A 55,774-nucleotide genomic window follows, 5' to 3' on the forward strand; every position below is an offset into this window, starting at 1 on the left:
TCGGCCCGGGGCGTGCTCGACGGACACATCGTGCTGTCCCGGCGCCTGGCGGAGGAGGGGCACTACCCGGCAATCGATATCGAGGCCTCCATCAGCCGGGTCATGCCGGCGGTGATCAGTGCCGAGAACATGGCGCGCGCCCAGTACTTCAAGCAGCTGTGGTCGCGTTACCAGCAGGCTCGCGATCTGATCAGCGTCGGGGCCTACGTCGCCGGTGGCGATCGCGACACCGATACCGCGATCTCCCTGCACCCGGCGATGGTGGCCTATCTGCGCCAGGGACTGAACGACAACGTCAGCCTGGGCCATAGCCAGACCCATCTGGAAATGTTGTTCTCCCAGATCGCGAGCGGGTAACCGGTCATGGCCGATAGCCGTGCGGCGCGCCTGGCGCCGGTGGTGGACATGGCGGAGAAAGCCGAGCGCACCGCGGTCCAGCGCCTGGAATACTTCAATGGCCAGATGCGGGTCGCCGAAAGCAAGCTGGGCGACCTGGAGCGTTTTCGCAACGACTACCAGGAGCAATGGGTCGAGCGCGGCAAGCTGGGGGTTTCCGGCCACTGGCTGCTCAACTACCAGTACTTCCTCAGTCAGCTGGACACCGCTGTAGCCCAGCAGCGCCAGAGCCTGGCCTGGCACCAGAACAACCTCGACCGCGCCCGTGAGGCCTGGCAGCAGGCCTACGCGCGGGTGGAAGGGTTGCGCAAGCTGGTGCAGCGCTATATCGACGAGGCGCGGGCGCTGGAAGACAAGCGCGAGCAGAAACTGCTGGATGAGCTTTCCCAGCGCCTGCCGCGCCAATCGCCTTATTGAGCGGCGGTTTTTTTCCTGGCAGGTTGTTCGGCTGCCCAGTGGGTGCTAAACCTTCTAGACGTCGCCAATGACAAGGAACCAGTCTCATGTCGGTCGTTACAGAAATATCCCCGGATGGACAGAAACTCACTATTTCGATCAAGGGGCGTTTCGACTTCGGGCGTCACCAGGAATTTCGCGAGTCCTACGAGCGACTCAACAAGACGCCGGAATCCATCGTGGTGGATCTCAAGGAGGCCACCTATCTCGACAGCTCGGCCCTGGGCATGTTGCTATTGCTGCGTGATCACGCCGGTGGCGACAATGCCGACGTCCGGGTGATCAATAGCAACTCGGATGTCCGCAAGATCCTCGCCATCTCCAATTTCGACAAGCTTTTCGATATCAGTTGACTGGCGTGCGGTCGATGACCGAGTCCCTGTGCGTATTGATTGCCGAGGATGGCGCGGCGGACCGTCTGTTGCTGTCGAGCATCGTTCGTCGCCAGGGCCATCGGGTACTGGCCGCGAGCAATGGCCTGGAGGCCCTGGAGTTGTTCCAGGGCCAGCGCCCGCAGATCGTATTGATGGACGCGATGATGCCGGTCATGGACGGATTCGAGGCGGCGCGTCGGATCAAGGCGCTGGCGGGCGAGACCCTGGTACCCATTATCTTCCTGACCTCCCTGAGCGAGGGCGAGGCGCTGGCTCGTTGCCTGGAGGCCGGAGGCGACGATTTTCTGGCAAAGCCCTATAACCCGGTAATCCTGGCGGCCAAGATCAATGCCATGGACCGTTTGCGCCGCTTGCAGGAAACCGTATTGCAGCAGCGTGACCAGATCACTCGCCACCATGACTACCTGCTCAACGAGCAGCGGGTGGCCAAGGCGGTGTTCGACAAGGTGGCGCATTCCGGCTGCCTGAATGCACCGAACATCCGTTACCTGCAATCGCCCTACGCACTGTTCAACGGCGATCTGCTGCTGGCGGCGTATACCCCGGCGGGGGACATGCATGTGCTGCTGGGGGATTTCACCGGCCATGGCCTGCCGGCTGCCGTCGGGGCGATGCCCCTGGCCGAGGTGTTCTATGGAATGACTGCCAAGGGCTACGGGTTGCCGGAAACCCTGCGGGAGATGAATGCCAAGCTCAAGCGCATCCTGCCGGTGGACATGTTCTGCTGTGCCACGCTGCTGTGCCTGAGTTCCCAGCGGCGGGCGCTGGAAGTGTGGAACGGCGGCATGCCCGAAGGGTATCTGTACAGCCATGCCAGTGGCGCGCGAACGCCCCTGGTGTCCCGGCACCTGCCGCTTGGGGTGCAGGGAGTTGAGGTGTTCGAGGACCGCACCGAGGTCTTTCCCATGGCCCCGGGGGACCGGGTGTTCCTGCTCTCCGATGGTGTGATCGATACCTGCAATGCCGAGGATGAGTTGTTCGGTGCACAGCGCCTGCAGCAAGTGTTTGCCGCCAACCGCCAGGAGGAGTGCCTGCTGGGGGAGATCCAGCAGGCACTGGAAGACTTTGGCGGCCAGGCCCGGGACGATGTGAGCATGGTCGAGGTCAGCCTGCCGGAGTTCTCCCGCTTGGTGCCCCCGGCCCTGGTCTACTCCGACAGCGGCTTGTCTTGCCCGCTGGATTGGTCGGTGAGCTTCGAGTTTCGTGCCGCCACTCTCAAGCGCTTCAATCCGCTGCCTTATCTGTTGCAGCTGCTATTGGAGGTGCATGGCCTGCGTTCCCAGAGTGGGGCGTTGTACAGCGTGTTGGCCGAGTTGTACTCCAATGCGCTGGAGCATGGAGTGCTCAAGCTGGACTCGCAACTCAAGCGCGATGCCCAGGGATTCACTCGCTACTATCGTGAGCGGGCCAGCCGCCTGGAGGAGTTGCGCGAGGGTTTTGTCCGCGTGCATCTGCAGGTCGAGCCCTTGGAGACGGGAGGGCGCCTGGTGATACGGGTCGAGGACAGTGGCGAAGGATTCGACGTGGCGGCGATCATGGCTCGGCCCAACGATACCGGGCGCTTGTCGGGGCGCGGTGTCAGCCTGATTCGTCAGATGAGCCGCGAGGCGCAATGGGCTGACGATGGTCGCAGTGTCCGCGTGGAGTTTTCCTGGGAGGCTCTGGCATAATTTCCTGGTTCTTGATCAAGGAGCGAACAAGTGGCTGAGATTCATCTGGATCACACGGTACTCAACGCGTTGCAGGAGGTCATGGAGGACGAATATCCCGTCCTGCTGGATACTTTTGTCTGCGATTCGGCCGAGCGTGTACGCGTGCTGCATAAGTCCCGGGACAGCATCCAGCTGGTCGCCGCTGCCCATAGCCTCAAGGGCAGCAGTAGCAACATGGGCGCTACACGCCTGGCCGAGCTCTGCCATCAATTGGAGCTGCGAGCCGCGCAGGCGGCTGATGAGGGGGTGCGCCAGTTGGTGGGGGAGATTGATGGCGAGTTCGCTATTGTCCGGCGCTTGTGTGAGCAGGAGCTGCAGCGTTTTCATTGCTGAATGGCGATCCTCGGCCAGTGCTTTGCAGGAGTTGGCCCGTCCTTTGCAAAGAAGTCTCGTACTGTACCTATGATTTCAGTGCAGCGGAGACTGTTCCATGGCTGTTACCCCCAATTCGCTTCTTCAGGCCACCGCCCAGGCCAGCCCTCAATCCAAGGTGCAAGCGGCTGCTGTCGGCCCTCTGGCAAGCGTTGCCGAGCCTGGGGACAAGGCTTCCAGCTTCGCGCAGCTCTACGCCAGCCAATCTCAAGCCAAAGTGCAGAGCAAGCCTCAGGCTGTCGCTGACAACAGCCCGTCACCGGTGCGTGACAAGAGCCCCGACAACACCCCGAAAAGGGACGCTGGCAATGATCAGGCTGCCGCATCGCAGCCAGCGGTTGCCGATAGCGGCAAGGCCTTGCCTGCCGAAAAACCGGCCAGCACCGGCAAAGATGGTGCTGCCAGCGATGACCGCAAGCCAGTCGATACAGCACAGGCCGAGGCGCCGTCCAGCGAGCCCACGGTGGATCCAAGCCTGCTGCAAGGCCAGCCTGTAGCGCCGGTGGCAGTGGCAGAGCCTGCCCCGGCTCCCGTGCCGCAGCCTCAGGTCGAAGCGGCTCCTGTCCTGGTGCCAGCGCAGGTTGCGGCAGCGGTAGTGCCGGCGCCGGCCGCCGAACCTGCCAAGGAGGCGTTCGATCCCGAGGCCGACCCTCTGGATGCCTTGCCTGCCGTGCGTTTGGCCATGGAGCAAAGCGGCCATGTCTCGGCGTCCAGTCAATCGCAACCCAAGAATGCCTCTAGCACCGCTAACGCCGATGCTCAGTTGGCATCGGCGCCGAATATCGCCAATGGCATGGCCGGCCTGCTCGAGCAGGCTGGCAAGGGCGGTACCGAGCAGGGGGGCGAGAAGGCCTTCAGCGGTCTGATTACCGAAGGCTTGAAGGATCTCAAGGGCGCGTCCAGCGATACTCGCGTGGATGACTTCGCCAACCGCCTGGCGGCCCTGACCCAGGCGGCAACGCCCAAGACAGCCAATGCGGTGCCGGTCAACCAGCCATTGGCCATGCACCAGAGCGGGTGGACCGATGAAGTGGTCAACCGGGTGATGTACCTGTCCAGCGCCAACCTCAAGTCGGCGGATATCCAGTTGCAACCGGCCGAGCTTGGGCGCCTGGATATTCGCGTGCACATGATTCCCGACCAGCAGACCCAGGTGACGTTCATGAGTGCCCATGCGGGTGTGCGTGAAGCCCTGGAAGGGCAGATGCATCGCATGCGCGATATGTTCAGCCAGCAGGGCCTGGGGCAGGTGGACGTCAATGTTTCCGATCAGTCCCGTGGCTGGCAGGGCCAGGAGCAGGCGCAGCAAGGGCAGAACCGCGCCAGCGGCTCCAGCGCCAGTGGCTCGCGCCTGGATGGCGAGCCTGGCGATGACGGGCAGCCTGCATTGGCTGAGGTCTCTGCCCCGGTGCAGAGCGTGATCGGCACGAGTGTCGTGGACTATTACGCTTGATCGGATGACCAGCGGGAGCTTCCTGTGGCAAGGAGGCTCCCGGCGGACATTGCCCCGGCGTCCCGGCTCGCCATTTCTTTCAGCGTCCTGCTGACGGTCTCAGATCTGCATTTCTGACAAATCTGGCATAACACTTGCTCTTGCCTTGCCGTGCGACTGTGAACCCCCGAATAGTGACGGATTATTGGCATGGCGAAGAGCGAAGCAGCAGAAAAACCCACCGCAGGGAAAAGCAAACTCAAGCTTATCCTCTTGATTGTCCTGGCGTTGTTGTTGGCCATCGGCCTGTCGGTCGGCGCCACCTGGTATTTCATGCACAGTGCTCAGAGCAAGCCGGCACCGGCTGCGGAGACCGCCACCAACGTCAAGCCCGCAGCGATCTATGAGCCCATGGCCCCGGCTTTCGTTGCCAACTACACGCAGAACGGCCGGCAGCGCTACATGCAGGTGAGCATCACCATGCTGGCGCGCAATCAAGCGGACCTGGATGCCCTGAAAGTGCATATGCCAGTGATCCGCAACAACCTGGTGATGCTGTTTTCCGCGCAGAATTTCGACACCCTGGCGACTCCGGTCGGTCAGGAAATGCTCCGCCAGAAAGCCACCGCCAGCGTCCAGGAAGTGGCCCAGAAAGAGGTGGGCAAGGTAGTGGTCGAGCAGTTGCTCTTTACTAACTTCGTATTGCAGTAGGAACACGACATGGCCGTGCAGGACCTGCTGTCCCAGGATGAGATCGACGCGCTGTTGCATGGCGTCGACGACGGTCTGGTACAGACCGAACACGCTGCCGAACCCGGTAGTGTCAAAAGCTACGACCTGACCAGCCAGGATCGCATCGTCCGCGGACGCATGCCGACTCTGGAGATGATCAACGAGCGCTTCGCCCGCTACACCCGGATCAGCATGTTCAACATGTTGCGTCGTTCCGCTGATGTGGCGGTCGGTGGTGTGCAGGTGATGAAGTTCGGCGAGTACGTGCACTCGCTGTACGTTCCCACCAGCCTGAACCTGGTGAAGATCAAGCCGCTGCGCGGCACCGCGCTGTTCATCCTCGACGCCAAGCTGGTGTTCAAGCTGGTGGACAACTTCTTCGGCGGTGACGGTCGTCACGCGAAGATCGAGGGGCGTGAGTTCACTCCCACCGAGCTGCGCGTGGTGCGCATGGTGCTGGAGCAGGCCTTCGTCGACCTCAAGGAAGCCTGGCAGGCGATCATGCCGGTCAATTTCGAGTACATAAACTCCGAAGTGAACCCGGCGATGGCCAATATTGTCGGCCCGAGCGAGGCGGTGGTGGTGTCGACCTTCCATATCGAGCTCGATGGTGGTGGCGGCGACCTGCACGTGACCATGCCGTACTCGATGATCGAGCCGATCCGGGAAATGCTCGACGCCGGTTTCCAGTCCGACCTGGACGACCAGGACGAGCGCTGGAGCAAAGCCCTGCGTGAAGACGTACTGGATGTGGCGGTGCCGCTGAGCGCCACGGTCGCCCGCCGGCAACTGCGCCTGCGCGACATCCTGCACATGCAGCCTGGCGATGTGATCCCGGTGGAGCTACCAGAAGACATGATCATGCGGGCCAACGGCGTGCCGTCGTTCAAGGTCAAGCTGGGTTCCCACAAGGGCAACCTGGCGCTGCAAGTGATCGAACCGATCGAGCGCCGCTGAACGGCGCTCCAACCTGTTTGTTGTTCAATGAATTTTTGCGCGTCGAGGACCCAAGATGGCTGACGAAATTAACTCCCAGGACGATCAGGCGCTGGCCGACGAGTGGGCTGCTGCGCTGGAAGAAACCGGTGATGCCGGCCAGGCCGATATCGACGCTTTGCTGGCGGCCGATGCCGGCGCCGCGGCCAGCGGCGGGCGCCTGCAAATGGAGGAGTTCGGCAGTGTGCCCAAGAACCATGAGCCGGTGAGCCTGGAAGGGCCGAACCTGGACGTGATCCTGGACATCCCGGTATCGATCTCCATGGAAGTGGGCAGCACCGACATCAACATCCGTAACCTGTTGCAGCTCAACCAGGGTTCGGTGATCGAGCTCGATCGCCTGGCGGGCGAGCCGCTGGATGTGCTGGTCAACGGCACCCTGATCGCCCACGGCGAAGTGGTGGTGGTCAACGAGAAGTTCGGTATCCGCCTGACTGACGTGATCAGCCCAAGCGAACGCATCAAGAAGCTGCGCTAAGTGAACAGGCTGCTTGGCGTATTGCTCGGCTTGCCCTTGAGTGCCCTGGCCGCAGAGCCTGTGGCCACTGCCCAGGTCACGGCCGCGGTGCCGGCGGTGGGCAGCCTTAGCGGGCAGCTGGCCCAGTTGGTGCTGGGCCTGTTGCTGGTGGTCGGGCTGATCTTTCTCCTGGCCTGGCTGTTGCGCCGAGTGCAGCAGGCAGGTCCTGCTGGCAAGGGGCAGGTGATCGAGCTGATCGGTTCCCGGGCCCTGGGCCCGCGTGACCGGTTGGTGCTGGTGCAGGTCGGCAACGAGCAGATCCTGCTGGGCCTGACCCCGGGCACGATCACCCCGTTACATGTACTCAAAGAGCCGGTGCAGGTGCCCAGCGCCGAACAGGCCACGCCTGAGTTCGCCCAGCGCCTGATGGAGCTGTTGGGCAAGGATCAGAAGGATAGGAAGTAATGCCGTTGCGCATCATCTTGACGTTGGCCCTGATGCTGGCGGCGCCGCTGGCGCTGGCGGCCGATCCGTTGTCGATCCCGGCCATCACCCTGGGCACCAATGCCAGCGGCCAGCAGGAGTACTCGGTCAGCCTGCAGATCCTGCTGATCATGACTGCGCTGAGTTTCATCCCGGCGTTCGTCATGCTGATGACCAGCTTTACCCGGATCATCATTGTCTTCTCGATCCTGCGCCAGGCCCTGGGGTTGCAGCAGACGCCGTCGAACCAGATCCTCACCGGCATGGCGCTGTTCCTCACCCTGTTCATCATGGCTCCGGTGTTCGACCGGGTGAACCAGGACGCGCTGCAGCCGTACCTGGTGGAAAAGATCACCGCCCAGGATGCGGTGGCCAAGGCCGAGGTGCCGATCAAGGACTTCATGCTGGCGCAGACCCGCAGCAGTGATCTGGAGCTGTTCGTGCGCCTGTCCAAGCGTACCGACATTGCCAGTCCTGACCAGGCGCCGTTGACCATCCTGGTGCCGGCCTTCGTCACCTCGGAACTCAAGACGGCGTTCCAGATCGGTTTCATGATCTTCATCCCGTTCCTGATCATCGACCTGGTGGTCGCCAGTGTGCTGATGGCCATGGGCATGATGATGCTGTCGCCGCTGATCATTTCCCTGCCGTTCAAGATCATGCTGTTCGTCCTGGTGGACGGCTGGGCGCTGATCATCGGCACGCTGGCCGGCAGTTTCGGCGGTGTTTAGAACCTTGTTTGCGGGTGATCGACAATGACTCCAGAAGTCGCGGTAGACCTGTTTCGCGAAGCCCTGTGGCTGACCACCATGATGGTTGCCGTGCTGGTGGTGCCCAGTCTGCTGGTGGGCCTGATCGTGGCCATGTTCCAGGCGGCCACGCAGATCAACGAGCAGACCCTGAGCTTCCTGCCGCGCTTGCTGGTGATGCTGGTGACCCTGATTGTCGCCGGCCCCTGGCTGGTGCAGACCTTCATGGAATACATCCGTCAGTTGTACGGCAGTATTCCGCAGTTGATCGGCTGAACCCATGTCCTTGCTGGCGTTGACCGATACCCAGATCAGCAGCTGGGTGGCGAGCTTTGTGCTGCCGCTGTTCCGGGTCACCTCGCTGTTGATGGTGATGCCGGTCTTCGGCACGACCCTGGTGCCGCGGCGGGTGCGCTTGTACTTCGCCCTGGCGATCACCGTGGTGATCACTCCGGCGCTACCGCCCATGCCCGAGGTGCATGCGCTGGACGCCAGTGCCCTGCTGCTGGTGGCTGAGCAGATACTGATCGGTGCCGTGCTCGGGTTTGCCTTGCAGTTGTTCTTCCAGGCCTTTGTCATCGCCGGGCAGATCGTCGCGATCCAGATGGGCATGGGCTTCGCTTCCATGGTCGACCCGACCAACGGTGTCTCGGTGGCGGTGATCGGGCAATTCTTCACCATGCTGGTGACTTTGCTGTTCCTGGCCATGAACGGCCACCTGGTGGTGTTCGAGGTGCTGGTGGAAAGTTTCACCACGCTGCCGGTCGGTGGCGGGCTGATGGTCAATCATTACTGGGAGCTGGTCGGCAAGCTGGGTTGGGTGCTGGGGGCGGCGCTACTGTTGGTGTTGCCGGCGATCACCGCCTTGCTGGTGGTGAACATCGCCTTCGGCGTGATGACCCGGGCGGCGCCACAGTTGAACATCTTCTCCATCGGTTTCCCCCTGACCCTGGTGCTGGGGATGGGTATCGTCTGGATCAGCCTCGCCGACATTCTCAACCAGTATCAACCGCTGGCCGCCGAGGCCTTGCAGTTCTTGCGCGAATTGGCGAGGTCACGTTGAGCCATGGCTGAGAGCGAGAGCGGTCAGGACAAGACAGAAGACCCCACGGAGAAACGCAAGAAGGACTCCCGGGAAAAGGGCGAGATCGCTCGCTCCAAGGAGCTCAACACCCTGGCCATCATGTTGGCCGGGGCCGGAGGCCTGCTGGTCTTCGGTGCGAACCTGGCGCAGAACCTCCTGGAGATCATGCGCCTGAATTTTTCCCTGCCGCGCGATGTGCTGCTCAGTCCCGGGGCCATGGGCTTGTATCTGCTGCACTCGGGCAAGATCGCCATCCTGGCGGTGCAGCCGGTGCTGTTGACGCTGCTGCTGGCGGCCATCATCGGGCCGATTTCCCTGGGGGGCTGGCTGTTCGCCGGCAAGAGCCTGGCGCCCAAGTTCAGCCGGATGAATCCGGCCAATGGGCTGAAGCGGATGTTCTCCTTTACGGCGTTGATCGAGCTGCTCAAGGCCCTGGCCAAGTTCAGCCTGGTGCTATTCGTGGCGCTGTCGGTGTTGTCCTCCGATATCGACGACCTGCTGCGGATCGCCCATGAGCCCCTTGAGCTGGCGATCATCCATAGTGTCCAGGTGGTGGGCTGGAGCACCTTGTGGATGGCTTGCGGGCTGATCCTGATTGCCGCGGTGGATGTGCCGGTGCAGCTGTACCAGGCCCACAAGAAGCTGATGATGACCAAGCAGGAAGTGCGCGACGAGCACAAGGACCAGGAGGGGCGACCGGAGGTCAAGCAGCGGATTCGCCAGGTGCAGCGCGAGATGTCCCAGCGGCGGATGATGGCGGCCATCCCTGAGGCTGATGTGGTGATCACCAACCCGACCCACTATGCCGTGGCCCTCAAGTACGATGCCGAGAAGGGCGGGGCGCCGATGCTGCTGGCCAAGGGCACGGACTTCCTGGCGCAACAGATCCGCGAGATCGCCACGGCTCACGAGATCATGTTGCTGCAGTCCCCGGCTCTGGCTCGCTCGATCTACTACTCCACCGAGCTTGAGGAGGAGATCCCGGCGGGCCTGTACCTGGCGGTGGCCCAGGTCCTGGCCTACGTCTATCAGATTCGCCAACATCGCGCCGGCAAGGGCAAGCGCCCGGACCCGCTCAAGGAACCGCAGATCCCCGACGACTTGCAGCGCGACAGCGCCGGCAATCGACCGGCTTCGGGGCCGGCGAAACCTGCCTAGCACGAGCCTCGCCCGTTCGGGCTTGCTCGTCAGAAAAATGGCTAATTGCTATTAACCTTCCCCAAGTCCTTCCAGGTGCAGCTCCTTGCGTGACGAAATGGGCGCAAATGCTTGATCGAGCTGTCCAGGTGAAAGTTGGAAGGCTTCTTGCAGTAGCCGCCCTGTATCGCTTCAGGCGTCAAAAGTTTGCTTTACGGAACGGGGTAAATCGGTGGATCGCACTCAGTTAATCAACACGGCTCGCAGTAACCTGGCCGACCTTGGTCGGGGCAACCTGGGTGTGCCGGTGCTGCTGTTGGTCATGCTGGCCATGATGATGCTGCCGGTGCCGGCGTTCCTGCTGGACGTGTTCTTTACCTTCAACATCGCCCTGTCGATCGTGGTCCTGCTGGTCTGCGTCTACGCCTTGCGGCCACTGGATTTTGCCGTCTTCCCCACCATCCTGCTGGTGGCGACCTTGTTGCGCCTGGCGCTCAACGTGGCCTCGACCCGGGTGGTGATGCTCCACGGCCAAGAGGGGCATGCCGCTGCGGGCAAGGTGATCCAGGCTTTCGGCGAAGTGGTGATCGGCGGCAACTATGTCGTGGGTATCGTGGTTTTCGCGATCCTCATGATCATCAACTTCGTGGTGGTGACCAAGGGTGCGGGGCGGATCTCCGAGGTGAGCGCGCGCTTCACCCTGGACGCGATGCCCGGCAAGCAGATGGCCATCGACGCCGACCTCAACGCCGGCCTGATCGACCAGAACCAGGCCAAGGCGCGCCGCGCCGAAGTCGCCCAGGAAGCCGAGTTCTACGGTTCCATGGACGGTGCCAGCAAGTTCGTTCGCGGTGACGCCATCGCCGGCCTGCTGATCCTGTTCATCAACCTGATCGGCGGTATGGCGGTCGGCATGTTCCAGCACAACATGACCTTTGCCGACGCGGGTCGGGTCTATGCCTTGCTGACCATCGGTGACGGTTTGGTGGCGCAGCTGCCTTCGCTGCTGCTGTCCACCGCGGCGGCGATCATGGTGACCAGGGCCTCGGGTTCCGAGGAAATGGGCAAGCAGATCAATCGCCAGATGTTCGCCTCGCCCAAGGCGCTGGCCGTCGCCGCCGCGCTGATGGCGGTGATGGGGTTGGTGCCGGGCATGCCACATGTGTCCTTCCTCAGCCTGGCGCTGGTGGCAGGTGGTGCGGCCTACCTGGTCTGGAGAAAGCAGCAGCAGGCCAAGATCCGGGCCGAGGAAGAGGTGCAGCGCCAGCAGGAACTGCTGCCATCCCCGGCGCGCGCCATGGAAACCAAGGAGCTGGGCTGGGATGACGTGACCCCCATCGACATGATCGGCCTGGAAGTCGGCTACCGCCTGATTCCCTTGGTGGACCGCAACCAGGGTGGGCAGTTGCTCGCGCGGATCAAGGGCGTGCGCAAGAAGCTGTCCCAGGATCTGGGATTCCTCATGCCCACCGTGCATATCCGCGATAACCTGGACCTGGCGCCCAGCGCCTATCGCCTGACCCTGATGGGCGTGATCCTGGCCGAGGCCGAGATCTACCCGGATCGCGAGCTGGCGATCAACCCGGGGCAGGTCTACGGCACGCTCAATGGCATCGCCGCCCGGGACCCGGCCTTCGGCCTGGAAGCGGTATGGATCGAGATCAGCCAGCGGCCCCAGGCCCAATCCCTGGGCTACACCGTGGTGGACGCCAGTACCGTGGTCGCGACCCACTTGAACCAGATTCTGTACAAGCATTCCAGTGAGCTGATCGGCCACGAGGAAGTCCAGCAACTGATGCAGCTGCTGGCCAAGAGTTCGCCGAAGCTGGCCGAGGAGCTGGTGCCGGGCGTGCTGTCGTTGTCGCAGTTGCTCAAGGTGCTGCAGGCGCTGTTGGCCGAGCAGGTGCCCGTGCGGGACATTCGCAGCATTGCCGAGGCGATCGCCAACAATGCCGCTAAGAGTCAAGATACTGCCGCTTTGGTGGCTGCGGTCCGCGTCGGACTCTCGCGCGCCATTGTCCAAAGCATTGTAGGCACTGAGTCCGAGCTGCCTGTGATCACCTTGGAGCCAAGGTTGGAACAAATTTTGCTCAGCAGTTTGCAGAAGGCAGGACAAGGCCAGGAAGAAGGCGTTCTGCTCGAGCCAAGCATGGCAGAAAAGCTGCAGCGTTCGCTGATCGAAGCGGCGCAGCGTCAAGAGATGCAAGGTCAACCGGTGATCCTGTTGGTTGCAGGTCCGGTCCGCGCCATGCTCTCGCGGTTCGGTCGCTTGGCCGTTCCGGGTTTGCATGTGCTGGCGTACCAGGAAATTCCTGACAACAAGCAAGTGACCATCGTTGCGACAGTAGGGCCCAACGGCTGAGGTAGTGGGTTATGCAAGTTAAGCGTTTTTTCGCCGCCGATATGCGTCAGGCCATGAAGCTGGTTCGTGATGAGCTGGGCGCTGAGGCTGCCATCATCGGCAACCGCCGGATCGCCGGTGGTGTCGAGCTGACGGCGGCGCTGGATTACAAGTTGTCGGCACTGTCGCCGCGGGTTCCGAACATGGAGCTCGAGGACGAGCTGCGCAAGACTCAGTCGCGGATCGTCACGGCCCAGGCCGAACTCAGCCTGCGCAGCGAGGGCGACAGCACCTCGATGACCAACCGTCAGTTGTTCGCCGGCCTGCCGTTGACCGCCGCCGAGCCCCTGATCGAGCCGACCCTGACCGAGCGCCCGCGCCCGGCGCCAGCCCCTGCTGCACCGGCGGTGGACAATCGCGCCCTGGATTCGATGCGTTTCGAGCTCAACGGCCTGCGCGAGCTGCTGGAAGTCCAGCTGGGCTCCCTGGCCTGGAGCCAGTTGCAGGGCAGTCGTCCGGAGCAGGCCAATCTCTGGCGCCGGCTGCAGCGCATTGGCCTTTCCGGCCCGCTGGCGCGCGACCTGCTGGCATTGATCACCGATATCGACGAGCCTCGCCAGGCCTGGCGCATGCTCCTGGCCCACCTGGCGCGGATGATCCAGACACCGGAGCTCGAGCCTCTGGAGGAGGGCGGGGTGATTGCCATGGTCGGCCCGGCCGGCATGGGCAAGACCACGACCCTGGCCAAGCTGGCGGCGCGCTATGTGCTCAAGTACGGTGCGCAGAACATCGCGCTGGTGAGCATGGACAGTTATCGCATCGGCGCCCAGGAGCAACTCAAGACCCTGGGGCGGATCCTCAATGTCTCGGTGACCCATGTCGACCCTGGCCAGTCCCTGGCCCAGGCCCTGGACCCACTGTTGCGCAAGCGCGTGGTGCTGATCGATACCGCCGGCCTGCAGGCCAGCGATCCGGCGCTGCGCATGCAACTGGAAAGCCTGGCCGGTCGCGGTATCCGGGCGAAGAACTACCTGGTGCTGGCCACCACTAGCCAGAAGCAGGTGCTGACCGCCGCCTACCACAGCTACAAGCGCTGCGGCCTGGCCGGTTGCATCCTGACTAAACTGGATGAAACGGCCAGTCTTGGCGAGGTGTTGAGCCTGGCCATCAGTCACGAACTGCCGGTTGCCTATCTGACCGATGGGCCGCGGATTCCTGACGACTTGCATCTGCCCCGCCGGCATCAGTTGGTGAGCCGCGCAGTGAGCGTGCAGATGCAGGAAGAACCCAGCGAAGAGGCCATGGCCGACATGTTCGCTGACCTGTACCACAATCCGGCCAAGCGGGTCGGTTGAGGTACTCATGGATAGATTGCAGCGTATCTACATCGATGGTCTGCCAGGCACTGTTCCAATGGTGAACACGCAGCCAGTTATGTGGCCCCGTCTAAGTAAGACAAGGTAAAGAAAGAACATGGGCAGCATGCATCCCGTACAGGTGATTGCGGTGACCGGCGGCAAAGGTGGCGTCGGCAAGACTAATGTGTCAGTGAACTTGTCCCTGGCTCTGGCTGAGCTCGGCCGGCGGGTGTTGCTGCTGGATGCCGACCTGGGATTGGCCAATGTCGATGTCCTGCTGGGACTGACCCCCAAACGTACCCTGGCCGATGTCATCGAAGGGCGCTGCGAGCTGCGCGATGTGCTGCTCCAGGGCCCGGGTGGCATCCGTATCGTGCCGGCAGCCTCGGGCACCCAGAGCATGGTGCACCTGAGCCCGGCCCAGCATGCCGGCCTGATCCAGGCCTTCAGCGACATCGGCGACAACCTCGATGTGCTGGTGATCGACACTGCTGCGGGTATTGGTGACTCGGTAGTCAGTTTTGTCCGCGCGGCCCAGGAAGTGCTGCTGGTGGTCTGCGACGAGCCGACCTCGATCACCGATGCCTACGCCCTGATCAAGCTGCTCAACCGCGACTACGGCATGAACCGTTTCCGAGTCCTGGCCAACATGGCCCAGAGCCCCCAGGAAGGGCGCAACCTGTTTGCAAAGTTGACCAAGGTCACTGATCGGTTCCTGGACGTGGCCTTACAATATGTCGGCGCAGTTCCCTACGACGAAAGCGTGCGCAAGGCCGTGCAAAAGCAGCGTGCGGTCTATGAAGCCTTTCCTCGTTCGAAATGTGCATTGGCGTTCAAGGCCATCGCGCAAAAAGTCGATACCTGGCCATTGCCGGCGAACCCTCGCGGGCACCTGGAGTTTTTTGTCGAGCGGCTAGTGCATCAAACAGCGGGACCGGTGCTATGACTGCCAGTGGCTACAACCTCTACAAGAAGTCGGCGCGTGACAGCCAATACGAACTGATCGAGCGCTATGCGCCCCTGGTCAAGCGTATTGCCTATCACCTGTTGGCGCGGTTGCCGGCCAGCGTCCAGGTGGAAGACCTGATCCAGGCCGGGATGATCGGTTTGCTCGAAGTGTCGACCAAGTACGACGCGAGCAAGGGTGCGAGTTTCGAGACCTACGCGGGTATCCGTATCCGCGGTGCGATGCTCGACGAGGTTCGTAAAGGCGACTGGGCCCCGCGTTCGGTGCACCGTAATACGCGCATGGTCAGTGATGCCATTCGCGCAATTGAAGCTAAAACCGGTCGTGACGCTAAAGATCACGAGGTTGCGGCCGAACTTCAATTGAGCCTCGATGATTATTACGGGATTCTGAACGACACCCTGGGCAGCCGACTGTTCAGTTTCGACGACCTGTTGCAGGACGGCGAACACGAAGGGCTGCACGAGGATGGCGCCAGTGCTCATCTCGAGCCGTCACGGGACCTGGAGGATGAACGCTTCCAGGCCGCGTTGGCGGATGCGATTGCCAATTTGCCGGAGCGCGAGCGACTGGTGTTGGCGCTGTACTACGACGAAGAGCTGAACCTCAAGGAAATCGGTGAGGTCCTGGGGGTCAGCGAATCGCGGGTCAGCCAGTTACACAGCCAGTGCGCGGCCCGCTTGCGGGGGCGTTTGGGGGAGTGGCGAGCGCGCTGACAGGCAGTGTGGGGACACTGCGCCCAAGACCGGTCGGGCCTTGTGCCTGGCCGGTTTTGCAGTATGTGCTCCATGCAGTCGTTGCGTGTTATGCCGGATTGATTGAATGGCGTATCCAGGTACTGGATGCGTTTAAGACTGCTTGGAGGTCGAATTGGACAAGAACATGAAAATCCTCATCGTTGATGACTTCTCAACGATGCGGCGGATCATAAAAAACCTGTTGCGTGATCTGGGTTTCACCAACACGGTCGAGGCCGACGATGGCACCACTGCCATCCCGGTTCTCAACAGCGGGAGCATCGACTTTCTGGTAACGGACTGGAACATGCCGGGCATGACCGGTATCGACCTGCTGCGTCATGTGCGCGCCGATGAAAAACTCAAGCACCTGCCGGTACTGATGGTCACTGCCGAAGCCAAGCGCGAGCAGATCATCGAAGCCGCCCAGGCCGGCGTAAACGGCTATGTCGTCAAACCATTCACGGCCCAGGCGCTGAAAGAGAAGATCGAGAAGATCTTCGAACGCATCGGTTGAGATGCGTAGCCATTGCGCCACGGGGGAGCTATGGAGCATAACGAATCTTCACTGGGCGACTTTGAGTCGACCCTGAAAAAACATGCGCTGGAGCTGGTCGAAAGCCTGGAAAAGGGCAAGTTCGGCGAAGCTGTGCAACTGATCCATGAGCTCAATCAGACCCGTGACCGCGGCCTGTACCAGGAAGTGGGCAAGCTCACCCGCGAGTTGCATAGTGCGATCGTCAATTTCCAGATCGATCCGCACATGCCGCAAGCCGAGGAAGTTTCACAGATCACGGATGCCACCGAGCGCCTGTCCTACGTGGTCCGGCTGACGGAAGCCGCGGCCAACCGCACCATGGACCTGGTGGAGAGCAGCACCCCGCTGGTCAACGGCCTGAGCAGCGAAGCCCAGGCGTTGAGCGTGGACTGGGGGCGCTTCATGCGGCGCGAGGTCGGGGCCGAGGAGTTTCGCGAGCTGGCGCGTCGGGTCGACAGTTTCCTGACTCGTAGCGAACAGGAGACCCGTACCGTCTCGGGCCACCTCAACGACATTCTTCTGGCGCAGGATTACCAGGACCTTACCGGCCAGGTGATCAAGCGCGTGACCCAGTTGGTCACGGAAGTCGAAAGCAATTTGCTCAAACTCGTCTTGATGGCCAGCCAGGTCGATCGTTTCGCCGGCATCGAACATGACCGTGCCTCGATCCTGGCGGAAAAAGATCCGCAAAAACATCTCGCTAAGGGTGAAGGTCCGCAGATTCATGCCGATAAACGGGAAGACGTTATGTCCGGTCAGGACGATGTAGACGATTTGCTTTCCAGCCTTGGATTCTAGGAGCACCCATTAATGAGCTTCGGCGCCGATGAAGAGATCCTTCAGGATTTCCTGGTTGAGGCCGGCGAGATTCTAGAGCAACTGTCCGAACAACTGGTCGAGCTGGAAAGCCGGCCGGATGATGCGGATCTGCTCAACGCAATTTTTCGCGGTTTTCACACTGTTAAAGGGGGCGCCGGCTTCCTCCAGCTCAACGAGCTGGTGGAGTGCTGCCATATCGCCGAGAACGTCTTCGACATCCTGCGCAAGGGTGAGAGGCGTGTCGATTCTGAACTGATGGATGTGGTACTCGAAGCGCTGGACACGGTGAACAGCATGTTCGGCCAGGTCCGCGAGCGTTCCGAGATCACTCCTGCGACACCTGAACTGCTTTCCGCCCTGGCCCGCCTGGCTGAGCCGGCTGGTGCCGAACCCGCCCCCGAACCGGTGGTGGAAGAGGTGGTGGAAGTGGTAGCGGAGCCTGCGGCCGAAAGCCCGTCGGGCGATATCACCGACAATGAATTCGAACTCCTGCTCGACTCGCTGAGCGCTGCCAAGGCCGAAGCCGAGGCTGCACCTGCTGCTGCGCCAGCGGTCGAGGGCGAAGCGGCCAGTGATGAAATCACCGATGCCGAGTTCGAGTCCCTGCTGGACCAGTTGCATGGCAAGGGCCAGTTCGCCCCCGATGCCATCGCACCTGCCGCGGCCAGTGCCGACAGCGGCGCAGCCGCCGGCAGCGATGAAATTACCGATGATGAATTCGAAGCCTTGCTCGATCAGCTGCATGGCAAGGGCAACTTTGCCGTTGACGCGCTGGAATCGGCCGTGGCCGCCGTTCCCGCTACGCCGGCAGCCAGTGCCGCCGCCGCGGGCAGCGACCTGATCAGCGATCACGAATTCGAATCCCTGCTCGACGAGCTGCATGGCAAAGGCAAGTTCTCCGACACCCCGGGGACAGCCAAGCCCGCGGCCCCGGCAGCGGCTTCCGCACCGGCTGCGCCATCCGCCCCGGCCGCCGCTGCGGTGGCCAAGCCAGTCGCGCCGAAAGCCGAAGCCAAGGCCGAAGCGCCGAAGCCAGCCGCTGCCCCGGCCCCAGCCCGCGCAGCGGCTGCGGCCCCGGCGGAAAAGCCTGCCAGTGAAGCAGAAACCACGGTGCGCGTGGATACCGCGCGCCTGGACGAAATCATGAACATGGTGGGCGAGCTGGTGCTGGTGCGTAACCGCCTGGTGCGCCTGGGTCTCAACAGTGGCGACGAGGCCATGTCCAAGGCGGTGTCGAACCTCGACGTGGTTACCGCCGACCTGCAGACCGCGGTGATGAAGACCCGCATGCAGCCGATCAAGAAGGTCTTCGGGCGCTTCCCGCGCCTGGTTCGCGACCTGGCCCGGCAGCTCAAGAAAGAGATCAACCTGGAGCTGGTGGGGGAAGAAACCGACCTCGACAAGAACCTGGTGGAAGCCCTGGCCGACCCGCTGGTGCACTTGGTGCGCAACGCGGTGGACCATGGTATCGAGTCGCCGGAAGAGCGCGAGGAGTCGGGCAAGTCCCGTCTGGGCAAGGTGGTGCTGGCAGCGGAACAGGAGGGCGACCACATCCTGTTGTCGATCTCCGACGACGGCAAGGGCATGGACCCCAATGTCCTGCGCGCCATCGCGGTCAAGCGCGGGGTGATGGACAAGGACGCCGCCGATCGCCTGAGCGATACCGAGTGCTACAACCTGATCTTCGCCCCGGGCTTTTCCACCAAGACCGAGATCTCCGATGTCTCTGGTCGCGGTGTGGGCATGGACGTGGTCAAGACCAAGATTTCCCAGCTCAACGGCTCGATCAATATCTACTCGACCAAGGGCCTGGGTTCGAAGATCGTGATCAAGGTGCCGTTGACCCTGGCGATCATGCCGACCCTGATGGTGATGCTGGGCAACCAGGCGTTCGCCTTCCCGTTGGTCAACGTCAACGAGATCTTCCACCTCGATCTGTCGCGCACCAATGTGGTGGACGGCCAGGAAGTGGTGATCGTGCGGGACAAGGCCTTGCCCTTGTTCTACCTCAAGCGCTGGCTGGTCAGTTCCGCCGCTCATGAAGAGCAGCGCGAAGGCCACGTAGTGATCCTTTCGGTGGGCACCCAGCGGATCGGCTTCGTCGTCGATCAGTTGGTGGGCCAGGAAGAAGTGGTCATCAAGCCCTTGGGCAAAATGCTTCAGGGAACCCCGGGCATGTCCGGCGCCACCATCACGGGTGATGGTCGCATCGCACTGATCCTCGATGTCCCGAGCATGCTCAAGCGTTACGCCGCACGGCGTATTTGATTCGGAGGGGAGGGGCGCTTGGCCTCGCCCCACCTAACGGAGTGTTTATGGCAGTCAAAGTCCTGGTGGTGGACGATTCGGGTTTTTTCCGCCGCCGCGTCTCGGAAATTCTTTCTGCGGATTCGAGCATCCAGGTCGTCGGTACCGCGACCAATGGTAAAGAGGCGATCGATCAGGCCCTGGCCCTCAAGCCGGACGTGATCACCATGGACTACGAGATGCCGATGATGGACGGCATCACCGCAGTGCGGCACATCATGCAGCGCTGCCCGACCCCGGTCCTGATGTTCTCTTCCCTGACCCATGAAGGCGCGCGGGTGACCCTCGATGCGCTGGACGCCGGGGCCGTGGACTTCCTGCCGAAGAATTTCGAGGACATCTCGCGCAACCCCGAGAAGGTCAAGCAACTGCTGTGCGAGAAGGTCCATAGCATCTCGCGCAGTAATCGTCGCTTCAGCAGCTACAGCACGCCAGCTCCGCAGCCGACTGCCGCTGCGGCGCCGGCTGCGTCCAGCTTCGGCAGCAGCCGCCCGGCACCAGCCCCGGCTCCAAGTCGTGCTCCGGCACCGGCTGCCAGTCCGGCGGCGCCAGCGCCCAAGCGCAAGGCCTACAAACTGGTGGCCATCGGTACTTCCACTGGCGGCCCGGTGGCGCTGCAGCGGGTGCTGACCCAGCTGCCGGCCAACTTCCCGGCGCCGATCGTGTTGATCCAGCACATGCCGGCGGCCTTCACCAAGGCCTTCGCCGAGCGCCTGGACAAGCTTTGCAAGATCAGCGTCAAGGAAGCCGAGGATGGCGACATCCTGCGTCCAGGCCTGGCACTGCTGGCCCCCGGCGGCAAGCAGATGATGGTCGACGGCCGCGGTGCGGTGAAGATCCTGCCCGGCGACGAGCGCCTGAACTACAAGCCGTGCGTGGACATTACCTTCGGCTCGGCGGCCAAGTCCTATAGCGACAAAGTTCTGGCGGTGGTGCTCACCGGCATGGGGGCGGACGGTCGCGAAGGCGCACGGTTGCTCAAGCAGGGCGGCAGCGCGGTGTGGGCCCAGGATGAGGCCAGTTGCGTGATCTATGGCATGCCCATGGCCATCGTCAAGGCCAACCTGGCGGATGCGGTGTACAGCCTGGACGATATCGGCCGGCACCTGGTCGAGGCTTGCCTGTAATGGATGTGCTCAGCCTTATCGGCATCATCATGGCGTTCGTCGCCATCGTGGGCGGCAACTACCTTGAAGGTGGTCATCTGTCGGCCCTGGCCAATGGTCCGGCAGCCTTGATCGTGCTTGGCGGGACCATCGGCGCGGCCTTGTTGCAGTCGCCGCTGAGTGCTTTCAAGCGCGCCATGCAGATCCTGGCGTGGATCCTGTTTCCGCCGCGGGTCGACCTGGCTGGCGGTATCGACCGGGTGGTCAACTGGAGCCTGACGGCGCGCAAGGAGGGCCTGCTGGGCCTGGAAGGCGTGGCGGATGCCGAACCGGATACCTATTCGCGCAAGGGCCTGCAGTTGCTGGTGGATGGCGCCGAGCCGGAAGCGATCCGCAGCATCCTGGAAGTCGACTTCTACACCCAGGAGAGCCGTGACATCGAGGCCGCCAAGGTGTTCGAGAGCATGGGCGGCTATGCCCCCACCATCGGTATCATCGGGGCGGTCATGGGCCTGATCCACGTGATGGGCAACCTGGCCGATCCATCGCAGCTGGGCAGTGGTATCGCCGTGGCCTTCGTCGCCACCATCTATGGCGTGGCCAGTGCCAACCTGGTGCTGTTGCCGATCGCGGCGAAGCTGAAGTCCATCGCCCTGCGCCAATCGCGGTATCGGGAAATGCTCCTGGAGGGCATCCTGTCCATCGCCGAAGGCGAGAATCCCCGCTCCATCGAGCTGAAGCTGCAAGGCTTCATGGACTGATTATGGCCCGTCGTCGTCAGCATGAAGAACACGTCAACCACGAGCGCTGGTTGGTTTCCTACGCCGACTTCATCACCCTGTTGTTCGCGTTTTTCGTGGTCATGTACTCGATCTCCTCGATCAACGAGGGCAAGTACAAGGTCATTTCCGAAGCGCTGGTCGGGGTCTTCACCGATTCCGATCGCGCCCTCAAGCCGGTTCCCATTGGTGACGAACGGCCCAAGACCGTGACTCCGGCCAAGCCTCTGGTCAAGGACAGCGAGCAGACCGACGCGGGTATTTCCGGTGGTAGCGACCCGCTCAAGAGCATCGCCGACGATATCAGCGCTGCCTTCGGCGACTTGATCAGCTCCGACCAGATGACGGTGCGTGGCAACGAGCTGTGGCTGGAGATCGAGCTCAATTCCAGCCTGCTGTTCGGCAGCGGCGATGCCATGCCCAGCGACAAGGCGTTCAGCATCATCGACAAGGTGGCGAAGATCCTCAAACCCTTCGACAACCCGATCCATGTCGAGGGTTTTACCGACAACCAGCCGATCCAGACCATGCAGTACCCCACTAACTGGGAGCTGTCTTCGGCACGTTCGGCAAGTATCGTGCGCATGCTGGCGATGCAGGGAGTGAACCCGGCACGCATGGCTTCGGTAGGGTATGGCGAGTTCCAGCCGGTGGCCAACAATGCCACCGCCGAGGGCCGGGCACGCAATCGCCGGGTGGTGCTGGTGGTCTCGCGAAACCTGGATGTGCGCCGTAGCCTGACCGGCACAGGCAGCGCCAATGCGACGCCGGATGCGGCACTCAAGCGGGCTGGCACACAAACTGCACCAACCGCGGTGAAAACGCCGGTACAGAGGAACGCCGTCAATTCTCCGTCACCTGCTTTATAACTTTGCGCTATGTCTCGCCCTGCTGTGGCCGGGCGGGAGGAACAAACCGAATGAGAGTCTGGGCTGTTGCCAATCAAAAGGGTGGTGTTGGTAAAACCACCAGTTCTATCGCTTTAGCCGGCTTGCTGGCGGAGGCGGGCAAGCGCGTGGTCGTGGTCGACCTCGACCCCCACGGCTCCATGACCAGTTATTTCGGTTATGACCCTGACAGCCTGGAGCACAGCAGCTACGACCTGTTCCTGCACAAGGGCAATGTGCCCGAGGATCTGCCTGGGCAGTTGCTGCTGGGCACCAGCCATGAACGCATCTCGCTCCTGCCATCGAGCACCGCCCTGGCGACCCTGGAGCGCCAGTCGCCGGGGCAGAGCGGCCTGGGCCTGGTGATTGCCAAGAGCCTGGCCCAGTTGTGGCAGGACTTCGACTATGCCGTGATCGACAGCCCGCCGCTGTTGGGGGTGCTGATGGTCAACGCCCTGGCGGCCAGCCAGCAATTGGTGATCCCGGTGCAGACCGAGCACCTGGCGGTCAAGGGCCTGGAGCGCATGGTCAATACCCTGGCGATGGTCAATCGCTCGCGCAAGCAGCCGCTGCCGTTCACCATCGTGCCGACCCTGTTCGACCGTCGGACCCAGGCCTCCCTGGGCACATTGCGGATCCTGCGCGACAAGTTTCCCGAGGAGATCTGGCAGGGCTATATCCCCGTGGATACGCGCTTGCGCGATGCCAGCCGGGCTGGAGTCACTCCTTCGCAGTTCGATGGCAAGAGTCGCGGGGTCCTGGCCTACAAGGCCTTGCTCAAGCACCTGCTGGCCCAGCAACTCGTGGCGCAGGTGGCCTGACGTGAAGTGCCATTCAAGTCGCCCGGCAGTGCAGCCGATAACCCCTACAGATCGTTATGCAGGGGTGTCTGCATGGGTGTCCTCATGAATCGTCCCCTGGATATCAAGAACCGGCCGCAGCTGGCATTGCAGTCGTACCTGGACGCGTTGCTGCAGGACGCTACCGAAGAGGAGCAGGTTCCGGAGCCGGCAGCGCAGATCGTGTTGCCCGCCGCCCCACTCGTCGAGGAGGTTTCCAGCGAAGTCCTGGACGAGTTCCAGGCTGCGGTGCTGGAGGAGCAGGCCCGGGATGCACGGAGCCAGCACCAGGCGGCACCTGCCGAGCAAGCCAAGGTCGTACCGGCGGCCCCGGTAATGGATGCACCGGCGCCCTTGCCCAGCCCCGTGGTGCCGATGCTCCAGGCGCTGGTGCCACCGCTGGTGGAAGTTCACCTGCCGCCGAGCAACACGCCGCCGCCAGCCGCCGGCAGCGATCGTCCCAGTTGGGCGGCCGAGCCTTTCGAGTGCCTGCTGTTCGATGTCGCCGGCCTGACCCTGGCAGTGCCCCTGGTCTGCCTGGGCTCGATCTACTCCCTGGCCGGCCAGGAGTTGACGCCGTTGTTCGGACAGCCGGAATGGTTCCTCGGCATCCTGCCGAGCCAGGCGGGCAACCTCAAGGTCCTGGATACCGCGCGCTGGGTCATGCCGGATCGGTATCGCGATGATTTTCGCCAGGGCCTGCAGTACGTGATCTCGGTCCAGGGCTACGAGTGGGGACTGGCCGTGCATCAGGTCAGTCGCTCGTTGCGCCTGGACCCCAATGAAATCAAGTGGCGCAGCCATCGTGGCCAACGCCCGTGGCTGGCGGGCACGGTGATCGAACACATGTGCGCCCTGCTTGACGTGGCCGAACTGGCGGAGCTGATCGCCACCGGTGGCGCCAAGCAGCTGGCAATCAGTCAAGCGGCCCACAAGCCGAAGTGAACCAAACACAGGCCGCGCCAGTGGGGCGCGGCCATACAGAACACACGCCGTTTTCAACGGTATTTTGAGGGGTCAGGGTATGAATAAGTCGTCGTCTGCACAGGGTTCCGAAGATCCGATCCTGCAATGGGTCACCTTCAAGCTGGATAACGAGTCCTATGGCATCAACGTGATGCGGGTCCAGGAAGTCCTGCGCTACACCGAGATCGCTCCGGTGCCGGGCGCGCCCAGCTATGTCCTGGGGATCATCAACCTGCGGGGCAATGTGGTCACCGTGATCGACACTCGCCAGCGCTTCGGCCTGGTGCCCACCGAGGTCAACGACAACACTCGGATCGTCATCATCGAAGCCGACAAGCAAGTGGTCGGGATCATGGTCGACAGCGTGGCCGAAGTGGTCTACCTGCGTCAGTCGGAAGTCGAGACTGCACCGAATGTCGGCAATGAAGAGTCGGCCAAGTTCATCCAGGGCGTCTGCAACAAGAACGGCGAGCTGCTGATCCTCGTCGAACTGGACAAGATGATGAGCGAAGAGGAATGGTCGGAACTGGAGAGTATCTGATTGATCCTCGAGGTAGCGGTTATTGTCCTGGCGATCTTCTGGGTCGCCACACTGGCCATGTTCTTGTCTTATGCCCGCAACCAGCGCCAGATCGCTGCGCAGCAGGCAGAAGGCGACGCCCTGCGCGACCAGCGGATCAAGGAGCTGGCCAAGCGCGTCGACCATTACCAGAACGGTACGGTGCGCATGGGCGAAGACCTGCATGAGCTGCGCGCAGTCGTGGCGCCGTTGCCGGACAAGCTGGCCCAGCTGGAGCAGCGAGACCCCTCAAGTCTGTCCTTCGCCCAGGCTGCCCGCCTGGTCGGCATGGGTGCCAGCGTTGACGAGTTGACCCAGTCCTGCGGCCTGACCCAGGCCGAGGCAGAGCTGGTCAGCAAGCTGCACAGAGGCTGACCGTCAGCCGCAAGCCGCAAGCTTCAAGCTTGCGGCTCATGGCTTGCAGCGGCTCTTCTAGTAATCGTCGCCGCGTTCGGTGACGTCCTTCTCCGACTCTATCTGTTGCGGATCGTGGCCTGCCGGGAACTTGCCCTTGAGGTTCCAGGCGAACGCGATGATCTCGGCGATGGTCCGGTACAGCTCCGGCGGAATGCTGTCGCCCAACTCCAGCCGGGCCAGCAATCTCACCAGTTCGGCGTTCTCATAGATCGGTACTTCATAGTCCCGGGCAATCTTCAGGATGGCTTCGGCCAGTTCGTCATCGCCCTTGGCGGTGAGCATCGGGGCCTGTTGGCCGTCATATTTCAGGGCGATGGCCTGGCGGGGTGGGGCAGAGTGCTTCATGCGGTTTCGTCGACCCAGCGTTGTTCCAATCGGGTTTGTGGACCTTGGGGAGGGATGCCGAGGTGGCAATCCAGGTCGCCGACATTCAGGCCCGAGGCCAACAAGCGCTCGCGCAGGTTGCCCAGGTGGCTTTCGATCAGGCTTGCGGTGTAGGGGCGCTCAGCCCACAGCTGGCTGCAGAGGCGGCCCTGGATCAATTGTGCCTGGACTTGCAAGGGGCCCAGCGGCTCCAGGTCGAAGGCCAGGTCCACTCGCCATAGCGCCTGCCTGGGCTCGCGTTCCTCACGTTTGTTCTGGGGCTGTTGTTCCGGCTCGGGCGGCTCCTCGCGTTGCAGCTTGACCTGCAACGGCACGATGTCCTGCAGGTTGCGCATGGGGATTTCCAGCTGCCAGGTCGTCAGCAGTCGACCGTCGTCGGTGCGCCCGCTTTGTTCCAGGCTGGCCAGTTGATGGCTCTGCAGGCGTGATATCGCTGCAGCAGCCAGGCGCAGCAGTTGTTCCAGGCTGTCTGAACCTTCCAGGCTCTGCAACAAGCGTTCGGGGAGCGGGAAGCCACCGGGCGTGGGCTTGCTGGCGAGTTGGCCGAGGGTTCCCAGTGCACCGCGCACGAAGTTCGGTAGCGACTGGGCCAGTGTGCTGGCGGCCAGGATGGCATTGAGGCTGGTGGAGGAGGGCAGGGCTGGCGTCAGCTGTGCGACCAGGCGTAGCAGGTCGGCCTTGAGGTCCGATGCCTGGCCTGGATTGCCGGTGGCCAGTTGGGCTTCCAGAAACGCACCGCTGCCCAGCAGCGCTTGAGCCACCCCACGGCTGGTACTCAGTTGTTGCGCATCGGGCAGGTTGCCCAGCAGGCGCTCGATTGCTGAGCGCAGTTGCGTGTCTGCCTGGTCGCTGTCGGCCGGCAGATTTTGCAAGGCATTGAGCAGAGCCCCCAAGGAGCCCTGGCGGCCTTGTTGGGTCGCCAGTTGGGCGGCAATGGCCAGTTGATCCTGGCGGTTGCTCAAGGGGACGAAATTCAGGGTCTGAGCGTCGCTGACCAGGGCGCTCAACAAACTGCCGATACGCAGTGGCTGCGGGCTTTCCAGGCTCAGGGTGCTGCCGCTCTGGGCGGTGTTGAGCAGGCTCACCAGGGAGCGGTACACCACGGGTTGGTTGCTCCCCTGGGGCAGCGCCTGGGAAGTCAGTACCTTGCCCTGCAGCAGGGTGCCGGGTGGCAGTTGCGTGGTGTCCAGTCGGGTCAAGGCGGCAACGCTGGAGGCGATGGCCTGCTGCACCGTGATGGCCAGGTTGCCCGCCGACGGTTGGGTCACCGCCAGGCTGGTGCCCTGGGGCAGGGGTTGGCTGCTGGTGGCCTGCAAGGTGGTTTGCCGGCCATTGTCCAAGGTCAGCTTGAGCAGCAGCTCGAAGGTCTGGTCGGTCTGCTTGAGCGACAGCACTTCAGCCTTGGCGCTCTGGCCGGCGGCGATCAGCCCTTCCAGCGGCAGCGTCAGCTTGAGCAGTTCACCACTGGGCACCTGGGGACGCGAGGCGCCGGGAGCGGGCGTCGGTGGCAGCGGGAGGATGTTCATTTCGCCTGTCATTCGGACACAACCTGTGGAAATTAACCCCCTATAAGGTAGGGACTCACATGTATAATGCCGCCCGTCTTTGAAGGAGTGGTAAAAACAATACAATTGTTTGACGCAGCTCTCTAGAACAGGCCGCCAATGCATTTATCCTGCATCCCTTTAACGGCCGCTCCACTGCCGACTTGAACCCGTAAAGGCCCGTTATCCCTTGACCAGCCCTCTTCTCGAAGCCGTTGCACTCGCTTGTGAGCGCGATTGGCGGATGCTGTTTGAACACCTCGAGTTGCGCCTGACGGCTGGAGACATGGTGCAGATCAGCGGCCCCAATGGCAGTGGCAAGACCAGCCTGCTGCGCCTGCTTGCCGGACTGATGCAACCCACCAGTGGCCAGGTACTGCTCAATGGCCAGCCACTGCATGCCCAGCGTGCCGAACTGGCGCGCAATCTGTTGTGGATCGGGCATGCCGCTGGCATCAAGGATCTGCTCACTGCCGAGGAAAACCTGCGTTGGCTCTGCGCCCTGCATCAACCGGTTCGGCGCGAAGCGATCTGGCAGGCCCTGGCTGCCGTTGGCCTCAAAGGTTTCGAAGACGTGCCCTGCCATACCTTGTCCGCCGGCCAGCAGCGTCGCGTGGCCCTGGCGCGCTTGTACCTGGACAGCCCACCGCTGTGGATTCTCGATGAGCCCTTCACCGCCCTCGACAAGCAAGGGGTGGCCCAGCTCGAGGAGCACCTGGCTGCCCACTGCGAACGAGGCGGCATCGTGCTGCTGACGACCCACCACAGCCTGACCCGGACGCCATCGGGTTATCGCGATATCGATCTTGGACGGTGGGCCGCATGAGTGTCTTTGCCTTGTTGGTCGCCCGGGAAGCACGGCTGCTGTGCCGTCGCCCGGCGGAGTTGGCCAACCCCCTGGTATTTTTCGCAATCGTTGTCGCATTGTTTCCGCTGGCGGTGGGACCTGAGACACAATTGTTGCAAACCTTGTCTCCTGGGCTGGTCTGGGTAGCGGCCCTATTGTCCGTCCTGCTCTCGCTGGACGGGCTGTTTCGCAGTGATTTCGAAGATGGTTCCCTGGAGCAGTGGGTCCTTTCGTCGCACCCCCTGGCACTTCTGGTCCTGGCCAAGGTACTGGCACACTGGGTTTTTTCTGGTCTGGCACTAGTATTGCTGTCGCCTTTGCTGGCCGTGATGCTGGGGCTGCCGGTAGCTTGCCTGCCGGTGCTATTGCTCTCGTTGCTGCTGGGCACGCCGGTACTCAGCCTGCTTGGAGCGGTAGGCGCGGCATTGACGGTGGGACTCAAGCGCGGCGGCCTGTTGCTGGCGCTGCTGATCCTGCCTTTGTATATCCCGGTGTTGATTCTGGGCAGTGGTGCCTTGCAGGCAGCATTGCAAGGGCTGCCGGCGACGGGTTTCCTGCTATGGCTTGGTAGCCTGACTGCCCTGGCAGTAACCCTGACACCCTTTGCAATAGCTGCTGGCCTGAAGATCAGCGTCGGCGAATAATGAGGTCTGGTTGTTTTTTAACCAGTAAAGACCCTGGCTGTTCGTGAAAGCGAAGAGCAACCGTGATGGAAACAACGAATGAACTGGACCTGGTTTCATAAGCTCGGCTCGCCGAAATGGTTTTACGGCATCAGCGGCAAGCTGCTGCCCTGGCTGAGCGTTGCCGCCGTGTTGCTGATCGGTATCGGCGTGGTCTGGGGCCTGGCCTTTGCACCACCGGATTACCAGCAGGGCAACAGCTTCCGCATCATCTACATCCATGTGCCGATGGCGATGCTGGCCCAGTCCTGCTATGTCATGTTGGCCGTATGTGGCGTGGTCGGGCTGGTGTGGAAAATGAAACTGGCCGACGTCGCCTTGCAATGCGCGGCGCCCATCGGCCATTCCATCACGTTCCTGGCGCTGGTGACCGGGGCCATCTGGGGCAAGCCGACCTGGGGCTCCTGGTGGGTCTGGGATGCCCGGCTGACCTCGATGCTCATCCTGCTGTTCCTGTACGCCGGCCTCATGGCCCTGAACGCCGCCATCAGCAACCGCGACAGCGCCGCCAAGGCCTGTGCGGTACTGGCGATTGTCGGTGTGGTCAACATCCCGATCATCAAGTACTCGGTGGAGTGGTGGAACACCCTGCACCAGGGCGCCACCTTCACCCTGACCGAAAGACCTGCCATGCCAGTGGAAATGTGGCTGCCGCTGTTGCTGACGGTACTGGGTTTCTATTGCTTCTTCGCCGTGGTGCTGTTGCTGCGCATGCGTCTTGAGGTACTCAAGCGCGAAGCCCGGACCAGCTGGGTCAAGGCCGAAGTCCAACGCAGCCTGGAGGCCGCACAATGAGCTTTGCATCCTTCAGCGACTTTCTCGCCATGGGCCATCACGGCCTGTACGTCTGGTCGGCCTATGGCATCTGCCTGGTGGTCCTGGTGCGTGAGCTGGTGGCGCCGATCCTGGACCGCAGGAGCTATCTGCAACAAGAGGCGCGTCGTCTGCGCCGGGAGAACGGTAAGTGAATCCGCTGCGTAAAAAGCGTCTTTTGATCATCCTGGCGATCCTGGTAGGCGTGGGCATCGCCGTCGGCCTGGCCCTCAGTGCGCTGAAGGAAAACATCAACCTGTTCTACACCCCGACCCAGATCGCCAATGGCGAAGCCCCCCATGACACCCGCATCCGTGCCGGCGGCATGGTCGAGGCCGGTTCCCTGCAGCGCTCCGCCGACTCGCTGGACGTCAAGTTCGTGGTCACCGACTTCAACAAATCCGTGACCATCACCTACCGCGGCATTCTTCCGGACCTGTTCCGCGAAGGGCAGGGCATCGTCGCCCTGGGCAAGATCAATGCCGATGGCGTGGTGGTGGCCGATGAAGTACTGGCCAAGCACGACGAGAAGTACATGCCGCCGGAAGTCACCAAGGCCCTGAAAGACAGCGGCCAGTCTGCTCCGACCCCGGCCAAGGAGGGTTAAGCCATGAGTTCCGCATTGTTCGTTCCCGAGCTCGGCCACCTGGCGATGATCCTGGCGCTGTGCCTGGCCCTGGTCCAGGCGGTGGTGCCGTTGCTGGGCGCCTGGCGTGGCGACCGCCTCTGGATGAGCCTGGCGCAGCCGGCGGCCTGGGGGCAGTTCGCCTTCCTGGTGTTCGCCTTCGGCTGCCTGACCTACGCCTTCATGAATGACGATTTCTCGGTGGCCTACGTCGCCCACAACTCCAACAGCGCCTTGCCCTGGTACTACAAGTTCAGCGCCGTGTGGGGCGCCCACGAAGGCTCGCTGTTGCTCTGGGCGCTGATCCTGGGCGGCTGGACCTTCGCCGTATCGGTGTTCTCGCGGCAGTTGCCGCAAGTGATGCTGGCCCGGGTACTGGCGGTGATGGGCATGATCAGCACCGGTTTCCTGTCGTTCCTGATCGTGACCTCCAACCCCTTCGCGCGGATCCTGCCCCAGGTTCCGGCCGATGGGCGCGACCTCAATCCGCTGTTGCAGGACATCGGCCTGATCGTCCACCCACCGATGCTCTACATGGGCTATGTCGGTTTCTCGGTGGCCTTCGCCTTCGCTATCGCTGCGCTGCTCGGCGGCCGCCTGGATGCCGCCTGGGCCCGCTGGTCGCGGCCCTGGACCATCGTCGCCTGGGCGTTCCTGGGCATCGGCATCACCCTGGGCTCCTGGTGGGCCTACTACGAGTTGGGCTGGGGTGGCTGGTGGTTCTGGGACCCGGTAGAAAACGCTTCCTTCATGCCCTGGCTGGTGGGCACCGCACTGATTCACTCCCTGGCCGTCACCGAGAAGCGCGGGGTGTTCAAGAGCTGGACCGTGCTGCTGGCGATCGCGGCGTTTTCCCTGAGCCTGCTGGGTACCTTCCTGGTCCGTTCCGGGGTCCTGACCTCGGTCCATGCCTTTGCCGCCGATCCTGAGCGCGGCGTGTTCATCCTGTTCTTCCTGTTGTTCGTGGTGGGCGGTTCCCTGACCCTGTTCGCCCTGCGCGCACCGGTGGTCAAGAGCCAGGTGGGCTTCAGCCTGTGGTCACGGGAAACCCTGCTGCTGGGCAATAACCTGGTGCTGGTGGTGGCGGCGTCGATGATTCTGCTGGGCACCCTGTATCCACTGGTGCTGGATGCCCTGAGCGGCGCCAAGCTGTCGGTGGGCCCGCCGTACTTCAACGCCCTGTTCATTCCGTTGATGGCCTTGCTGATGGTGGTGATGGCGGTTGGCGTGCTGGTGCGCTGGAAAGACACCCCGGTGAAGTGGCTGCTGGGCATGCTCGGTCCGGTGCTGCTGGGCAGCGTGGCCCTGGCCGTGGTGGCCGGCATCGCCTATGGCGACTTCAACTGGGCGGTGCTGGCGACCTTCATGCTGGCAGCCTGGGTGTTGCTGGCCAGCGTGCGGGACATTTTCGACAAGACCCGCCACAAGGGCCTGATCAAGGGCCTGCCGAGCCTGACCCGCAGCTACTGGGGCATGCACCTGGCGCACGTGGGTATCGCGGTCTGCGCCCTGGGCGTGGTGCTGTCGAGCCAGAACAGCGCCGAGCGCGACCTGCGCCTGGAGCCGGGCGAGTCCATGGAACTGGCCGGCTACCACTTCATCTTCGAGGGCGCCAAGCACTTCGAAGGACCTAACTTCACGTCCGACAAGGGCACTGTCCGTGTCGTGCGCAACGGCAAGGAAGTGGCGGTGCTGCACCCGGAAAAACGCCTGTACACCGTGCAGAGCTCGATGATGACCGAGGCCGGGATCGATGCCGGTTTCACCCGTGACCTCTATGTCGCCCTGGGCGAATCCCTGGGTGATGGCGCCTGGGCCGTGCGGGTACACGTCAAGCCATTCGTGCGCTGGATCTGGCTGGGCGGTCTGCTGACCGGCCTGGGCGGGATGCTGGCGGCACTGGACCGGCGCTATCGAATCAAGGTGAAAAGCCGAGTGCGCGAGGCACTGGGCATGACGGGAGCCACCGCATGAAGCGCTGGATGATGATGTTGCCCCTGGCGGCGTTCCTGGTGGTGGCGGTGTTTCTCTACCGCGGCCTGTACCTGGACCCGGCCGAGCTGCCATCGGCGATGATCGGCAAGCCGTTCCCCGAGTTCTCCCTGCCTTCGGTGCAGGGCGACAAGACCCTGACCCGTGCCGACCTGCTGGGCAAGCCGGCGCTGGTCAATGTCTGGGCCACCTGGTGCATTTCCTGCCGGGTCGAGCATCCGGTGCTGAACAAGCTGGCCGAGCGCGGCGTGGTGATCTACGGGATCAACTACAAGGACGTCAACGCCGATGCCCTGAAGTGGCTGGCCGAGTTCCACAATCCCTACCTGCTGGACGTGCGTGACGAAGATGGCTCCCTGGGCCTGAACCTTGGTGTGTATGGCGCTCCGGAAACCTTCTTCATCGATGCCAAGGGCATCATCCGCGACAAGTATGTCGGGGTGATCGACGAGGTGATATGGCGCGAACAGCTGGCTGCCAAGTACCAGGCCCTGGTGGACGAGGCCAAGCCATGAAGCGCTGGTTATTCGCCGCCCTGTTGGGTTTGAGCATTGCGGGGGTGGCCCATGCCGCCATCGACACCTACCAGTTCGCCAATGACAGCGAGCGCGAACGCTTCCATGAGTTGACCAAGGAACTGCGCTGCCCCAAGTGCCAGAACCAGGATATCGCCGACTCCAACGCGCCCATCGCCGCGGACTTGCGCAAAGAGATTTTCCGCATGCTCGGCGAGGGCAAGGACAATCAGCAAATCGTCGATTTCATGGTCGACCGCTACGGCGACTTCGTACGCTACAACCCGGCCCTGACCGGCAAGACCGCCTTGCTCTGGTTCGGCCCCGCCGCCCTGCTGCTGGGCGGCCTGGTGATCATCGCCGTGATTGTCCGGCGCCGCCGCGCCCAGCGCGGCGACAGCCCGAACACGCTTTCCGCCGAGGAGCGGCAGCGCCTTGACCAACTGCTGGATAAAAACCACCCATGATTGATTTCTGGCTTGCGGCAGGCCTGTTGCTCCTGATCGCCTTGAGTTTCCTGTTGATCCCGGTATTGCGCGAACGTCGCGCCCAGCGTGAAGAGGATCGGACCGCCCTGAACGTGGCGTTGTATGAAGAGCGCCTGGCCGAGCTGCAGGGCCAGCAGCAAGAAGGCGTGCTCACTACCGAGCAACTGGACAGCGGTCGCGCCGAGGCCGCCCGCGAGTTGCTGGCGGACACCGAAGGCAGTGGCCAGGCCAGCGGTTCGCGCCTGGGCAAGCCGCTACCCTTGCTGGCTGCGTTGCTGGTGCCGGTACTGGGCGTGGCCTTGTACCTGCACTTCGGCGCCAGCGACAAAGTCGAACTGACTCGCGAGTTCGCCCAGGCGCCGCAGACCATGGAGGAAATGACCCAGCGCCTGGAGCGTGCGGTGGCGGCCCAGCCGGACTCCGCCGAAGGGCTGTACTTCCTCGGGCGTACCTACATGGCCCAGGACCGGCCGGCGGACGCGGCGAAGATCTTCGAGCGCACCGTGGCCCTGGCCGGACGTCAGCCCGAGCTGCTGGGGCAGTGGGCCCAGGCCCAGTATTTCGCCGACGACAAGAAGTGGTCGGACAAGGTCCAGGCCCTCACCGACGAAGCGCTCAAGGCCGACCCCAATGAAGTCACCAGCCTGGGCCTGCTGGGCATCGCTGCGTTCGAGGCCGAGCGGTTCCAGGACGCCATCGACTACTGGAAGCGCCTGCAGGCGCAATTGCCGCCGGACGACAAGTCCCGTGCTGCCCTGCAAGGCGGGATCGACCGGGCCAGCGAGAAACTGGTGGCTGCCGGGGGCAAGGTTGCCACCGAGCCGACGGCCAAGGCCAAGGGTGCACTGATCAAGGTCCGGGTCGACCTGGCCGCCGAGCTCAAGGCCAAGGTCCAGCCAGGCGACAGCGTATTCATCTTCGCCCGTGCCACCCAGGGGCCGCCTGCGCCACTGGCCGCCAAGCGCCTGACGGTCGCCGACCTGCCGACTACCGTCGAGCTGGGCGATGCCGATGCGATGATGCCGCAGTTGAAACTGTCGAACTTTCCTGAAGTCCAACTGGTTGCGCGCGTATCCCGTGCCGGCCAGCCAATGACCGGCGAATGGGTCGGGCGTAGCCAGCCCCTGGCCAGCAGCACCCGTGCCGCCCAGCAGCTGACCATCGACACTCCGGATCAATAAGCAGAGAAGCCGTCATGACCGCCATCGCTCGCATCACCCTGTTGTCACTGGTCCTGGGGTTGAGCGCTTGTACGGTCCATCGGCCGCTTCCCCCCCGTTCCGAGCCCATCCCGCCAGCGGGGCCGAGTACGCACCCGGCCCCCAGCCCGGCCCCGTCGACCAGGCCGGTCACGCCCCATGCCCCCGCGCCTGCGACCAAGCCCTTGCCTCGCACTTCCACCCACTTCGCACCGCCGCCTGGTGGCAACAGTCACTGGGATGCGCGACTGGGGGTCTATGTGCTGGATAACCAGAGCAACACCTTCTACCGCCAGCGCACCTATTACCGCTGGAACAATGGTTGGAGCCGCGCCATCAGCCCCGACGGCCCGTGGGAGGACACCGATATCCATGGTGTGCCAGCAGGGCTCGGGCGCCAGTTCCAGTAAGCCGGGCTACCGGCTCTGCCACCGGGCCACAGGCTCGGGTCTCCCATTTAAGCCACCGGCTCGCTGGCCGATACAGCGGGGTGTTCCCGAGTAGTGGCTATCGAGTGTCCGATGAAGAAAGACCTGAACAAACCCTATTTTGCGCCGATGTTTTTCTGGCTGGTGGTGATCGGCGTTCTGCTGCTGGTATATGGCATGGGGCCGGCCGAAGTGCCGGAGCTGATCTATCTGTCGGTACAACCGTTGTCCTTGCTGGTGGTCTTCGCCTTTTTCTATTACCTGTGTTGCTGGACCTTGATCTCGGTGTTCCCACTGGGCGAGGTGGGCTGGAAGAAGGTGGATTATCTTTGGTTGGCCCTGGCGTCCATGGCGTTGGTCAGTGCGACCCAGGTGGTGCGGGTGGACTGGTTCCAGACCGACTTCCATCTGGCCCAGGGCGCCGAGTCCGGCTTGCAGCGACGGGTGATGGCGGACATCGACGACCTGCTGGCCCCCGAACAGTGCAAGTCGGCGCCCCAGCGCCTTGAACCCCAGGACGCCACCAAGGTAGCCAGCCTGTGCGAGCGCTTCGCCACACTGCCGCGCATGGCCGATGGGCGCTTGTCGACACTCGGCGTGGTCCAGGTGGAACAGGCCCTGGAGTCGCTACAGGGCGAGTATTCCTCACCCCTGGTCAGCCAGTGGCTGGAACGTATCGGGACCGACTTCTCCGAGCAAAAGCGCCAGCGCGAGGAAGTCCGCCGCCTGCATCAGCTGACGCAGGCCAGCCAGGCTGAAAAAACCTACAGCTACTGTTCTCCCTTGCTATTGGTGATTGCCCTGGCCCTGCGAGCTGCCAAGGTCACCGGCGAGGTGCTGCTCAAGGCGCCGCGGCGGCGCAAGCTGTGGCTGATCGTCAATCGGCGCGTGGTCCTCGATGGCCAGGGGTTTGCCCGTGGAGCCCGTGCCCGCCTGGACGAAGCCTTGAGGAACTGGCGAGTTGCGCAGTGGGGGGTGGTGCACCTGGCGTGCGATTTCATCGCCCCGGCCAGCCCACAGGACACCCAGGTGCCGGTGGGGGCAGGGTTCTACGAAAATGAATTCCATCTGGCTAACCTCGCTGAATTCGATAGCAGCGAATTCGTCGAATGGACTGCCAGCCAGAGCATCGATCTTCTGTACCTGGTGGGGGAGACCGACGCCGGGCTGATCGAGCGCGTGCGCCGCTGGGGCCAGGAGTGTAACGTCGAGGTCCTGATTCGCGAGCGGATCTGAGTGCCTGTTCGTCCTTGCCTCCTGGGCTTACGGCTGCCAGCCAAATCCCGGGCTTTCACCGAACCATTGCACGGCCTGCTCTCGAAAGGCATCGACCAGTTGGGAGTCGCTCTGGGCCCGTGACTGGGCCAGGACGATGCGTTGCAGGGGCAGGGCTTCACTGATTGGGCGTACCGCCAGGGGCTGGCCGTCGTAGCTGTGGTCGCCAAAAGGCCGGGTATACGCCACTGCCACGCCCAGGCCGTTGGCCACCAGGCCGCGTTGCAGCTCGAACGAGTGGGTCTTGCTCAGGTTTTGTGGTTGCAGCCCATGGAAACGAAACAGATCCAGGAAGTGCTGCCAGCTATAGGCCTGTCCAGTCAGTACCAGGGGATACTCGCAAAGTTGCTGCAGGCTAACCTTGTGCTGCGCGGCCAGAGGATGGTTGGCTGGCAGCAGCGCATGGGCCGCCAACTCGCACAGTACGGTGGTGTGGACGCCGTCCGGCAGGCCCAGGTCGTAGCTCAGAGCGACGTCCAGGCTGCCATTGCTCAATTGCTTGCCAATCTGGTCGAAGCCACATTCGCGAATCGTCACCCTGATGGCTGGATGACGCTGCTGCAAACCCCGTAGTAGCTGCGGCAGGCAGTAGGGCGCCAGGTCCTCGAAGCAAGCCAGCATCAGCTCTCCGGACAGGGCGTCGTTGGTGGCCAGGCTCTCCAGTTCATGTACCCCAGCCAGGATCTGCCGGGCCTTGTCCATCGCCACACGGCCGAAAGGGGTGAGCGTCATGCCTAGCCCACGCTGGCGAATGAACAGCAACTGGCCCAGGTGCCCCTCCAGCTCGCTGATCGCCGCAGATATTGCAGGCTGCGACACGTTCAGGTGTTCGGCGGCTTGGGTGATGTTGCTGTGGCGAGTGACCGCCAGGGCATATCGCAGGTGGCGCAGGCTGATCTTCATAAGAAATTCCGAGGAGCCAGATCGGAACATATTATTTTATTTTTGCCAGGGCCTGGGGCGATAGTCGGCGTGCCGTCGCGATGGGGTGGGTCCGCCCTGGCGTGCCGGCGACATCCTACAAGAGCCTGACAGCGTCTCAGCCGACGATCAGGCCGTACCACATCGCTGAGGAGTAACCCATGCCGAACCACGCGATCCTGCCTGAAGTACAAGCATCGATTCCCTCCATGATTGCCCTGCGCCAGCATCTGCACGCCCATCCCGAGTTGAGTTATGAGGAATTCGCCACCAGCGAACTGGTCGCCGAGAAGCTGCGTGAGTGGGGGTACGAAGTCCACCAGGGGCTGGCCGGCACCGGGGTGGTCGGCTCGCTGCGCAAGGGCCGCAGCGGCCGGGTCATTGGCTTGCGGGCGGACATGGACGCGCTGCCGATCCTGGAGAGCAGCGGCTTGCCTTATGCCAGTCGCCATGAAGGCAAGATGCACGCCTGTGGCCACGACGGGCATACGGCGATGTTGCTCGCCGCCGGCCAGTGCCTGGCTCGGGATATCGACTTCGATGGCACTGTGCGCCTGATTTTCCAGCCTGCCGAAGAGGGGCATGTAGGGGCGCGCAAGATGATCGAGGATGGCCTGTTCCAGTTGTTTCCCTGCGATGCGGTGTTCGCCATGCACAATTGGCCGGGCCTGCCGGTGGGGCGCTTTGGCTTCCTGGCCGGGCCGTTCATGGCCTCGGCCGATACCGTGACCATTCGCATCCACGGTCGTGGTGGCCACGGGGCCATGCCCCACGACACCGTGGACCCGGTGGTGGCCGCTGCCTCGCTGGTGATGGCTTTGCAGACCGTGGTGGCGCGTAATGTGCCGCCCCTGGACATGGGTGTGGTGGGGGTCGGGGCGATTCACGGTGGCAGCAGTTCGTCGGTGGTGCCCACCAGTGTCGAGCTCGCCGTGACGGTCAGGGCCTTGAAAACATCCATCCGTGACCTGCTGCTCAAGCGCATCGATGAACTGGCCCAGGCACAAGCCCAGGCATACGGCGCGACGGCCGAGGTGCTGGTCAGCCCCAATGCCTTTCCCGTGCTGTTCAACCATCCGCGGGAAACCGAACTGGCGCGCCGTGTGGTCCAGGACTGGCTGGGCAACGACGGCCTGGTGCCCGATATGCAGCCGATGACCTGCAGCGAGGATTTCTCCTTCATGCTGCAAGCCTGCCCTGGCAGCTACCTGATCATGGGCAATGGCGAGGGAGAAGAGGGCGGCTGCCTGCTGCACAACCCAGGTTACGACTTCAACGATGCCGGGCTGCCTTATGGCGCTACCTACTGGGTCAAGTTGGTGAGCGCCTTCCTCGATCCCGACGACTGATCCACACCTCCTGACAATGATACCGACCAGGCCCGTCCGGCTTGGTCGGTTGTGGATAGGTATGCCTTGGAGAATCCCATGACTGTTCTTCGCCAGTCCCATCTGCCGCTTGTCGCATCTGACCTACCTGTATCGCGCCGTCGAGTGATCGTTGGCACCACCATCGGCAATGCCCTGGAGTTCTTCGACTTCACGGTTTTCAGTTTCCTGATGCTGTTTATCGGTCCCTTGTTTTTCCCGGCAGCTTCCGCTTACGGCCAGCTGTTGTTGACCACTGCCACCTTCGGCGTGGGTTTCCTGATGCGTCCGGTAGGGGCGATGCTGATCGGCTCCTACTCCGATCGTTTCGGGCGGCGTTCGGCATTGACCCTGACGCTGTTCCTCATGGGCCTGGGCTGCGGCCTGATGGCCTTGACTCCGACCTATGCCCAGATCGGCATGGCCGCCCCCCTGGTCATGGCCCTGGCGCGGTTGATCCAGGGTTTCGCGGCCGGGGGCGAGGTGGGGGCAGCGACCACTTTGCTGGTCGAGCATGCACCGGCATCGCAGCGGGGCTTCTATGCCAGCTGGCAGTTCGGCAGCCAGTCCCTGGGGATCTTTCTCGGCGCGATCATGGTGGCAGCCCTGGTGGCGGGGCTGGGCCAGGGGGCGATGGCTGAATGGGGGTGGCGCATCCCGTTCTTCATCGGGATGCTCACCGCCCCGGTGGGGTGGTACATCCGCCGGCATCTGGAGGACACGCTGGTGGCCGGCGTGCCCAGTGCGCAGAGTCGGCAGGCCATGGAGCGTGCTGCTCGCAGCAGCCCTTTGCGCGAGTTGTTTGGCAAGCACAAGGCAACGCTGTGCAAAAGCGTGCTGCTGATGCTGGGGGCCATGGTCTCGACCCAGATCATTGCCTTCTACATGCCGGCCTATGCTGCCCGGGTGCTGGGCTTGCCCACTACTTCCAGCCTGCTGGCCAGCGTGGTGGTGGGCGCGGTGTGTTTCCTGCTGTCGCCATGGGTGGGTTGGCTGGCCGATCGCTGGGGGCGCAAGCGGGTGATCTTCCATTCAAGACTCTTGACCCTGGTCGCGATCGTGCCGTGTTTCCAGTGGCTGATTGCGGCTCCAAGCCTGTCCAGCTTGCTCCTGATCATCGGTTTGCTGTCGGTGCTGCTGACCTTGCAGACGGTGCCGGGCATCACCATGTTGCCGGAGATGTTCCCCAAATCCGTGCGCACCACGGGCATGGCGGCAGCGTATGGGATCGGCGTCTCGGTGTTCGGCGGCTTTGCCCAGTTCTTCGTGACCTGGTTGCTGCAGGTGACCGAGCAGGCCCTGGCCCCGGCCTGGTACATGATGGCGACAGTGGCCCTGTCCACCCTGGTGCTGCTGTGGGTCCGTGATCGTACCGGCGAAGACATCGATGGCGGCTGAGTCCGGGCCGCCACCGCTACGCCCTGTCCCGCTCCAAGAGCAACGATGCATGTGCTTACATTTTTTCCGATAGCAGGCTAATGTTTTTCTTCGGCCCTGGTGCTGGCAGCCTGGCGCCGTGCAATCCGTTCAACAGAGGAAGGCGCTCCTATGAATCGGTCTTTGCTTGGCCTGTTTCGCAGTATCCAGTGCATTGCCCTGGCAGCCATGCTGGGCAGTGCACTGGCCCAGGATGCTCCCGGCATGCGGGTCGGTGTACGTGGGGAGATCGCCGGGATCAGTGGCGATGTACTGCGGGTGCATGTCACAACCGGCGAGAATGTCAGTGTCGAGCTGACGCCGCAGACCCAGGTGCGTGCCGTGACCCTGGCCAATATCGAGGACATCAAGCCCGGCAGCTACATCGGCTCGGCGGCGGTGCCCATGGCCGACGGCACTCTCAAGGCCCTGGAGGTGCATGTGTTTCCGCCGCAGATGGCCGGGACCGGCGACGGCCACCGGCCTTTCGACCTGGCCAAGGGCAGCAGCATGACCAACGGCAGCGTTGGTGATCTGGTGGTGAGCAATGGCCGGACCCTGACCGTCAACTACAAGGGTGGCCAGCAGAAGATCCTGGTGCCTGACGATGTGCCCATCATCAATCTGCTGCCGGGGGATCGCAGCTTGCTCAAGTCCGGGGTCAAGGTGGTGATGTTCGTCACCCAGGGTGCCGACGGCAAACTGACTGCGCAATCGATTTCCGCTGGCAAGGACGGGGTGAAACCGCCGATGTAGGTTCGTCGTCCGGTGTTGCGTTGCCGGATGTTTCCATACTGGGGTTGTGCTGGCGGTCCGCCGGGCCCTGGTTTAGGGTTTGCGGTCGTTCAATAACGGCGGAGTCCCTTATGGAAAAGTCAACGTTCAATCCGGCCACGGTGTTCAACTCGTTGCAATACGGTTTCAGCCAGGCCGTGGAGGTGAGGGGCGGGCGGCGCTTGCTGCTGTCCGGGCAGGTGGGGGTGGACGAGTACGAGCGGACCGTGGGCCCGGGCCTGCGGGAGCAGACCGAGCAGGCGTTCGACAATATCCAGCGGGTGCTGGCCGAGGCCGGTGGGGCGTTGGCGGATGTGGTAATGCTGCGGATCTATATCGCCGAAGCGGCCCGGGACCAGCAGGAGCACATCAGCGCGGTCTTGCTCGAGCGCTTTGCCAGCCAGCCACCGGCGTCTTCGTGGATCATTGTCAGCGGCCTGTCGCTACCCGAGTGGCTGATCGAAGTCGAGGCAGAGGCAGTGCTGGAGGAGCGTCAGCAGGTCGTCGAAACGGCGCTGTTCAATCCGGCGCGGGCCATCTGACCGCCAGTCAAGAAAATGCTAGGAGCGAGGCTTGCCCGCGATGGACTCGGAGCGCTGCGTTTATCCAGTGAACACGCGCTACCATCGCGAGCGAACTTCGCTCCTACCGGGATCACCTCGCTTAACTGATCGGCATTAACCGCACAGATCGCTTTTTCTATTCACCCGCGAGGGGTCACTTGGCGTTGGTGTAGATCTGGTCGAAGATCCCGCCGTCGTTGAAGTGGGTCTTCTGCACGCTGCGCCAGTCGCCGAAGGTCTTCTCCACCGAAAGGAAGTCGACTTTCGGGAAGCGGTCGGTGAACTTGGCCAGCACCTTCGGATCCCGCGGGCGCAGGTAGTTGTTGGCGGCGATCTCCTGGCCTTCCGGCGACCACAGGTACTTCAGGTATTCCTCGGCGGCGGCGCGGGTGCCTTTCTTCTCCACCACCTTGTCCACTACCGACACCGGAGGCTCGGCTTCGGCGGAGACGCTCGGGTAGATCACCTCGAACTGGTCGCGGCCGAATTCGCGGGCGATCATTTCCGCCTCGTTCTCGAAGGTCACCAGCACGTCGCCGATCTGGTTGGTCATGAAGGTCGTGGTGGCGGCGCGGCCACCGGTGTCCAGCACCGGCGCCTGTTTGAACAGCTTGCCGACGAAGTCCTTGGCCTTGTTCTCGTCGCCGCCGTTCTTGAGCACGTAGCCCCAGGCCGAGAGGTAGGTGTAGCGACCGTTACCCGAGGTCTTGGGGTTGGGCACGATCACCTGCACGCCGTCCTTGAGCAGGTCCGGCCAGTCCTTCAATGCCTTGGGGTTGCCCTTGCGCACGATGAACACCGTGGCCGAGGTGAAGGGGGCGCTGTTGTCCGGCAGGCGGGTGACCCAATTGTCCGGGACCAGCTTGCCGTTGTCCGCCAGGGCGTTGATGTCGGTGGCCATGTTCATGGTGATGACGTCCGCCGGCAGGCCGTCGATCACCGAGCGCGCTTGCTTGCTGGAGCCGCCGAAGGACATCTGCAGGGTGATGTTTTCGTTGTGCTCGGCCTTCCAGTGCTTCTGGAAGGCGGCGTTGTAGTCCTTGTAGAAGTCGCGCATCACGTCGTAGGAAACGTTGAGCAGGGTCGGTGCGGCCTGGGCGGCGCCAGCCAGGGCCAGGCCGGCGGCCAGGAGCGAAGCGCTGAAGAGTTTTTTCACTGCACATTTCCTTTTATTCGAGAGTGAAGGCAATTTGCCGCCGACTATAGCCGGGGCGCTATATCTCTTTAAAGATTGAAAAGTACTTTGCTTATTCCATTTTCTTAAAAAGGGCATTACCGCAGCGTGAACAGAAGGCGGCGGCCGGCTCGTGGTGGTTCTTGCGGCACACCGGGCAGTCGTGTTTGAGCTGCTCGCCGCGCATGGCGCTGGCCAGCTCGGCGGTGAAGATCCCGGTGGGCACGGCGATGATCGAGTAACCGGTGATCATCACCATGGACGAGATCACCTGGCCGATCACCGTCTTGGGCACGATATCGCCGTAGCCCACGGTGGTCAGGGTGACGATGGCCCAGTAGATGCCCTTGGGAATGCTGGTGAAGCCGTGCTCCGGGCCTTCCACCACGTACATCAGGGTGCCGAACACCGTGACCAGGGTGCAGACGCTGAGCAGGAACACCAGGATCTTCTGCTTGCTGCCGCGCAGGGCGTCGAGCAGGTAGTGAGCCTGCTTGAGGTAGGGCGCCAGCTTGAGCACCCGGAAGATCCGCAGCATGCGGATGATGCGGATGATCAACAGGTACTGGGCGTCGCTGTAGTACAGGGCGAGGATCCCGGGGACGATCGCCAACAGGTCCACCAGCCCGTAGAAGCTGAAGGCATAGCGCAGCGGCTTGGGCGAACAATACAGGCGCAGCCCGTACTCGATGGCGAAGATCAGGGTGAAGCCCCATTCGATGTACGCCAGGACGTTGGCGTAGTCGCGGTGCACCTGGTCGATGCTGTCGAGGATCACGATCACCAGGCTGGCGAGAATGATCAGCAGCAAGGTGGTATCGAAGCGTCTTCCAGCCACGGTGTCGGTCTGGAAGATCATCACGTAGAGGCGTTGCCGCCAGTTGTCGCTGTTACCCATGGAAATCGCCTGAATCGAAGATCAGCGAAGCCTAGGTGGATTCGTCGCGCTAGCGCAAGGCGCCTCGCTGCGTGGCGTGCGGCCCAACACCCGATTGCAGGCCAGCACCAGCCAGCAGGCAAGGACGAAGGGGCCGGTCAGGGGCGGCAAGCCTATCGCGGCGATGCCGGGGGCGATCAACAGCGCCAGGACCATGCCCAGCAGCGGCCACCAGGGGCGCAGGCCAAGTTGGCCCAAGGCCAGGGCCACCAGCGCGCAGTTGTAGCCGGCCAGTCCCGAGAGCGCCTGGCCGGGCTCCTGCAGCATGACCGCCAGGGCCAGGCCGAACCCCGAGCCGCCCAGGGCCCAGATCGCCGCCCGACGGTTGGCCAGCAGCAGGCCAGCGAAGACCAGCAGCCCCGCCAGCCAGTCGCCGAGGAACATCACCTGGCCCAGGCCCTGGAACAGGCCGCCCAGCAGCCCCGTGGGTGACAGCCCTGCGGTTTGCGGGTGGGCGGCCAGCGGCGTGAACAGGCCCGCCAGGAGCCAGCCGAGGCCGACGAAGGGCGCGGTGTAGGCCGGCAGCCGGGCGGGTTGCCGGGCACGCTTGAGCCACTGCTGGGTGATGATCGCGCTCAGGCCGCCGGCGGCGATGATCAAAGGTGGCAGCAAGATCGACCAGGGCAGGTACAGGCTCAGCAGCAGCCCGAGCAATACGCCGTTGTAGCTGAATAGCCCGGCTTGCCGATCGGCCTTGGCGTAGCCCCGTTGCTGGGCCGTCAGCAGTCCGGCCAGGGCGCCGAGCAGGGCGCCACCGAGCAGCGCCGGAGCGCTGGCCAGGATCGCCAGCAGGCACAGCAGGCCGCACAGCGGGTCGCGCTGGAGAAAGATCTGGCTGAAGCCATTGAGCAGGGCAGTGGCCCAATCGGGGCAGAAAGCGTTGAACGACTGTGACGGCATGATGGACATCGGTCAGTGCGGCCGCTGTTGGCTGCGTCCGGCCCATCAGGCTCTCTCTGTGGAGAGCGCTGAATGGACCGGGGTCGCAGCGTCGGCAGTGGGGCAGGTCAGAGAAGGGTTTCGACACGCAGGGAGTTAGTCGTCCCAGGTTGGCCAAACGGCACACCCGTGGTGATCACGACGGTATCCCCGCGCTTGGCCAGGCCTTGGGCCTGGGCGATTTCCAGGGCCGTGGCACACACTTCGTCCACTTGGCGCAGGCGATCGTTGACCACCGAATGCACACCCCAGGCCACGCTCAGGCGGCGGGCCGCCAGCAGGTTGGGGGTCAGGTTGAGAATGGGCACCGACGGTCGTTCCCTGGCGGCGCGCAAGGTGGAGCTGCCGGATTCGCTGTAGTTCACCAGCACCGCCACCGGCAGGATGCTGCAGATACGCCGGATCGCACAGCTGATGGCATCGGACACCGTGGCTTCGGCCTGGGGCCGGCTGACGTCCAACTGGGCCTGGTAGTCCGGTCCGGTTTCCACCTGGCGGATGATCTTGCTCATCATCTGCACGGCTTCCAGCGGGTACTCGCCTGAAGCGGTTTCCGCCGACAGCATCACCGCATCGGCGCCTTCGGCCACGGCATTGGCGACATCGGTCACTTCAGCCCGGGTGGGCGCCGGGCTGAAGCGCATGGACTCCAGCATCTGCGTGGCCACCACCACCGGCCTGCCCAGTTGGCGGCAGGTACCGATGATGTCCTTCTGGATCTGCGGCACGGCTTCGGCCGGTACCTCGACTCCCAGGTCGCCCCTGGCCACCATGATTGCGTCGCTCAGTTCGGCGATTTCCCGCAGTTGAGCCACTGCCGAGGGTTTTTCGATCTTGGCCATCAGGAAGGCCTTGTTGCCGATCAGCTCCCGGGCTTCGCGGATATCTTCCGGGCGCTGCACGAAGGACAGCGCCACCCAGTCCACCCCCAGTTCCAGGCCGAAGCTCAGGTCGCGGCGGTCCTTGGCGGTCAGCGGGCTCAGGTCCAGCACCGCCTGGGGTACGTTGACCCCCTTGCGGTCCGAGAGCTCGCCACCGTTGAGCACCGTGGTGTCGATGGCGTCGGCATGCCTGGCCAGGACTCGCAAGCGCAGCTTGCCGTCGTCCAGCAGCAGGTCCATGCCCGGCTCCAGGGCGGCGATGATCTCCGGGTGCGGCAGGTTGACCCGCTGGGTGTTCCCGGGTGCCGGGTCCAGGTCCAGGCGCAGGGCTTGGCCGCGCACCAACTGGACCTTGCCGTCGGCGAAGGTGCCGACTCGCAGCTTCGGCCCTTGCAGGTCCATGAGGATGCCCAGCGGGTGGTTCAACTCGCTTTCGATCTGGCGGATCCAGGCATAGCGCTGGGCATGATCGGCATGGCTGCCGTGGCTGAAATTGAGCCGGAAGATGTTCACTCCGGCTTGTACCAGCTCACGGATGTCCTCGATGCCGTCGGTGGCCGGGCCCAGGGTGGCGAGGATCTTGACCTTCTTGTCAGGCGTCATGTTTGGTGGTCTCGAGAATCAGGATGGCGCGGAAGTCGTTGACATTGGTACGGGTCGGCTCGGTGACGATCAGGCTGTCCAGGGCCGCGAAATAGCCGTAGCCATTGTTGTTGTCCAGCTCGTCGCTGGCGTTCAGGCCCAGGGCCGTGGCGCGGGCGAAGCTGTCCGGGGTCATGATGGCCCCGGCGTTGTCCTCGGAGCCGTCGATGCCGTCGGTGTCGCCAGCCAGGGCGTAGATGCCGGGATGGCCCTTGAGGCTGTCGGTCAGGCTTAGCAGGAACTCGGCATTGCGCCCGCCACGGCCCGTACCGCGTACCGTGACCGTGGTCTCGCCACCGGACAGGATCACGCAGGGCGCGGCCAGGGGTTGGCCATGCAGGGCCACCTGGCGGGCGATGCCGGCGTGGACCTTGGCCACCTCGCGGGACTCGCCCTCCAGGTCGCCGAGGATCAGCGGGCTGAAACCCGCCTGGCGCGCCTTGACTGCCGCCGCCTCCAGGGATTGCTGAGGCCGGGCGATCAGCTGGAAATGGCTGCGGGCCAGGCACGGGTCGCCGGGCTTGACGGTTTCAGACTCGGGGCTCTGCAGCCAGGTGCGCACCGCCGGCGGTACCTCGATGGCGTAGCGCTGGAGGATCGCCAGGGCCTGGGTCGAAGTGCTGGGGTCGGCCACGGTGGGGCCGGAGGCGATGACCGTCGCCAAATCGCCGGGAACATCGGAAATCGCATAGGTGTAGACCGTGGCTGGCCAGCAGGCCTTGGCCAGGCGCCCGCCCTTGATCGCCGAAAGGTGCTTGCGCACGCAATTCATCTCGCCGATGGTGGCGCCGGACTTGAGCAGGGCCTTGTTGAGCGCTTGCTTGTCGGCCAGGGTGATGCCGGCGGCGGGCAGGGCCAGCAGCGCCGAGCCACCGCCGGACAGCAGGAAAATCACCCGGTCCTGTTCCGTCAGGTCGCTGACCATCTCCAGCACCCGCCGAGCCACGGCCAGGCCGGCGGCATCGGGCACCGGGTGGGCCGCTTCGACCACCTCGATCTTGTGGCAAGGGGCGCCGTGGCCATAGCGAGTGACCACCAGCCCACGGACTTCGCCCTGCCAGTTGCGTTCGACCACCTGGGCCATGGCCGCGGCGGCCTTGCCGGCGCCGATGACGATGACCCGGCCGCTGCGGTCGCTGGGTAGGTGGGCTTCGAGGACATGTTGCGGATGGGCGGCGTCGATGGCTGTGGCAAACAGCTCACGCAGCAATTGTTGCGGATCGACCGACATGGCGGGCTCCCGGATTCTTGTTATGGGGGCGTGAAACAGGTGTAGCCACCGCCAAGGGCGGTGTCAGGGTCGGCAGGGCCTGTCCGTGGCCCGCAGTGATGCGTTTCCTGCGGACCTTCGCACAGCCCGGGGCGGTGGCTACGAATGCTGCTTAGTGTTTGTCGCGGATCGAGAAGTTGGCCATGTGCTCCAGGCCCTTGATCAGGGCCGAGTGGTCCCAGTTGCCACCACCGATGGCGTTGCAGGTGCTGAACACCTGCTGGGCGTTGGCGGTGTTGGGCAGGTTGATGCCCAGCTCGCGGGCGCCGCTGAGGGCCAGGTTGAGGTCCTTCTGGTGCAGGTTGATACGGAAGCCCGGGTCGAAGGTGCCCTTGATCATGCGTTCGCCATGCACTTCCAGGATGCGCGAGGAGGCGAAGCCGCCCATCAGCGCTTCGCGCACCTTGGCGGGGTCGGCGCCGTTCTTCGCGGCGAACAGCAGCGCTTCGGCCACGGCCTGGATGTTCAGGGCAACGATGATCTGGTTGGCCACCTTGGCGGTCTGGCCGTCGCCGTTGCCGCCGACCAGGGTGATGTTCTTGCCCATGCTCTGGAACAGCGGCAGGGCGCGATCGAAGGCCTGGCTGTCGCCGCCGACCATGATGCTCAGGGTCGCGGCCTTGGCCCCGACTTCACCGCCGGACACCGGGGCGTCCAGGTATTGCGCGCCTTTTTCGTTGATCTTGGCGGCGAAGGCCTTGGTCGCGGTGGGCGAGATCGAACTCATGTCGATGACGATCTTGCCCTTGCCGATCCCGGCAGCCACGCCGTCGGCGCGCAGCAGAACGTCTTCGACCTGGGGGGTGTCGGGCACCATGATGATCACGAACTCGGCTTCCTGGGCCACTTCCTTGGGGGAGGCCAGGGCCACGGCGCCGGCGGCGATCAGGTCGGCCGGGGCCTTGCCGTGGTGTTCCGAGAGCAGCAGGTTGTGGCCGGCCTTCTGCAGGTTGGCGGCCATGGGGTGGCCCATGATGCCGGTGCCGATGAATCCGATTTTAGCCATGGGAAAATCCTCTTTTTATTGCTCTATAAGGTTGCGGGTGCCAAGGCATCCGTCTTGCGGGCAGCCTGGCCCCTACCGTAGGGGCGAGCAGCATCCGGCTGGCCCGCGATGAACGATGACGCGGTGGCCGATCAGATGGCGTTGTGGCTCTTGAGCCAGCCCAGGCCCGCTTCGGTGGTGGTCAGCGGCTTGTACTCGCAGCCGACCCAGCCCTGGTAGCCGATGCGCTCCAGGTGCTCGAACAGGAAGCGGTAGTTGATCTCGCCGGTGCCCGGTTCGTTGCGCCCGGGGTTGTCCGCCAGTTGCACGTGGTTGATCTGCTCCAGGTGGTTGGCCAGGGTCCGGGCCAGGTCTCCTTCCATGACCTGCATGTGATAGATGTCGTACTGCAGGAACAGGTTGGCGCTGCCGACCAGCTCGCGGATCGACAGCGCCTGGGCGGTGTTGTTGAGGTAGAAGCCGGGAATGTCTCGGGTATTGATGGCTTCCATTACCAGCTTGATGCCCACGGCCTGGAGCTTGTCGGCGGCGTACCTGAGGTTGTCGACGAAGGTCTTTTGCACCAGAGCCTCATCCACGCCCTGGGGGCGGATGCCGGCCAGGCAGTTGACCTGGGTGTTGCCCAGGACCTGGGCATAGGCGATGGCCAGGTCGACCCCGGCGCGGAATTCCGCGACCCGGTCGGGCAGGCAGGCGATGCCACGCTCGCCCTTGGCCCAGTCGCCGGCCGGCAGGTTGAACAGCACCTGGGTCAGGCCGTGGGCGTCGAGCTGGGCCTTGATCTCGGCCGAGCTGAACTCATAGGGAAACAGGTACTCGACCCCGCTGAAGCCGGCATCGGCGGCAGCCTTGAAACGGGCGAGGAAGTCCTGTTCGGTGAACAGCATGGACAGGTTGGCGGCAAAACGCGGCATGGTGGTCTCCTGTGGATCTATCAAGTCCTGTCGCCGCTGGCACGGGCTGCGCAACGGTTCGAGGAACCTTGCGCGATACCAGAGCCCGTTTGGGGCGATCGCAGCCTTCGGCAGCGGCAACAGACACTGTGCGGGTGGGTCAGTCGAGCAGGGAAATTGCAGTGGGGGCGTCGTTGCCCACCAGTGCCAGGTCCTCGAACTCGTTGACCGCGTTGATCTCGGTACCCATGGAGATGTTGGTCACCCGTTCCAGGATGATCTCCACCACCACCGGTACCTTGAAGGTTTCGACCAGCTCCTGGGCCTGGCGCAGGGCCGGCTGGATATCCTTGGGCTCGAACACTCGCAGGGCCTTGCAGCCCAGGCCTTCGGCCACCGCGACGTGATCCACGCCGTAGCCATTGAGCTCGGGAGCGTTGAGGTTGTCGAAGGACAACTGCACGCAGTAGTCCATCTCGAAGCCGCGCTGGGCCTGGCGGATCAGCCCCAGGTAGGAGTTGTTCACCACCACGTGGATGTACGGCAGGTTGAACTGCGCACCCACCGCCAGCTCTTCGATCATGAACTGGAAGTCGTAGTCGCCGGACAGTGCCACCACCTTGCGGCTTGGGTCAGCCTTGACCACCCCCAGGGCCGCGGGAATGGTCCAGCCCAGCGGGCCGGCCTGGCCGCAGTTGATCCAGTGGCGTGGCTTGTAGACGTGCAGGAACTGCGCGCCGGCGATCTGCGACAGGCCGATGGTGCTGACGTAGCAGGTGTCCTTGCCGAACACCTGGTTCATTTCCTCGTAGACCCGCTGCGGCTTGACCGGCACGTTGTCGAAGTGGGTCTTGCGCTGGAGGCTGGCCTTGCGCTGCTGACAGTCGTGCAACCAGGCGCTGCGGTCCTTGAGCTTGCCGGCCGCTTGCCACTCGCGGGCCACTTCCAGCAGTACGGTAAGGGCGCTACCGGCGTCGGAGACGATGCCCAGGTCGGGAGTGAAGACCCGGCCGATCTGGGTCGGCTCGATGTCCACGTGGATGAACTTGCGGCCTTCGGTGTAGACATCCACCGAGCCGGTGTGGCGGTTGGCCCAGCGGTTGCCGATGCCCAGTACGACATCGGACTTGAGCAGGGTGGCGTTGCCGTAGCGATGGGAGGTCTGCAGGCCGACCATGCCCACCATCTGCGGGTGATCGTCGGGAATGCTGCCCCAGCCCATCAGGGTCGGGATCACTGGGATGCCGGTCAGCTCGGCGAACTCCACCAGCAGCTCGCTGGCATCGGCGTTGATCACCCCGCCGCCGGCCACCAGCAACGGCCGTTCGGCCTGGGCCAGCAGGGCCAGGGCTTTCTCGGCCTGGACCCGGGTGGCCGAGGGCTTAGCCAGGGGCAGGGGCTGGTAGGCGTCGATATCGAATTCGATTTCCGCCATCTGCACGTCGAACGGCAGGTCGATCAGTACCGGGCCAGGGCGGCCGGAGCGCATTTCATAGAAGGCTTTCTGGAAGGCGTAGGGCACCTGACCCGGCTCCAGCACGGTGGTGGCCCACTTGGTCACCGGCTTGACGATGCTGGTGATGTCCACGGCCTGGAAGTCTTCCTTGTGCAGGCGGGCACGGGGAGCCTGGCCGGTGATGCAGAGGATCGGGATGGAGTCGGCCGAGGCACTGTACAGGCCGGTGACCATGTCGGTGCCGGCGGGGCCCGAGGTGCCGATGCACACGCCGATGTTGCCGGCCTTGGTGCGGGTGTAGCCCTCGGCCATGTGCGAGGCGCCTTCGACGTGGCGAGCGAGCACATGATCGATGCCGCCGACTTTCTGCAGTGCGGAGTACAGCGGGTTGATGGCAGCGCCCGGGATGCCAAAGGCGGTGTCGACCCCTTCACGGCGCATCACCAGAACGGCGGCTTCGATTGCTCTCATTTTGCTCATTATTTTGTGCCTCTTACGTTTGTAATTGTATACAAGTGGCTTTGCGCAGAGTGTATTCACGGCGAGCTGCGCAGGTCAATGGCTTTTCTTGGAAGCAGACGGCTGCGTATTTAGCCCCGATAAACCGGTGTCATTTTGTCGCATGGGCTATATTTCAGCAATTATTGTATACAAAAACAAAGTTCATTGTGTTCTATTCGTTGCATCGAGCTTCTCCTGAAATGAGCTCCACCAGGCTTTCCAATAACAAGATGAGGACGGCACCCATGAGCGCTTTAACCTTGAAAGTCGCAATCAACCTGGCCAACCAGGCCATCCAGGCGGGGCGCAAGATCAGTGCCGCGCCACTGGCCATCGCGGTACTCGATGCCGGTGGTCATCTGGTGACCTTGCAAAGGGAGGATGGCGCTAGCCTGCTGCGCCCGCAGATCGCCATCGGCAAGGCCTGGGGGGCGATCGCCCTGGGCAAGGGTTCGCGCCTGCTGGCGCTGGATGCCCAGCAGCGCCCGGCCTTCATCGGCGCACTCAACAGCCTGGGGCAGGGCAGCGTGGTACCGGCGCCGGGCGGGGTATTGATTCGTGATCAGGCGGGCTTGGTGATCGGCGCCATCGGCATCAGTGGCGATACCTCGGACATCGATGAGCAGTGCGCCATCAGCGCCATCGAAGCCCAGGGCCTGGCCGCGGATGCAGGCGTCAGCGCCTAGGTCGCGCAGTACGTGTAGCCGCTGTCGAGCCTGCGAGGCTGCGATCGGGTGCGCGTCGCCCGCCAAACCGGGCGACGCGGTACCTCAGGTTAATTGCCGATAGCCACCAGGGGGCTCGTGCCGAGCCGTACGCAGCCTGCGGGAACCCCATGGCGCCCTTGAACCGGGCGGCGCCAGGAGGGCGGGTTATGCGGATTCGGGCTCGCAGCCCTTGAGTACCAGGCGGATGATGGTCTGGGCGGCGGCTTCGTAATCTTCGTCAGCCAGCTTGGCCTTGCCGGTGACCACCGAGATCTGCCAGTCGAAGTCGGCGTAGGTCTGGGTCGCGGCCCAGATGCTGAACATCAGGTGGTGCGGATCCAGGGGCGCGATCTGGCCACGGTCGATCCAGGTCTGGATGCACTCGATGTTGTGCTTGGCCTGGGCGTTGAGCTGTTCCACCTGGTCCGGGCTCAGGTGCGGCGCGCCATGCATGATCTCGCTGGCGAACACCTTGGAGGCGAAGGGCAGGTCGCGGGAGATGCGGATCTTCGAGCGAATGTAGCCGCTGAGCACCTCGCTGGGCACGCCGTCGGCGTTGAATGGAGTGGAGGCCTGGAGAATGGGCTCGATGATGCTTTCGAGCACCTCGCGATAGAGGTTTTCCTTGGACTTGAAGTAGTAGTAGACGTTGGGCTTGGGCAACCCGGCCTTGGCGGCGATGTCGCTGGTCTTGGTCGCAGCGAAGCCCTTGTCGGCAAACTCTTCGCTGGCGGCTCGCAGAATCAGTTCTTTATTGCGCTCGCGGATGGTGCTCATAAACCAGGGGATTCCTTGCCTGTTCGGGCGGTTGCGCATGGTAGCACCGGGGTTGCGAGAGGCTCAAGAATGCCCACTGGGCAGCTTTTTTCCGAGTTGAAGGGGGCTTTTGGGGCAAGGGCGAGCGCATGCGCTCCTGGAGCGATCGACGCTTATAGGGGGCATGGCGGAGCCGGTCGCTATCTCGCCGGTAGCCTATGCCACAGGCTATGCTGCGGCCTCATTTGACGAAGGGAAGCCTGGCCCATGGCAGGAAGCAGTTTGCTGGTCTTGATCGACGATATCGCCGCGGTGCTGGATGACGTGGCCTTGATGAGCAAGATGGCGGCGAAGAAGACCGCCGGGGTCCTGGGGGATGACCTGGCCCTCAACGCCCAGCAGGTATCGGGTGTTCGTGCCGAGCGCGAGATTCCGGTGGTCTGGGCCGTTGCCAAGGGCTCGTTTCGCAACAAGCTGATCCTGGTACCGGCGGCGCTGGCCATCAGTGCCCTGGCGCCCTGGCTGGTGACGCCCTTGTTGATGCTCGGTGGCGCCTACCTGTGTTTCGAGGGTTTCGAGAAACTGGCGCACAAGTACCTGCACGCCGCCGATGCGGGTGCCGAGCCTGTGCAAAGCCAACAGGCGCAGGTCGATCCGTCGCTGGACCTGGTGGCCTTCGAACAGGACAAGATCAAGGGAGCGATCCGCACTGACTTCATTCTCTCCGCAGAAATCATCGCCATCACCCTGGGCACCGTGGCCGGCGCTTCGCTGGCCCAGCAGGTAGTGGTGCTTTCGGGAATCGCGGTGGTGATGACGGTGGGGGTCTATGGCCTGGTGGCCGGTATCGTCAAGCTCGATGACCTGGGGCTGTGGCTGGCAGGCAAGCCTGGGGCCCTGGCCAGGCGAGTTGGCGCGGCGATCCTGCGGGCGGCGCCATTGATGATGAAGAGCCTGTCGGTGATCGGTACTGCCGCGATGTTCATGGTCGGCGGCGGCATCCTGACCCATGGGGTTCCCGCCTTGCATCACCTGATCGAAGACCTGGCCGGGCGCAGTGCCTCGCTGCTCGGCGCCGTTGCGGTGCTGACGCCCACCCTGCTCAATGCCGTGGTCGGGGTCATTGCCGGGGCTCTGGTGCTGGCGGCGGTGACGCTGGCGGGCAAGCTCTGGCGTGGCCTGCGCGGTTGAGCCTGGCCTCAGGCCGCGGCTTGCTCTGCCTCCGGGCGTGGGGCTTGTGCCTGTTGGCGGCACCAGCGGCGCCAGGTGGCCTGCAACTGCATGAGCGCAGCGTGGGCCATCTCCCGTGAGGTTTCGGGGAGGTTGGGGGCGGTTGCCAGTGCCTGGAGCAAGGATCGCGTCGGGCCATCCAGTTGGTCGTGGCGCAGGGTCGTAGGGCCGCCGCTCCTGAGCAGCATCGCCAGGTGATTCAGATAGCGATCACGCTCGATGGCCAGGGCGCCGCGAGTGGTGTCCAGGCAGCCGCGCAGCTGTAGCAGCTCGTCTCCCAGGTCCAGCCCCTGGAGGCCATTGTCCCAGTGGTCGCGGCGGTTCTCGGGTTGCATCTGCCAATACCGGGATACGCGGATCAGGCGATCGGCCATGCGTCCGCCGAACCAGCTTTCGGCCTGCTCCAGCGGCCTTGACGTGAGCTGTGCCAGGTCGAACAAGGAGGCTTTGAACATCCGGCGGTAGTGATGCTCCCCCGGGCTCAGGCTGACCAGGCGCAGCACCACCACGGCAATAGCGACGCCCACCAGGGTGGCCATGGCCTTGTTCAGGAAGGCGGCCAGGTCATAGGTCATCAGGTTGCCGGGGCCGACGTTGTTGACGAAGAAAATGCAGAAGGCCGACGCGATCGGTGCCAGTTTCGGCCGGCTCATGCAGAGCGACGCGAAAAATAGCGGCACGCCAAGGCCCAGGTACAGCAGGGGAAAGCCATCCCAGCCGGGGAGCAGGCCGAGGCCGACGAAGCCTGCGACAGGAACCGACAGGGCGATACCCTTGAGGAAGTTCAGGCAGGCTGCTGCAGGGTTCTCGCGGCCGGCGAACAGACTTAGCACCACACCGCAGATGGAGACCGCCCCCAGGCCCGAAGGCCAGGCGCAAAGGAGCCAGAAAGCGGCCACGGCGAGAAAGGCCAGGGCACTGCGCAATCCGCCCAGCAAGCCTTGCTCAAGGTCTCGGTGCCAGGACAAGGCTCCTGGGGCGCCGGGAGGAGCCAGGCCCTGTTCCAGGGCACTGACGCTACGAGCGCTTTGCGCCACCAGGTCCAGCACCTGGGACAGTTGCAGCAGGCAGAGACGGGCTTCGGCCGATTGCGAGCGATCGGCCAAGCCTTGTTCCAGGCGCTGGGCCAGGGCGGCCAAGGGCGACTCATGCTCGGCTGCCAGGGCCTGGCTGGTTTCGCGGATCAGCGCTTGCACCGATTGTGCCTCTTGCGGTTCGAGCAACTGTCGCTGTCGGGCCACACTCCTGGCGGCGCGCAGCAGGCCCAGCAGGTCACGACTCAGAACGCGCAATGCCTGGGAACGGCGGCGCCCCTGTGCGCCCTCGAACCAGGCGTGATCGCGCTGGGCATCCACGGTGACGATGCTGCCCAGGGCGAGCAGCAGGCCCTGGCGCTGGTCTTCCCCCAACAGTTCCGACGCTGCGGCGCGGCGCCCGGCCAGCCAGGCTGCCCGGCCCTGGGCGGCGAGGGCCTGCTCGACCCGGCGTGGCCAGAGCACGATGCTGGCCACGCAGGCGCAAATGATCCCCAAGCCGATCTCCGAACAACGTGCCACTGCCTGGTCGAACACCTGCAAGGGCGCCACAGTGGCGGGCAGGGCAATGATTGCCGCGGTATAGCCGGCCAGCACGAATCCGTAGGCGGCATGGTTGCGCAGCAGCGAGGCGCCGGTGGTACACAAGGCCAGCCACAGGGCCATGGCCAGCAGGAACAGCAGCGGTGCCTGGCCCAGCAGACCGATGAGCAGGATCGATGCCAGGGCTCCGATCACCGTGCCCAAGAGACGATAAGCCCCCTTGGCCAGGACCATGCCGCTGCTGGATTGGCTGACGATGAACACGGTGGTCAGGGCCCATTGCGGTTGTTGAAAATCCAGGCGCAGGGCCAGGTAGAGCGCCAGTCCACCGGCAATCAGGTTCCGGGTGGCGAACAGCAGGTCCGAGGGGGCGGGAGCGAAGAGGGCTTGCCAGGTATCGGCGACACGAAAAGTCGGCAGTTTCATGTTGGGGTCACATAGATAGCTAGCTAACGATTAGCATCGTATCTACATTGCCTGAGGCTGCCAATGGTTGTTTCGAGCCTGGTGGGGCCGGTTGAAAGGTATGGCTGAATGGCGGGAAATGGCCGCCCTCCGATGGAAGGGCGGCCGGGCACTTACTCGGCGATCTGCAGCTTGCGGGCTTCGGTATAGACGTAGCGCACTTGTTCGTACTCGAACGGCGAGTTCAGCTCGCCGTAGCGGAAGTTGGTCTGGTAGCGCTTGTCGACACCGCGCAGCAGCCAGAGCTCCGGATGGTTCTTGCTGACTTCGGCGACATTGAGGAAGTTGATCGCCGATTCGGCGGTGTAGTCCACTGCCAGGCCGGCGGTGTCGCGCAGGTTCGAGGGGCCGAGGATTGGCAGCACCAGGTAGGCCCCGCCAGGAACGCCATAGAAACCCAGGGTCTGGCCGAAGTCTTCGCTCTGGCGCGGCAGGCCCATCTTGGTGGCCGGGTCCCACAGGCCGGCGATGCCGATGGTGGTGTT

Annotated in this window: 59 protein-coding genes (2 of these 59 cut by a window edge); 45 read left to right on the forward strand and 14 right to left on the reverse strand. The window is 63.5% G+C overall.

Features of this window, described 5'->3' with window-relative positions; all coding sequences use genetic code 11:
- From fliI to I9018_RS08545, 28 genes are all read left to right on the forward strand, one after another.
- Positions 1 to 357, forward strand: the 3' portion of a protein-coding gene (gene fliI, locus I9018_RS08410; RefSeq protein WP_068578559.1) for a flagellar protein export ATPase FliI. The gene continues 1,002 nt to the left of window position 1, outside the view; the window shows 357 of its 1,359 coding nt (coding positions 1,003–1,359); its start codon lies beyond the left edge, outside the window; it ends in the stop codon at positions 355 to 357.
- A 6-nt stretch (positions 358 to 363) separates the two neighbouring features.
- Complete coding sequence (gene fliJ / locus I9018_RS08415; protein WP_068578557.1) at positions 364 to 813, forward strand: flagellar export protein FliJ; 450 nt, start codon at positions 364 to 366, stop codon at positions 811 to 813.
- A gap of 86 nt (positions 814 to 899) precedes the next feature.
- Positions 900 to 1,205 carry an STAS domain-containing protein gene (locus tag I9018_RS08420; protein ID WP_022643029.1) on the forward strand — a complete coding sequence of 102 codons (306 nt, stop codon included), beginning with the start codon at positions 900 to 902 and terminating at the stop codon, positions 1,203 to 1,205.
- A 5-nt stretch (positions 1,206 to 1,210) separates the two neighbouring features.
- A complete protein-coding gene (locus I9018_RS08425; protein WP_277398097.1) occupies positions 1,211 to 2,917 on the forward strand; it encodes a fused response regulator/phosphatase in 1,707 nt (568 codons plus the stop codon).
- Positions 2,918 to 2,947: 30 nt separating this feature from the next.
- Entirely contained in the window at positions 2,948 to 3,292 is a 345-nt protein-coding gene (locus I9018_RS08430; protein ID WP_083236063.1) for an Hpt domain-containing protein, read from the forward strand.
- Between the two features lie 97 nt (positions 3,293 to 3,389).
- Positions 3,390 to 4,784: a flagellar hook-length control protein FliK gene (locus I9018_RS08435; protein WP_241109198.1), complete on the forward strand. Its 1,395-nt coding sequence runs from the start codon at positions 3,390 to 3,392 to the stop codon at positions 4,782 to 4,784.
- 189 nt (positions 4,785 to 4,973) lie between these two features.
- Complete coding sequence (gene fliL / locus I9018_RS08440; RefSeq protein WP_068578551.1) at positions 4,974 to 5,474, forward strand: flagellar basal body-associated protein FliL; 501 nt, start codon at positions 4,974 to 4,976, stop codon at positions 5,472 to 5,474.
- Positions 5,475 to 5,483: 9 nt separating this feature from the next.
- The gene (fliM, locus tag I9018_RS08445) at positions 5,484 to 6,452 is read left to right on the forward strand and encodes a flagellar motor switch protein FliM (RefSeq protein WP_068578549.1); all 969 of its coding nucleotides are present in this window, start codon (positions 5,484 to 5,486) and stop codon (positions 6,450 to 6,452) included.
- A 55-nt stretch (positions 6,453 to 6,507) separates the two neighbouring features.
- A complete protein-coding gene (gene fliN, locus I9018_RS08450; RefSeq protein WP_068578547.1) occupies positions 6,508 to 6,969 on the forward strand; it encodes a flagellar motor switch protein FliN in 462 nt (153 codons plus the stop codon).
- The gene (gene fliO / locus I9018_RS08455; protein ID WP_068578545.1) at positions 6,970 to 7,413 is read left to right on the forward strand and encodes a flagellar biosynthetic protein FliO; all 444 of its coding nucleotides are present in this window, start codon (positions 6,970 to 6,972) and stop codon (positions 7,411 to 7,413) included.
- The gene (fliP, locus tag I9018_RS08460) at positions 7,413 to 8,162 is read left to right on the forward strand and encodes a flagellar type III secretion system pore protein FliP (protein ID WP_241109199.1); all 750 of its coding nucleotides are present in this window, start codon (positions 7,413 to 7,415) and stop codon (positions 8,160 to 8,162) included. The genes fliO and fliP overlap by 1 nt, the downstream gene beginning before the upstream one ends.
- Positions 8,163 to 8,186: 24 nt before the next feature.
- A complete protein-coding gene (fliQ, locus tag I9018_RS08465) occupies positions 8,187 to 8,456 on the forward strand; it encodes a flagellar biosynthesis protein FliQ (RefSeq protein WP_022643038.1) in 270 nt (89 codons plus the stop codon).
- 4 nt (positions 8,457 to 8,460) lie between these two features.
- Entirely contained in the window at positions 8,461 to 9,243 is a 783-nt protein-coding gene (gene fliR / locus I9018_RS08470) for a flagellar biosynthetic protein FliR (RefSeq protein ID WP_068578541.1), read from the forward strand.
- Between the two features lie 3 nt (positions 9,244 to 9,246).
- Complete coding sequence (flhB, locus tag I9018_RS08475) at positions 9,247 to 10,422, forward strand: flagellar biosynthesis protein FlhB (RefSeq protein WP_241109200.1); 1,176 nt, start codon at positions 9,247 to 9,249, stop codon at positions 10,420 to 10,422.
- Positions 10,423 to 10,633: 211 nt separating this feature from the next.
- Positions 10,634 to 12,763: a flagellar biosynthesis protein FlhA gene (gene flhA / locus I9018_RS08480; RefSeq protein WP_124346125.1), complete on the forward strand. Its 2,130-nt coding sequence runs from the start codon at positions 10,634 to 10,636 to the stop codon at positions 12,761 to 12,763.
- 11 nt (positions 12,764 to 12,774) lie between these two features.
- Positions 12,775 to 14,097: a flagellar biosynthesis protein FlhF gene (flhF, locus tag I9018_RS08485; protein ID WP_068578535.1), complete on the forward strand. Its 1,323-nt coding sequence runs from the start codon at positions 12,775 to 12,777 to the stop codon at positions 14,095 to 14,097.
- Positions 14,098 to 14,215: 118 nt separating this feature from the next.
- A complete protein-coding gene (gene fleN, locus I9018_RS08490) occupies positions 14,216 to 15,046 on the forward strand; it encodes a flagellar synthesis regulator FleN (RefSeq protein WP_016963180.1) in 831 nt (276 codons plus the stop codon).
- Positions 15,043 to 15,783: an RNA polymerase sigma factor FliA gene (gene fliA / locus I9018_RS08495; RefSeq protein ID WP_011060003.1), complete on the forward strand. Its 741-nt coding sequence runs from the start codon at positions 15,043 to 15,045 to the stop codon at positions 15,781 to 15,783. The genes fleN and fliA overlap by 4 nt, the downstream gene beginning before the upstream one ends.
- A 166-nt stretch (positions 15,784 to 15,949) precedes the next feature.
- Positions 15,950 to 16,321, forward strand: coding sequence for a chemotaxis response regulator CheY (locus I9018_RS08500; protein ID WP_003183998.1), 372 nt, complete (start codon positions 15,950 to 15,952; stop codon positions 16,319 to 16,321).
- A 30-nt stretch (positions 16,322 to 16,351) separates the two neighbouring features.
- Positions 16,352 to 17,140 carry a protein phosphatase CheZ gene (locus tag I9018_RS08505; protein WP_068578533.1) on the forward strand — a complete coding sequence of 263 codons (789 nt, stop codon included), beginning with the start codon at positions 16,352 to 16,354 and terminating at the stop codon, positions 17,138 to 17,140.
- A gap of 12 nt (positions 17,141 to 17,152) precedes the next feature.
- Entirely contained in the window at positions 17,153 to 19,429 is a 2,277-nt protein-coding gene (locus I9018_RS08510; protein ID WP_124346126.1) for a chemotaxis protein CheA, read from the forward strand.
- 47 nt (positions 19,430 to 19,476) lie between these two features.
- Entirely contained in the window at positions 19,477 to 20,595 is a 1,119-nt protein-coding gene (locus tag I9018_RS08515; protein WP_068578467.1) for a chemotaxis response regulator protein-glutamate methylesterase, read from the forward strand.
- The gene (locus I9018_RS08520) at positions 20,595 to 21,335 is read left to right on the forward strand and encodes a flagellar motor protein (protein ID WP_068578465.1); all 741 of its coding nucleotides are present in this window, start codon (positions 20,595 to 20,597) and stop codon (positions 21,333 to 21,335) included. Before I9018_RS08515 ends, I9018_RS08520 begins: the two co-directional genes overlap by 1 nt.
- Before the next feature lie 2 nt (positions 21,336 to 21,337).
- Positions 21,338 to 22,222 (forward strand): flagellar motor protein MotD, encoded by an 885-nt coding sequence (gene motD / locus I9018_RS08525; protein ID WP_241109201.1) that lies wholly within the window; start codon positions 21,338 to 21,340, stop codon positions 22,220 to 22,222.
- Positions 22,223 to 22,272: 50 nt separating this feature from the next.
- Positions 22,273 to 23,061, forward strand: a complete 789-nt coding sequence (locus I9018_RS08530; RefSeq protein ID WP_068578460.1) for a ParA family protein — start codon at positions 22,273 to 22,275, stop codon at positions 23,059 to 23,061.
- An 84-nt stretch (positions 23,062 to 23,145) separates the two neighbouring features.
- Positions 23,146 to 24,024: a CheW domain-containing protein gene (locus I9018_RS08535; RefSeq protein ID WP_241109202.1), complete on the forward strand. Its 879-nt coding sequence runs from the start codon at positions 23,146 to 23,148 to the stop codon at positions 24,022 to 24,024.
- A gap of 79 nt (positions 24,025 to 24,103) precedes the next feature.
- Complete coding sequence (locus tag I9018_RS08540; protein ID WP_011060011.1) at positions 24,104 to 24,586, forward strand: chemotaxis protein CheW; 483 nt, start codon at positions 24,104 to 24,106, stop codon at positions 24,584 to 24,586.
- Entirely contained in the window at positions 24,587 to 24,979 is a 393-nt protein-coding gene (locus tag I9018_RS08545) for a DUF2802 domain-containing protein (protein WP_068578458.1), read from the forward strand. It abuts the gene before it with no gap.
- Between the two features lie 57 nt (positions 24,980 to 25,036).
- Here I9018_RS08545 and I9018_RS08550 read toward each other — a convergent pair whose 3' ends face one another.
- On the reverse strand, positions 25,037 to 25,366 hold the full coding sequence (locus tag I9018_RS08550; RefSeq protein ID WP_124346128.1) for an EscU/YscU/HrcU family type III secretion system export apparatus switch protein: 330 nt from the start codon (positions 25,364 to 25,366) through the stop codon (positions 25,037 to 25,039).
- Complete coding sequence (locus tag I9018_RS08555; RefSeq protein ID WP_241109203.1) at positions 25,363 to 26,943, reverse strand: flagellar hook-length control protein FliK; 1,581 nt, start codon at positions 26,941 to 26,943, stop codon at positions 25,363 to 25,365. The genes I9018_RS08550 and I9018_RS08555 overlap by 4 nt, the downstream gene beginning before the upstream one ends.
- Positions 26,944 to 27,139: 196 nt before the next feature.
- Here I9018_RS08555 and ccmA point away from each other — a divergent pair, with 196 nt between their 5' ends.
- The 11 genes from ccmA (at position 27,140) to I9018_RS08610 (ending at position 35,775) form a co-directional block, all read left to right on the forward strand.
- Entirely contained in the window at positions 27,140 to 27,775 is a 636-nt protein-coding gene (ccmA, locus tag I9018_RS08560) for a cytochrome c biogenesis heme-transporting ATPase CcmA (protein WP_068578474.1), read from the forward strand.
- Positions 27,772 to 28,440 (forward strand): heme exporter protein CcmB, encoded by a 669-nt coding sequence (ccmB, locus tag I9018_RS08565; RefSeq protein WP_068578476.1) that lies wholly within the window; start codon positions 27,772 to 27,774, stop codon positions 28,438 to 28,440. Before ccmA ends, ccmB begins: the two co-directional genes overlap by 4 nt.
- A gap of 78 nt (positions 28,441 to 28,518) precedes the next feature.
- Positions 28,519 to 29,274, forward strand: a complete 756-nt coding sequence (locus I9018_RS08570) for a heme ABC transporter permease (protein WP_068578478.1) — start codon at positions 28,519 to 28,521, stop codon at positions 29,272 to 29,274.
- Positions 29,271 to 29,447: a heme exporter protein CcmD gene (ccmD, locus tag I9018_RS08575; RefSeq protein WP_022643069.1), complete on the forward strand. Its 177-nt coding sequence runs from the start codon at positions 29,271 to 29,273 to the stop codon at positions 29,445 to 29,447. Before I9018_RS08570 ends, ccmD begins: the two co-directional genes overlap by 4 nt.
- Entirely contained in the window at positions 29,444 to 29,899 is a 456-nt protein-coding gene (gene ccmE / locus I9018_RS08580) for a cytochrome c maturation protein CcmE (RefSeq protein ID WP_068578480.1), read from the forward strand. Before ccmD ends, ccmE begins: the two co-directional genes overlap by 4 nt.
- Before the next feature lie 3 nt (positions 29,900 to 29,902).
- On the forward strand, positions 29,903 to 31,891 hold the full coding sequence (locus tag I9018_RS08585; protein WP_068578483.1) for a heme lyase CcmF/NrfE family subunit: 1,989 nt from the start codon (positions 29,903 to 29,905) through the stop codon (positions 31,889 to 31,891).
- On the forward strand, positions 31,888 to 32,424 hold the full coding sequence (locus I9018_RS08590; RefSeq protein WP_124346129.1) for a DsbE family thiol:disulfide interchange protein: 537 nt from the start codon (positions 31,888 to 31,890) through the stop codon (positions 32,422 to 32,424). The genes I9018_RS08585 and I9018_RS08590 overlap by 4 nt, the downstream gene beginning before the upstream one ends.
- On the forward strand, positions 32,421 to 32,891 hold the full coding sequence (locus tag I9018_RS08595; protein WP_068578487.1) for a cytochrome c-type biogenesis protein: 471 nt from the start codon (positions 32,421 to 32,423) through the stop codon (positions 32,889 to 32,891). Before I9018_RS08590 ends, I9018_RS08595 begins: the two co-directional genes overlap by 4 nt.
- A complete protein-coding gene (ccmI, locus tag I9018_RS08600; protein ID WP_068578489.1) occupies positions 32,888 to 34,093 on the forward strand; it encodes a c-type cytochrome biogenesis protein CcmI in 1,206 nt (401 codons plus the stop codon). Before I9018_RS08595 ends, ccmI begins: the two co-directional genes overlap by 4 nt.
- A 14-nt stretch (positions 34,094 to 34,107) precedes the next feature.
- Complete coding sequence (locus I9018_RS08605; protein WP_241109205.1) at positions 34,108 to 34,521, forward strand: hypothetical protein; 414 nt, start codon at positions 34,108 to 34,110, stop codon at positions 34,519 to 34,521.
- 111 nt (positions 34,522 to 34,632) lie between these two features.
- On the forward strand, positions 34,633 to 35,775 hold the full coding sequence (locus I9018_RS08610) for a hypothetical protein (RefSeq protein WP_241109206.1): 1,143 nt from the start codon (positions 34,633 to 34,635) through the stop codon (positions 35,773 to 35,775).
- Positions 35,776 to 35,802: 27 nt separating this feature from the next.
- Here the strand turns inward: I9018_RS08610 and I9018_RS08615 are convergent, their stop codons facing one another.
- Positions 35,803 to 36,717 (reverse strand): LysR family transcriptional regulator, encoded by a 915-nt coding sequence (locus tag I9018_RS08615; protein WP_241109207.1) that lies wholly within the window; start codon positions 36,715 to 36,717, stop codon positions 35,803 to 35,805.
- 179 nt (positions 36,718 to 36,896) lie between these two features.
- Here I9018_RS08615 and I9018_RS08620 point away from each other — a divergent pair, with 179 nt between their 5' ends.
- The 4 genes from I9018_RS08620 to I9018_RS08635 all read left to right on the forward strand — a co-directional run bounded on the left by I9018_RS08620 (position 36,897) and on the right by I9018_RS08635 (position 40,834).
- Positions 36,897 to 38,084, forward strand: a complete 1,188-nt coding sequence (locus I9018_RS08620) for a M20 aminoacylase family protein (RefSeq protein WP_124346133.1) — start codon at positions 36,897 to 36,899, stop codon at positions 38,082 to 38,084.
- A gap of 78 nt (positions 38,085 to 38,162) precedes the next feature.
- A complete protein-coding gene (locus I9018_RS08625) occupies positions 38,163 to 39,500 on the forward strand; it encodes an MFS transporter (RefSeq protein ID WP_124346134.1) in 1,338 nt (445 codons plus the stop codon).
- Between the two features lie 150 nt (positions 39,501 to 39,650).
- Positions 39,651 to 40,274, forward strand: coding sequence for a hypothetical protein (locus I9018_RS08630; protein ID WP_241109208.1), 624 nt, complete (start codon positions 39,651 to 39,653; stop codon positions 40,272 to 40,274).
- 110 nt (positions 40,275 to 40,384) lie between these two features.
- On the forward strand, positions 40,385 to 40,834 hold the full coding sequence (locus I9018_RS08635; protein WP_124346135.1) for a Rid family hydrolase: 450 nt from the start codon (positions 40,385 to 40,387) through the stop codon (positions 40,832 to 40,834).
- A 175-nt stretch (positions 40,835 to 41,009) separates the two neighbouring features.
- Here the strand turns inward: I9018_RS08635 and I9018_RS08640 are convergent, their stop codons facing one another.
- The 8 genes from I9018_RS08640 to gcl all read right to left on the reverse strand — a co-directional run bounded on the left by I9018_RS08640 (position 41,010) and on the right by gcl (position 50,533).
- On the reverse strand, positions 41,010 to 42,011 hold the full coding sequence (locus I9018_RS08640) for a sulfate ABC transporter substrate-binding protein (RefSeq protein ID WP_068578499.1): 1,002 nt from the start codon (positions 42,009 to 42,011) through the stop codon (positions 41,010 to 41,012).
- Positions 42,012 to 42,102: 91 nt separating this feature from the next.
- On the reverse strand, positions 42,103 to 42,927 hold the full coding sequence (locus tag I9018_RS08645; RefSeq protein ID WP_068578501.1) for an ion transporter: 825 nt from the start codon (positions 42,925 to 42,927) through the stop codon (positions 42,103 to 42,105).
- 21 nt (positions 42,928 to 42,948) lie between these two features.
- Complete coding sequence (locus tag I9018_RS08650) at positions 42,949 to 43,866, reverse strand: urea transporter (protein ID WP_241109209.1); 918 nt, start codon at positions 43,864 to 43,866, stop codon at positions 42,949 to 42,951.
- Between the two features lie 107 nt (positions 43,867 to 43,973).
- Positions 43,974 to 45,389, reverse strand: a complete 1,416-nt coding sequence (pyk, locus tag I9018_RS08655) for a pyruvate kinase (protein ID WP_068578503.1) — start codon at positions 45,387 to 45,389, stop codon at positions 43,974 to 43,976.
- Positions 45,379 to 46,659 carry a glycerate kinase gene (locus I9018_RS08660; protein ID WP_241109210.1) on the reverse strand — a complete coding sequence of 427 codons (1,281 nt, stop codon included), beginning with the start codon at positions 46,657 to 46,659 and terminating at the stop codon, positions 45,379 to 45,381. Before I9018_RS08660 ends, pyk begins: the two co-directional genes overlap by 11 nt.
- A 151-nt stretch (positions 46,660 to 46,810) precedes the next feature.
- Entirely contained in the window at positions 46,811 to 47,704 is an 894-nt protein-coding gene (locus I9018_RS08665) for a 2-hydroxy-3-oxopropionate reductase (protein WP_241109211.1), read from the reverse strand.
- Positions 47,705 to 47,835: 131 nt separating this feature from the next.
- The gene (gene hyi, locus I9018_RS08670) at positions 47,836 to 48,618 is read right to left on the reverse strand and encodes a hydroxypyruvate isomerase (RefSeq protein ID WP_068578509.1); all 783 of its coding nucleotides are present in this window, start codon (positions 48,616 to 48,618) and stop codon (positions 47,836 to 47,838) included.
- A 139-nt stretch (positions 48,619 to 48,757) separates the two neighbouring features.
- Positions 48,758 to 50,533, reverse strand: coding sequence for a glyoxylate carboligase (gene gcl / locus I9018_RS08675; RefSeq protein ID WP_068578512.1), 1,776 nt, complete (start codon positions 50,531 to 50,533; stop codon positions 48,758 to 48,760).
- A 266-nt stretch (positions 50,534 to 50,799) separates the two neighbouring features.
- Here gcl and I9018_RS08680 point away from each other — a divergent pair, with 266 nt between their 5' ends.
- Positions 50,800 to 51,240 (forward strand): heme-binding protein, encoded by a 441-nt coding sequence (locus I9018_RS08680; RefSeq protein WP_068578514.1) that lies wholly within the window; start codon positions 50,800 to 50,802, stop codon positions 51,238 to 51,240.
- A 186-nt stretch (positions 51,241 to 51,426) separates the two neighbouring features.
- Here I9018_RS08680 and I9018_RS08685 read toward each other — a convergent pair whose 3' ends face one another.
- Entirely contained in the window at positions 51,427 to 52,038 is a 612-nt protein-coding gene (locus I9018_RS08685; protein ID WP_068578516.1) for a TetR/AcrR family transcriptional regulator, read from the reverse strand.
- Positions 52,039 to 52,284: 246 nt separating this feature from the next.
- On the opposite strand from I9018_RS08685, the gene I9018_RS08690 reads away from it, so the two are divergent.
- Entirely contained in the window at positions 52,285 to 53,208 is a 924-nt protein-coding gene (locus I9018_RS08690; RefSeq protein WP_068578518.1) for a DUF808 domain-containing protein, read from the forward strand.
- Between the two features lie 8 nt (positions 53,209 to 53,216).
- Here the strand turns inward: I9018_RS08690 and I9018_RS08695 are convergent, their stop codons facing one another.
- A complete protein-coding gene (locus I9018_RS08695; protein WP_241109212.1) occupies positions 53,217 to 55,250 on the reverse strand; it encodes an FUSC family protein in 2,034 nt (677 codons plus the stop codon).
- Between the two features lie 152 nt (positions 55,251 to 55,402).
- A protein-coding gene (locus I9018_RS08700; RefSeq protein ID WP_241109213.1) for a VacJ family lipoprotein crosses the window boundary here: on the reverse strand, positions 55,403 to 55,774 show its 3' portion. The gene runs 417 nt beyond the window's last position; 372 of the gene's 789 nt are visible here — the last part of the coding sequence; the start codon falls outside the window, past its right edge; its stop codon occupies positions 55,403 to 55,405.

Source organism: Pseudomonas sp. MPFS, from assembly GCF_022537035.1.
Lineage (GTDB): Bacteria > Pseudomonadota > Gammaproteobacteria > Pseudomonadales > Pseudomonadaceae > Aquipseudomonas > Aquipseudomonas sessilinigenes.

Coding starts and splice junctions, on each gene's coding strand:
- fliJ (WP_068578557.1), top strand. CDS start 364: ATGGCCGATAGCCGTGCGGCGCGCCTGGCGCCGGTGGTGGACATGGCG.
- I9018_RS08420 (WP_022643029.1), top strand. CDS start 900: ATGTCGGTCGTTACAGAAATATCCCCGGATGGACAGAAACTCACTATT.
- I9018_RS08435 (WP_241109198.1), top strand. CDS start 3,390: ATGGCTGTTACCCCCAATTCGCTTCTTCAGGCCACCGCCCAGGCCAGC.
- fliL (WP_068578551.1), top strand. CDS start 4,974: ATGGCGAAGAGCGAAGCAGCAGAAAAACCCACCGCAGGGAAAAGCAAA.
- fliM (WP_068578549.1), top strand. CDS start 5,484: ATGGCCGTGCAGGACCTGCTGTCCCAGGATGAGATCGACGCGCTGTTG.
- fliN (WP_068578547.1), top strand. CDS start 6,508: ATGGCTGACGAAATTAACTCCCAGGACGATCAGGCGCTGGCCGACGAG.
- fliP (WP_241109199.1), top strand. CDS start 7,413: ATGCCGTTGCGCATCATCTTGACGTTGGCCCTGATGCTGGCGGCGCCG.
- fliQ (WP_022643038.1), top strand. CDS start 8,187: ATGACTCCAGAAGTCGCGGTAGACCTGTTTCGCGAAGCCCTGTGGCTG.
- fliR (WP_068578541.1), top strand. CDS start 8,461: ATGTCCTTGCTGGCGTTGACCGATACCCAGATCAGCAGCTGGGTGGCG.
- flhB (WP_241109200.1), top strand. CDS start 9,247: ATGGCTGAGAGCGAGAGCGGTCAGGACAAGACAGAAGACCCCACGGAG.
- flhF (WP_068578535.1), top strand. CDS start 12,775: ATGCAAGTTAAGCGTTTTTTCGCCGCCGATATGCGTCAGGCCATGAAG.
- fleN (WP_016963180.1), top strand. CDS start 14,216: ATGGGCAGCATGCATCCCGTACAGGTGATTGCGGTGACCGGCGGCAAA.
- fliA (WP_011060003.1), top strand. CDS start 15,043: ATGACTGCCAGTGGCTACAACCTCTACAAGAAGTCGGCGCGTGACAGC.
- I9018_RS08500 (WP_003183998.1), top strand. CDS start 15,950: ATGAAAATCCTCATCGTTGATGACTTCTCAACGATGCGGCGGATCATA.
- I9018_RS08505 (WP_068578533.1), top strand. CDS start 16,352: ATGGAGCATAACGAATCTTCACTGGGCGACTTTGAGTCGACCCTGAAA.
- I9018_RS08510 (WP_124346126.1), top strand. CDS start 17,153: ATGAGCTTCGGCGCCGATGAAGAGATCCTTCAGGATTTCCTGGTTGAG.
- I9018_RS08515 (WP_068578467.1), top strand. CDS start 19,477: ATGGCAGTCAAAGTCCTGGTGGTGGACGATTCGGGTTTTTTCCGCCGC.
- I9018_RS08520 (WP_068578465.1), top strand. CDS start 20,595: ATGGATGTGCTCAGCCTTATCGGCATCATCATGGCGTTCGTCGCCATC.
- motD (WP_241109201.1), top strand. CDS start 21,338: ATGGCCCGTCGTCGTCAGCATGAAGAACACGTCAACCACGAGCGCTGG.
- I9018_RS08530 (WP_068578460.1), top strand. CDS start 22,273: ATGAGAGTCTGGGCTGTTGCCAATCAAAAGGGTGGTGTTGGTAAAACC.
- I9018_RS08535 (WP_241109202.1), top strand. CDS start 23,146: ATGAATCGTCCCCTGGATATCAAGAACCGGCCGCAGCTGGCATTGCAG.
- I9018_RS08540 (WP_011060011.1), top strand. CDS start 24,104: ATGAATAAGTCGTCGTCTGCACAGGGTTCCGAAGATCCGATCCTGCAA.
- I9018_RS08550 (WP_124346128.1), bottom strand. CDS start 25,366: ATGAAGCACTCTGCCCCACCCCGCCAGGCCATCGCCCTGAAATATGAC.
- I9018_RS08555 (WP_241109203.1), bottom strand. CDS start 26,943: ATGACAGGCGAAATGAACATCCTCCCGCTGCCACCGACGCCCGCTCCC.
- ccmB (WP_068578476.1), top strand. CDS start 27,772: ATGAGTGTCTTTGCCTTGTTGGTCGCCCGGGAAGCACGGCTGCTGTGC.
- I9018_RS08570 (WP_068578478.1), top strand. CDS start 28,519: ATGAACTGGACCTGGTTTCATAAGCTCGGCTCGCCGAAATGGTTTTAC.
- ccmD (WP_022643069.1), top strand. CDS start 29,271: ATGAGCTTTGCATCCTTCAGCGACTTTCTCGCCATGGGCCATCACGGC.
- I9018_RS08585 (WP_068578483.1), top strand. CDS start 29,903: ATGAGTTCCGCATTGTTCGTTCCCGAGCTCGGCCACCTGGCGATGATC.
- I9018_RS08590 (WP_124346129.1), top strand. CDS start 31,888: ATGAAGCGCTGGATGATGATGTTGCCCCTGGCGGCGTTCCTGGTGGTG.
- I9018_RS08595 (WP_068578487.1), top strand. CDS start 32,421: ATGAAGCGCTGGTTATTCGCCGCCCTGTTGGGTTTGAGCATTGCGGGG.
- ccmI (WP_068578489.1), top strand. CDS start 32,888: ATGATTGATTTCTGGCTTGCGGCAGGCCTGTTGCTCCTGATCGCCTTG.
- I9018_RS08605 (WP_241109205.1), top strand. CDS start 34,108: ATGACCGCCATCGCTCGCATCACCCTGTTGTCACTGGTCCTGGGGTTG.
- I9018_RS08610 (WP_241109206.1), top strand. CDS start 34,633: ATGAAGAAAGACCTGAACAAACCCTATTTTGCGCCGATGTTTTTCTGG.
- I9018_RS08615 (WP_241109207.1), bottom strand. CDS start 36,717: ATGAAGATCAGCCTGCGCCACCTGCGATATGCCCTGGCGGTCACTCGC.
- I9018_RS08620 (WP_124346133.1), top strand. CDS start 36,897: ATGCCGAACCACGCGATCCTGCCTGAAGTACAAGCATCGATTCCCTCC.
- I9018_RS08625 (WP_124346134.1), top strand. CDS start 38,163: ATGACTGTTCTTCGCCAGTCCCATCTGCCGCTTGTCGCATCTGACCTA.
- I9018_RS08630 (WP_241109208.1), top strand. CDS start 39,651: ATGAATCGGTCTTTGCTTGGCCTGTTTCGCAGTATCCAGTGCATTGCC.
- I9018_RS08635 (WP_124346135.1), top strand. CDS start 40,385: ATGGAAAAGTCAACGTTCAATCCGGCCACGGTGTTCAACTCGTTGCAA.
- I9018_RS08645 (WP_068578501.1), bottom strand. CDS start 42,927: ATGGGTAACAGCGACAACTGGCGGCAACGCCTCTACGTGATGATCTTC.
- I9018_RS08650 (WP_241109209.1), bottom strand. CDS start 43,866: ATGCCGTCACAGTCGTTCAACGCTTTCTGCCCCGATTGGGCCACTGCC.
- pyk (WP_068578503.1), bottom strand. CDS start 45,389: ATGACGCCTGACAAGAAGGTCAAGATCCTCGCCACCCTGGGCCCGGCC.
- I9018_RS08660 (WP_241109210.1), bottom strand. CDS start 46,659: ATGTCGGTCGATCCGCAACAATTGCTGCGTGAGCTGTTTGCCACAGCC.
- I9018_RS08665 (WP_241109211.1), bottom strand. CDS start 47,704: ATGGCTAAAATCGGATTCATCGGCACCGGCATCATGGGCCACCCCATG.
- hyi (WP_068578509.1), bottom strand. CDS start 48,618: ATGCCGCGTTTTGCCGCCAACCTGTCCATGCTGTTCACCGAACAGGAC.
- gcl (WP_068578512.1), bottom strand. CDS start 50,533: ATGAGCAAAATGAGAGCAATCGAAGCCGCCGTTCTGGTGATGCGCCGT.
- I9018_RS08680 (WP_068578514.1), top strand. CDS start 50,800: ATGAGCGCTTTAACCTTGAAAGTCGCAATCAACCTGGCCAACCAGGCC.
- I9018_RS08685 (WP_068578516.1), bottom strand. CDS start 52,038: ATGAGCACCATCCGCGAGCGCAATAAAGAACTGATTCTGCGAGCCGCC.
- I9018_RS08690 (WP_068578518.1), top strand. CDS start 52,285: ATGGCAGGAAGCAGTTTGCTGGTCTTGATCGACGATATCGCCGCGGTG.
- I9018_RS08695 (WP_241109212.1), bottom strand. CDS start 55,250: ATGAAACTGCCGACTTTTCGTGTCGCCGATACCTGGCAAGCCCTCTTC.